The sequence below is a fragment of the Microtetraspora glauca genome (assembly GCF_040656155.1).
Lineage (GTDB): Bacteria > Actinomycetota > Actinomycetes > Streptosporangiales > Streptosporangiaceae > Microtetraspora > Microtetraspora glauca.
Genome location: NZ_JBFALK010000010.1, coordinates 224,970 through 280,398 on the forward strand (window position 1 = coordinate 224,970; position 55,429 = coordinate 280,398).

Here is a 55,429-nt window from a genome sequence, read left to right on the forward strand (position 1 = left end):
GATGTTTGCGGGGGTATGTCTCCTTCGTAGCAGGGAAGTCGGCGCGCCGCCTCCTCGTCATTCTCCCGAGCTGGTAAAGGCTCTGTCGGTCGTCCGCGCCGCCGCGACCCCTCAGACGAGCGTTCGGAAGAACTCCCGTACGTCGCCGACGAGCAGGTCGGGGGCCTCCAGAGCCGCGAAGTGGCCCCCGCGCCCGAACTCCGACCAGCGCACCACGTTGTGCACCTTGTCGGCGAACCGGCGGATGGAGAAGTCGGTGGTGAACACCGCGACGGCGGTCGGCGTGGTCGAGCGCTCCCTCGGCGCCCACATGCCCGGATCGGTGAACCGCTCGTAGTAGGTGTGTGCCGCCGAGCCCGCCGTACAGGTGAACCAGTAGACGCTCACGTCCGTCAGGATCCGGTCGCGGTCCACGGCGTCCTCGGGCAGCTCGGCCGCCGGATCTGTCCACTCCCGGAACTTCTCCACGATCCAGGCGAGCTGCCCGGCCGGCGAGTCGACGAGGGAGTGCGCGATCGTCTGCGGCCGGGTTCCCTGGAGTTGCATGTACGCGCCCGACCGCTCCTGCCACTCCTTCATGGCCGCCAGCCGCGCGCGCTCCTCCTCGGTCAGCGCGGCCATGTCGGCGGGGTCGCCGGTCGGGAAGGTCACCAGAGCGTTGACGTGGACCCCGATGACCCGATCGGGTGCCACGGTGCCCATCCGCGGGGCGACGAAGGCCCCCACATCGCCTCCTTGCACGCCGTACCGGTCGTATCCGAGCCGGGCCATCAGCTCGACGAGCGCCTCGGCGGTGCGCCCGTCGGTCCAGCCCGTGCCCGGCAGCGGCCCGGAGAACCCGTAGCCCGGCAGGGACGGGATCACCAGATGGAAGGCGTCGGCGCGGTCACCGCCGTGCGCCACGGGGTCGGTGAGCGGCCCGATGACGTCGAGGAACTCCACGACGGAACCGGGCCAGCCGTGAAGCAGCATCAGCGGGGTGGCGTCGGGCTCGGCGGAACGCACGTGCAGGAAGTGCACGTTCACCCCGTCGATCGTGGTGGTGAACTGCGGATAAGTGTTGAGCGCCTTCTCATGGGCCCGCCAGTCGTATTCGTCGGCCCAGTAGTCGGCGAGGCCGCGGAGATATGCGGTCGGGACGCCCCGCTCCCAGCCGGTCCCCGGCAGGTCGGAGGTCCACCGGGTGCGGGCCAGCCGTTCGCGCAGATCGTCGAGCTCGCCCTGCGGGATGTCGATGCGATAGGGCCGGATCTCGGCGCCGGCGGCGACCCGCTGGGGGGAGGTGTTGTCGCTGTTCGTCATGTCTCCGACCGTACGAGCCATTGGTGTCAGGTTCAGGCACCAATCGGCCTCATGGTGCGGCACGATGAGCACATGCTGGAGACATCGGCTCGACTGCTTCGCCTGCTCTCCCTCCTGCAGTCGCGCGGCGACTGGACCGGCGCCGAACTCGCCGAGCGGCTCGGGATCGGCCTGCGGACCGTTCGGCGGGACATCGACCGGCTACGCGACCTGGGCTATCCGGTGGACGCCACGCCGGGAGTCGCGGGCGGGTACCGGCTCGCCGTGGGCGCGTCCCTGCCGCCGCTGCTGCTCGACGACGAGGAGGCGGTGGCGGTGGCGATCGGGCTGCGCACGGCCGCGACCGGCGGGGTGGCCGGACTGGAGGAGAGCTCGGTTCGCGCCCTGGCCAAGCTGGAACACCTGCTGCCGTCGCGTCTCCGGCACCGGGTGACCGCCTTCCGGGCGACGACCGTGCCGCTGGTCGGGCCGGGACCGGCGGCCGAGGCGGTGGATCCCGACCTGCTGACCGCCGTCGCGGCGGCCTGCCGGGACCGGCGTCGGCTCCGCCTGCGGTACCCCGGACGTGACGGCGTCACCGTCCGGAACGTCGAGCCGCATCGCCTGGTCCATACGCCCCGCCGCTGGTACCTGCTGGCCTGGGATGTGGACCGCGCCGACTGGCGGACCTTCCGCCTCGACCGGATCGAGGGGCCGCCCGGCCCGCCGGGGTCCCGATTCACGCCGCGCACCCCTCCGCACGACGACGTGGCCGGGTACGTCTCACAGGCCATCTCGTCGGCGCCGTACCGCTACCGGGCCCGTATCCTCTTCCACGCGCCCATCGAAGCCGTGGCCCGGCGCTCCTCACCCGCGGCGGGACGGCTGGAGGCCGTGGACGCGGACACCTGCGTGCTGCACACCGGCTCCGACTCCCTCGACAATCTCGCCCTCTACGTCGCCGTCAAGGGCTTCGACTTCCAGGTCCTCGACCCGCCCGAACTCGTGCCGGTGCTCCGAGCCCTGTCCGACCGGCTCCGCGCCGCCGCCGAGGCCGGGAACCACGGCTGAACGGCAGCGGCGGAGGACGACGCGGCGCGGTACGGGTGCTCCGCTGTCCGTGCTGTCAGCAGCTGTCTGAGCCGCCTTCGCCTCCGCTCGGGCTCGCCGCTCCCTGCGGAAGGAGTTCGCCTCCGGGGCGGGTCAGCCCCTTGTGACGGTACCGGAGTGCGGCACAAGGCCCGGCCCCGGGAGACTCAGAGGTCGTCCTTCGCGGGAGGCGGCAACGGAGCCTCTGACGTGCGGTGATGTCGAACGGCATCGGCCCGGCGGGTTCGGCTGCCGCCCGGTGCCGTTCTATGTTCGGAGAGTGGATCAACGTAGACGGGTGCCCCGCACCGACACCGTACTCGCCGCACCGGAGCTGATCGCGGCGGAGGGAAGGCTCGGGCGGGCGGCCGTCAGGGAAGCCGTCGCCTCCGCCCAGCGGCGGGTACGGCAGGGCGAGCTGGGACCGGACGACGTCGTCGGCGCGGCGGTGGCCGCGCTGCCCCCGCGTGCCACCAGCCTCCGCCCGGTGATCAACGCGACCGGGGTGCTGCTGCACACCAATCTCGGCCGTGCGTCCCTGTCCGCCGCCGCGATCGACGCGGTGACGGCCGCGGCGGGCGCGGCCGACGTGGAGTTCGACCTGGACAGGGGGACGCGGGCCAGACGCGGGCGCGGCGCCATGGACGCGCTGGCGCGGGCCGTGCCCGCCGCCGAGGACGCGCACGTCGTCAACAACAACGCCGCCGCGCTCGTTCTCGTGGCCACCGTGCTGGCCGCGGGCCGCGAGATCGTGATCAGCCGCGGCGAGCTGGTCGAGATCGGGGACGGTTTCCGGATCCCCGAACTGCTGGTCTCCACCGGGGCGCGGCTGCGCGAGGTGGGCACCACCAACCGGACCTCACGCGCCGACTACCTCGCGGCGGTGGGACCGGAGACCGGGTTCGTGCTCAAGGTGCATCCGTCGAACTTCCGTGTCGAGGGCTTCACCGGCTCCGCTTCCGTCGCCGAGCTTGCCGGGCTCGGCGTGCCCGTCGTGGCCGACATCGGCTCCGGCCTCCTCGACCGCGAGCCGCTGCTGCCGGACGAGCCCGACGCCGCGGGCGTGCTGCGGGCCGGAGCCGATCTCGTCACGGCCAGCGGGGACAAGCTGCTCGGCGGCCCGCAGGCCGGGTTGCTGCTCGGCCGCCGCGACCTGGTCGAGCGGTGCAGGCGGCACCCGCTCGCCCGCGCGCTGCGCGTGGACAAGTTGACCCTGGCCGCACTGGAGGCCACCCTGCGGGGTCCGGCGACGCCGCTCGCCGAGGCGTTGCACGCCGATCCGGAGGCGCTGGAGGCCCGTGCCCGCGCCCTCGCGGGCACGCTCGCGGGGGCCGGGCTCGACGCGCGCGCCGTGTCCAGCGAGGCGACCGTGGGCGGAGGGGGAGCGCCCGGCGTCACGCTGCCGAGCGCCGCGGTGAGCCTTCCCGAGCGGTTCGCGGTCCCGCTGCGTACGGGCGAGCCACCCGTCGTCGGCCGGATCGAGGGCGGGCGGCTCCTCATCGACCTGCGCGCCGTCCCGGGGGCGCGGGACGGCGACGTGGCCGGGGCGGTCCTGGCGGTGAGGGACTGATGCACGTCGTCGCCACGGCGGGTCACGTCGATCACGGCAAGTCCACGCTGGTGCGCGCGCTCACCGGGATGGAGCCGGATCGGCTGGAGGAGGAGCGGCGACGCGGGTTGACGATCGAACTCGGCTACGCGTGGACGTCGCTGCCTTCGGGGGAGCGGCTGGCCTTCGTGGACGTCCCCGGGCACGAACGGTTCCTCGCCACGATGCTGGCCGGGGTGGGGCCCGCGCCCGCCGTGATGTTCGTGGTGGCCGCGGACGAGGGCTGGATGCCCCAGTCGGAGGAGCACCTGGTGGCCCTCGAAGCCCTCGGCGTACGGCACGGCCTGCTCGCCGTCACGCGCGCCGACCTGGCGGACCCCGCATCGGCGACGGAGCGGGCGGCGGCCCGGCTGGCCGAGAGCGGCCTCGACTCCGTGGAGCGGGTGGCGGTGAGCGGGCGCACCGGCCAGGGCCTGGCCGAGTTGCGGGCGGCGCTGGACCGGCTGGTGGCCGGGCTGCCGACGCCGGATCCCCGCGCGCCGGTTCGGATGTGGATCGACCGCGTGTTCACGGTGCGGGGGAGCGGCACCGTCGTGACGGGAACGCTGCCCGCCGGCACGGTCACGACTGGCGACGAGCTGGCGCTTCCCACGGGCACGGCGCGGATCCGCGCGGTCGAGAGCCTGAAGGAGACCGTGCGCTCGGTGTCCGGCGTCGCCCGGGTGGCGCTCAACCTGCGCGCCGCCGTGCCGCCGGAACGCGGCCAGGCCCTCGTCACGCCGGGCGCGTGGATCTGGACCGACGCCGCCGACGTACGGATCACCCCGGTCGGGGCCGCGGCCACCGTGCCTGACGTCGTGCCTGACGCCGTGCCTGATGTCATGCCTGGCGGGCGCGGTCTGCCGTCGCGGCTGACCGCGCACATCGGGTCCGCCGCCGTGGTCTGCGACGTCCGGCCGCTCGGCGGGCGGATCGTCCGGCTCCGCCTGGCCCGGCCGCTGCCGCTGCACGTGGGTGACGTGCTGCTCCTGCGCGATCCCGGCCACAGTGTGCGCATCGGTGCGGGGAACGGCGGGGTGCGGGTGCTGGCCGGCGCGACCGTGCTCGACGCCCGGCCTCCCGCGCTGCGCCGCCGGGGCGCGGCCGGGGAGCGCGCCGCCGCGCTCGCCGCCGCCGGGACCGACGCCGGATCGCTCCTGCGCACGCACCGGCTGCTGCGGGAGGGTGATCTGCGGGCCATGGGGTGCGCGCCCGACGGGAGCCCGGTATCCGGGGACTGGCACGCCGATCCCGCGTACTGGTCCCGGCTCCGGGAGCTGCTGCCCCGCGCGGCGCGGCGGTACGCGGCTGACCACCCGCTGGAGCCGGGGATGCCGGTCGAGGCGGCACGGCACGAGCTCGCCCTGCCCGACCGGCGGCTCGTCGCCGCCCTCGTCGAGCTGCCGCTCACCGTCGCCGACGGGCGGATCGTGAGCGGACCCTCCGGCCTGCCCGCGCCCGTCGCGGCTGCGGTGGAGCGGCTGCGCGCCGAACTGGCCGTCCGGCCCTTCCTCGCACCGGAGGCGGGACGGCTGGCCGAGCTGGGCCTCGGCCCCAGAGAGGTGGCGGCGGCCGTACGGACCGGAGTGCTGCTGCGGGTGGCCGACGGTGTCGTGCTCCCGGCGGGGGCGGACGTCCGCGCGGCGGAGCTGCTCGCCCGGCTGCCGCAGCCGTTCACCGTCAGTGAGGCGCGGCGGGCGCTGGACAGCAGCCGCCGGGTCATGGTGCCGCTGCTGGAGCACCTCGACCGGAGCGGGCTCACCGAACGCGTGGACGAGCTGCGTCGGCGCTGCCGTACGCCTTCCCGACCCCGGATCGAGTGACCGATTTCATCATTAATGGGCGTTTTACAATGAGAAGAAGGCCGTGATCTCCGGCCCAGCCCGGGGCTCCGCGGTTCACACGGGGAAGGCCCAGCCGTCCCGCGCCGTCTCGCCGCCGCCCGCGGCGGTCGTTGACGCGGGGACAAGGAGGGACACGCCATGCCTGGGAACAAGGGCGTCGTTTACGAAGGTCCGGGCAAGGTCGAGGTGCACGACACCGACTACCCGGAGTTCGAGCTCAAGGACGGTCCCGGCGTGAACCCCGCCAACGTCGGCCGCAAGGTCCGGCACGGCGCGATCATCAAGACCGTCGCCACCAACATCTGCGGCAGCGACCAGCACATGGTACGCGGCCGCACGACCGCCCCGCAGGGCCTGGTACTCGGTCACGAGATCACCGGCGAGGTCGCCGAGGTGGGGCCGGACGTCGAGTTCACCAAGGTGGGCGACCTGGTGTCGGTCCCCTTCAACATCTCCTGCGGCCGCTGCCGCAACTGCAAGGAGGGCAAGACCGGCATCTGCGAGAACGTCAACCCGGATCGGCCCGGATCGGCGTACGGGTACGTCGACATGGGCGGCTGGGTCGGCGGGCAGGCGGAATACGTGCTGGTGCCGTACGCGGACTGGAACCTGCTCACGTTCCCCGACAAGGACCGGGCGATGGAGAAGATCCTCGACCTGGCCATGCTCGCCGACATCTTCCCGACCGGCTTCCACGGCTGCGTCACCGCCGGGGTGGGGCCGGGCTCGACCGTCTACATCGCGGGCGCGGGCCCGGTCGGGCTGGCCGCCGCGGCCTCCGCGTTCCTGCTCGGCGCCGCGGTCGTCATCGTCGGCGACCTCAACAAGGAACGGCTGGCGCAGGCCCGCAGCTTCGGCTGCGAGACCGCCGACGTGTCCGAGGGGGAGCCGTGGGAGCACATCGAGCGCATACTCGGCGTGCCCGAGGTGGACTGCGCCGTGGACGCCGTGGGTTTCGAGGCGCGCGGACACGGGCGCGAGGCGGACACGGAGCACCCCGCCACCGTGCTCAACGCGCTCATGGAGGTCACCCGCGCCGGCGGCGCCCTCGGCATCCCCGGGCTCTATGTGACAGGCGACCCGGGGGCCAAGGAGGAAGCGGCCAGGCAGGGCTCGCTGTCGATCAGGATCGGCCTTGGCTGGGCCAAGTCACTGTCCTTCGCCACCGGCCAGTGCCCGGTCATGCGCTACAACCGGCAGCTCATGATGGCGATCCTGCACGACAGGGTGCAGATCGCCAAGGCGGTGAACGCCACGCCGATCCCGCTCGACCAGGCGCCCAGGGGATACCAGGACTTCGACAAGGGGGCGGCGCGCAAGTTCGTGCTCGACCCGCACGGAATGCTGGGCAAGGCCGGCTGACGGACAAGACGCCGGACAAGACCCAGACAAGGCCGGCTGACGGACAAGACGCCGGACAAGACCCAGACAAGGCCGGCTGACGGATGAAGAAGCCCTCGTCGGGGCGCCGGACGACCCGGCGCTCCGACGAGGCATTGGCACGCCGTTCAGGTGGATCGGTACGCCGCCTGGCGGACGGCGCCCGCCTCCTCCATGCGGGAGATGTCGGACGGGGCGAAGCCCAGCTCCGTCAGGACCTCCCGCGTGTGCTGCCCCAGCAGCGGCGGCGCCGCGATCTCCCTGTCGGCGGGAACGCTGTCCAGGGTGAAGCCGGTGCGGACCAGGTCGAGGGTCCCGGCCGTGGGGTGCTCGACCTGGAAGGTCGCCCCCTCGGTCGCCCGGAGCGCTTCGAGCACGCCGCGGATCCGGCCCACCGGGACACCCGCCCCGTCGAGCAGGGACGTCCACTCGGCCGCCGTACGGGTGGCGAACAGCGCGCTGAGCTCGGGGATCAGCACGTCGCGGTTACGCACCCGATCGCCGTTGGTGGCGAACCTGGCGTCGGTGCCCAGGTCCGCCCGCCCGATCGCCTCGCACAACGTACGGAACAGCCGGTCGTTGCCCGCGGCGATCACGAACCACCCGTCCGACGCCGCGAACGTCTGGTACGGCACCACCGTCGGGTGGGCGTTGCCGTACCTCGCGGCCTCGGTGCCGGAGACGAGCGCGCTCTGGGCCACGTTGACCAGCCCGGACAGGGCCGAGTTCATCAACGACACCTCGACGCGCTCGCCCTCACCGCCGGTCGCCCGCCGGTAGAGCGCGCCGAGGATCGCGACGGCCGCGTTCAGCCCGGACAGCACGTCGGTGATCGCGACGCCGGGCTTGATCGGCTTGTCCTCGCCGGTGATGTGCATGAGGCCGCTCTCGGCCTGGATCGTGGCGTCGAAACCCGGCCGGTCGTCGCCGGTGTAGCCCCTGATCGAGCAGTACACCACCGAGGGGTTGGCCCGCCGTACGGTCTCCTCGTCGAGGCCGAGCCGCGCGGCGACGCCGGGGCGGAAGTTCTCGATCACCACGTCCGCGCCCGCGCACAGCCGCCGGGCGACCTCGCGGCCCTCCGGATGCTTCACGTCGAGGGCGACGCCGCGCTTGCCCCGGTTCGCCGACAGGTAGTAGGCGGCCTCGCCGCCCGCGTGCGGCGGGCCCCAGGCGCGGCTGTCGTCGCCGTGCACCGGATGCTCCACCTTGATCACTTCCGCGCCGAGTTCGGCCAGCAGCATCGTGGCGTACGGCCCGGCGAGCACCCGGGAGAAGTCCGCGACCCGGACGCCCGCCAGCGGCCCCGTCGTGGTCCCGCTCGGCGATGCTCCGGTCGGCGACGTCCCGGCCGTCGGTGCCGTCATGAGCCGAACCTCCGCACCGCGTCCACCGCGTCGAGCCAGCGCCGGTAGCCGTCGTCCGGCAGCGGCCGGGGAGAGAAGACCCGGCGGCCGTCGCCCGTCTCGGCCACCTCGTCGAGGTTCTTCCAGACCCCGGCGCCGAGCCCGGCCAGGAAGGCCGCGCCCATCGCGGTGGTCTCGGTCGTCTCCGGCCGGACGACCGGCCTGCCGAGGAGGTCGGCCTGGATCTGGCAGAGCAGGTCGTTGGCCGCCGCCCCGCCGTCGACCGCGAGCCGGGCGATCGGGATGCCCGCCGTCCCGGTCACCGCCTCCACGACGTCGCGGATCTGGTACGCGATGCCGTCCAGGACCGCACGGGCGAGGTGGGCGTCGGTCGTGCCCCGGGTGATGCCGAGGATCGCGCCCCTGGCATGGGGGTCCCAGTGCGGCGTGCCGATGCCGGTCAGCGCGGGAACGAAGATCAGGCCGTCGCTGTCCGGCACCGACGCCGCCAGCCGCTCGCTGTCGGAGGACCGCTCGATCAGCTTCAGGCCGTCGCGCAGCCACTGCACCGCGGCTCCGGTGACGAACACCGACCCTTCCAGGGCGTACTGGACGGGCTGCTCCTCAAGCTGCCACGCGACGGTGGACAGCAGCCCGGCCCCGGCCGGAGCGATCCGGTCGCCGGTGTTGACCAGCAGGAAACTGCCGGTGCCGTAGGTGCACTTCATCGCGCCGGGCGCGAACCCGGCCTGCCCGAACAGCGCCGCCTGCTGGTCTCCGGCCACGCCGGAGACCGGCACGTCCAGGCCGAGGAAGTGCTCGGGGTCGGTACGGCCGATGTTCCCGCTGGACGGGACGATCTCCGGCAGCGCCTCCACGGGCACCCCGAACAGGTCGGCCAGCTCACCCGACCAGCGCGCCGAGGCGAGGTCGAGCAGCAGGGTGCGCGAGGCGTTGGACGAGTCGGTCGCGTGCAGCCGCCCGCCGGTCAGCCGGGCCAGCAGGTAGGAGTCGACCGTCCCGACCGCGACCCGGCCCGCGCGCACCCCGGCCCACACCTCGGGGAGGTTCGCGCTCAGCCAGGCCAGCTTCGTGGCGGAGAAATACGGGTCGAGGGGCAGCCCGGTGAGCTCGCGAACGCGTGGCTCGTGCTCCCGCAGCCGGTCGCACTCCCCGGCCGAGCGGCGATCCTGCCACACGATCGCCCGGGTGGCGGGCCGCAGCGTCTCTCGGTCCCACAGGACGACGGTCTCGCGCTGGTTGGTCAACCCCACGCAGGAGACGTTGACCCGGTCCCCCCGCGACGAGGCCGCGTCGATCGCGTCCGAGGACGCGGCGAGCACGGCGGCCCAGATCTCGTCCGGGTCGTGCTCGACCAGCCCCGGCGCGGGGAAGTGCTGCGGGAACTCGCGCTGGCCGCGCGCGAGCACCCGCCCGTCCTCCGAGACCAGCAGGCAGGTGACGCCGGTCGTCCCCGCGTCGATGGAGAGGACGGTCATGCCGCACCACTCCTGCGGCCGGCCAGGTCGTCGAGCAACGGGACCAGCTCGGCGTCCTCCGTGGCGGCCAGCGCCGACCGGCGCACCTCGGCCGCGTGCAGGTAGCCCGCCGTCTGCTCGCGCGCCCACGCGTCGGTACGGCCCAGCGCCCCGGCCAGCAGCGCGGCCACGTGGGGCGCCGCGGCGGTGCCGCCGTCGGCGGTCTCCAGTCCGGCCCTGCTGCGGCGCAGCAGCACGTCGTCCACCGTCATGGCGGCCTCGTGCCGCGCGGCGTAGAGGACCTCGGCGGCCAGCAGCGAGGGCGCCCCCGTCACCGGCTTGAGCAGCTCGGGATCCCGCCGCCCCATGGTGAGAAGCGCCGGGTAGTCGGAGCCGTACCGCCGGGCCAGCCGCTCCACGGCCGACACCGGCAGCCCGGCGGCGGCCGCCGCCGCGTCGCGTCGGGTCCAGGACTGGACGAAACCGCTCGACCCGACCAGGCCGAGGTGCTCGGTGGCCGAGGGACGCACGGCGCGCAGCCCGCCCGCGACGGCGTCGACCGCGTCACGCGCCATCACGCGGTACGTGGTGAGCTTCCCGCCCGCCACGACCACGCAGCCGGGCGCGACCTCGCGTACGACGTGCTCACGGCTGATCGCCTGGGTCTTCTGCCGGTCGGGCTGGTCCACGAGGGGCCGCAGGCCGGCGTACACGCCGAGCACGTCCGACTGCCGCAGCGGCTCGCGCAGCCACTGGTTGGCCTGGTCGAGCAGGTAGCGGACGTCCGCGCCGGTCGGCAGCACCGGCCCGGGGCCGATCTCCCACGGCGTGTCGGTGGTGCCGAGCAGCACGACGTCGCCCGTCGGGATGACGAAAAGCACCGACGTGGGCGTGCGCACGATGAGGGCGCTGTCCAGCTTCAGCCGCTCACGGGAGAACACCAGGTGCACGCCCTTGGACGCGCGCACCCGGACGTCTCCGGCGCCGAGCATCTTCTGGGTGAGCCCCGACCAGGGACCGGTCGCGAGGACCACGCGCCGGGCCCGGATCGTGAACTCCTCACCACTCAGCACGTCCACGCAGGTCGCCACGGTGTGGTCGGAGCGGCTGGACAGGCCGGTGACCTTCACCCGGCTGAGCACGGTGGCGCCCTCACGCGCCGCCGTACGGGCCAGGGTCAGGACGAGGCGGGCGTCGTCCACGTGCCCGTCCTCGTAGCGGAGCGCGCCGACCGCGGCGTCCGGCCGGAGCACGGGCGCCTGCCGGAGCAGGCCGCGGCGGCTCAGGTGCCGGTGCCTGCGGAAGCCGTGCCGGTCGCCCATGCCCGCCAGCGCGTCGTACAGCGTGAGCCCGGCCCCGATGTACCCGCGCTCCCACACCCGGTGGGTGAGCGGAAGGAGGAAGGACATCCGGCGCACGAGGTGCGGCGCCAGTTCCTGGAGCAGCCCGCGCTCGTGCAGCGCCTCGCGCACCAGGCCGAACTCCATCTGCTCCAGGTAGCGCACGCCGCCGTGCAGCAGCCGGCTGGAGTTGCTCGACGTGCCGGAGGCGAGGTCGCCCCCCTCGACGAGCGCCGTCGTCAGGCCCCGCGAGGCCGCGTCGAGCGCGGCCCCCGTGCCGGTCGCGCCGCCGCCGACGACCAGGACGTCGAGCAGGTCCCGGCCCAGCTCGGCCAGGTCGGCGTCCCTGCGCAGCGGGTCGAGCGCGGCGCCCGCGCCGAACGGCAGGCCCGGTGCGAACGGTTCCGGCCCCGCTCCGTTGTCTGTGTCCATCATCTGTCCCGTCATCTGCCTCGTCCCCCTACCAGCGTCGCTGGACTTCTTCGGCCCACCCGAACAGGTCGCTGACCTCGATCACCGTGCCGTCGTCGGCGACGACGGTTCCGCTGTAGTGCCCGAACGCCTGGTCCTCCCGGCTGCGCATCAGATAGAGCCGCCGCACGTCGGCCGAGCGGACGTACTCCGGGGTGAAGACCAGGTCCACCCGCTCGCCGGTGATCCGCCAGGGGGCCATCCAGTCCGAGGTGTCGTAGTGCCAGACCAGCTCCTCGCTGATCTTGTGCAACCGGCCGTCGACGATCAGTCCGTTCTCGACGCTGCCGGTGCCGTCGGTCCACTTGCCGCCGATCTGGACGGCGATCTCGTGGTCGCCCGCGCGGCCGTAACCCGCCCCCCAGTTCCACACGATGTCGCCCGGCCAGCGGCCCCGCCCGAGGTCCTGCGTGGCGCGCGCCTCGTCCGGCGAGAACCGGATCCGCCGCCCGTTGACCACGACGGTGCCCTCCGCGGGCCTGCCCACGTCCTTCACGGTGTACTGGAACCTGCGCGAGGACCAGGGCACCACCACGCTCAGGCTCTCGCGGCCCTCGATCCGGTGCACCAGCAGGTCGGCGTCGAACTCGGGGGAACGCACCCGCAGCCGGGTGCCCTCGGCGGTCTCGTCCACCGCGATCCGCACGTCGCCCCTGCCGATCCGTACGCTGCCCTCCCCGCCGCGCGGCGAGAACGCGACGCCGCGGCCCGGCACGAGCAGGCTGCGACTGACCACGTCCCGCTGGGTGGTCCGGTCCAGGTACCACGCGGACTCGCCGGCCAGGTAGTCCAGGCTGGAGGCGCTGAACGCGAAGATGTGCTCGGCCGTGGCGACGCACCAGTAGTCCCAGCGCATCGTGCGGCCCCAGCCGCGGATGTTGGCCCGGTGCAGCGGGGTACGGCTCCAGCCGACGGCCTCGGGGTTGAGCCGCCCGTCGGGGCGGCAGAGATCCACCCGGCGGGTGATCTCACGCTCGGCCACCCTGCGGGGGGAGCCGGTGTTCGCCGGCCTGGCGCTGGCCGTGTTCCCCGTCATCGGCCCAGCCCCACGCTGACGTACTTGTGCTCCACAAAGTCCTCCACTCCGTGATGGCCGCCCTCGCGGCCGTACCCGCTGCCCTTGACCCCGCCGAACGGCCCCTGCGGCGGCGCGAGCGGCGCCCCGTTGATCGAGAGGATCCCGAACCGCAGCGCCTCGCTGACCCGCACCACCCGGGCCAGGTCCCGCGTCCACACGTAGGCCGCCAGGCCGTACGGGGTGGTGTTGGCCCTGGCCACGACGTCATCCTCGGCGTCCCTGGTGTCCCCGCCGAAGGTGAGCACCGGCGCCAGGGGACCGAACGTCTCCTCCTGGCAGACGAGCATGTCGTCGGTGACTCCGGCCAGGACGGTGGGCGGGTGGAACCGTCCACCGGGCCCGCCACCCGCCTCACCGCCCGGCTCGCGTGCCGTCACCTGGCGGGCGCCGAGCGCCAGCGCGTCCTCGACGTGCCGCCGCACCTTCGCGACCGCCCGCTCGTTGATCAGCGGGCCCATCGTGACGTCGGCGGCACTTCCGTCGCCCACCACGATCGCGTCGGCCAGCCGGGCCAGCTCGGCGGTGAACTCCTCGGCGACCGACTCGTGCACGTAGATCCGGTTGGGCGAGGTACAGGCCTGGCCGGCGTTCATGAACTTGGCGCGGGCGACCCCCGCGGCCGCCGCCGCCACGTCCGCGTCCGGGAAGACCAGCACCGGGGCGTGGCCGCCGAGCTCGACGCTGAGCCGCTTCACGTCGTCCGCGCTCTGCCGGATCAGGTTCTTGCCGACCGCGGTCGAGCCGGTGAACGAGATCTTCCGTACTCGCGGGTCGGCCATGACGACCTCGGAGAACTCCTGCGGCCTGGTCGTGGTGACCAGGTTGAACACGCCCGGCGGGAACCCCGCGTCCGCCAGGCACGCGGCCACCGCGATCGCCGACATCGGCGTCAGCTCGGACGGCTTGAGCACGACCGTGCAGCCCGCGGCCAGCGCCGGGCCGAGCTTGCGGGTGACCATCGACACGGGGAAGTTCCACGGGGTGATGCCCGCGACGACGCCCACCGGCTCCGGCAGCACCATGATCCTGGTGTCCGCGCTGGTGGACGGGATCGTCTCGCCGTACACGCGGCGCGTCTCCTCGGCGGACCACAGGAGGTGGTCGGCTCCCGCGACCACCTCTCCGACGGCCTCGCCCAGCGGCTTGCCCTGCTCGGCCGTCAGCGTCGCGCCGATCTCGGGCGCGCGCTCGGCCAGCAGCGCGGCGGCCCGCCGCATGATCGCGGCGCGCTCGTGGGCGGGCATCGCCCGCCAACCCGGCAGCGCCGAGGCCGCCGCGTCCACCGCCTCGGCGGTGACGTCCGGACCGCAGTCGGCCACCTCGGCCACCGTCTCGCCGGTGGCCGGGTTGGTGACCGCGAAGGTCTCCGCGGCCGTGTGCCAGCGCCCTCCGACGAGGGCCTTTCCTGTCGTCGTTCCTGTCTTCATCGATTTCCGTCCATAGCGTGGATCAGGGCGTCCATGGCGGCCATCTCGTGGGCGTGCTGCAGCTCGCTCGCGCGGGCGATGTCCCCGGCGACGAGCGCGTCCCTTATGGCCATGTGCTCGGCGTGGGAGTGCGGCAGCCGCCAGGGGACCAGGCGGAAGCCGCGCTGCGCCGTCTCGGTCTTCGCCCACAGCCCCTGCAGCATCCGGTGCACGATCCGGGACTCCTCCGTGTCGCACAGGAGCGAGTGGTAGCGCCGGTTCAGCCGGGCGAACGCCGCGACGTCGCCGTCCGCGATCGCGCGCGCCGAGGCGGTGAGGACCTCGTCGACCGCGACCAGACGCGCTCCGTTGAGGGGGGCCGCGTGCAGTTCCAGCGCGAGCGAGGTGAGCGCGGCGCGGATGCTGTACAACTCCCGTACGTTGGCCACCGTGAACTCGGCGACAACGGCGCCGATGTGCGGGCGCTCCACCAGCCACTCTTCTGAGACGAGCTGCTTGATGGCCTCGCGTACGGGGGTGTCGCTGACCCCCACGGCCTCGGCCACCACCCTCGTGATGATCTTCGTCCCGGGAGGCGTCTGGCCCGACATGATCATCTGCTTGATGTGCTCGGCGGCGAGCTCCGCCTTGGTCCGGAACGGCCGGTCCGGCGCGAGGAACGTTTCCGTCATCGTTTGCGACACTCCTCAGACCCGTAGGACGGTCAGCGGTTCGACCACCGCGTGGTCCAGCTCTACACCCAGACCCGGACCCTCCGGAACGGTCACGAAGCCCGTGGAATCAGGCAGAAGCGGCTTGGTGAGCATCACGTGGAACACTTCCGGCACGATCACCGGCGGATCGTACGGATACTCCAGCCAGTCGCAGGTGGGCAGCGAGGCGGAAAGGTGCAGATTGCCCGCCACGCCGAGCCCGGTCGCCCACGCGTGCGGGACGACCCGGCGCTGCCGCGCCGCCGCCATCGCGCCGAAGTCGCGCAGCGCGGCGATGTCCTCGCTCTCGTTGGCGTCCGGCTGGTAGATGGTGAAGCAGTCGTCCTCCAGCAGGCGGACCAGCTGGCCGATGCCCCGGTTGTGCTCGCCTCCCGCGATCGGGAGAGGCGACCGCGCCGTCAGCTCGCGCAGCGCCCGGTAGTCGTGCCGGGGCAGCGGCTCCTCCAGCCAGGCGACGCCGAGATCGGCCAGTTCCCTGGCGGTGGTGAGCGCCCGGTCGAAGTCCCACATCAGGCGGCTGCCGTCCGGCCGGTAGCGCCAGCGCGCGGCGGCCTGGTTGGCGTCCACCATGATCGCGATGTCGGGGCCGACGGCCTCGCGGACCGCGGCGACCTGAGCGATGTCCTCGGCCACCGTGTCCGCGTGGACCCGCAGCTTGAGCCCGGTGAAGCCCTCGGACACCACGAGCAGCGCGTCCTCGACCCGCTGCTCCGGGTCGCGTACCTCGCCGAAGCTGGCGTAGGCGCGGATCTGGTCGGTGTGCCCGCCCCACAGCTTGTGGAGCGGACGCCCGCAGGCCTTGCCCACGGCGTCCCAGACGGCCACGCCGACCACCCACGGGCGGGGGAAGACGTACTCCGCGACGTAGCGGAGATGGTTGGCGATGTGCTGGGTGGCGAACAGGTCCATCCCGACCAGCCGGGGCCGGATCCAGCCCCTGATCGTCTCCAGGAGCAGCGGCCCGGTCGAGTGGCCCATGTCGCCGCCGGACACGCCGACGACCCCCTCGTCCGTCTCGACCTCGACGATCACCGCCGACATGCTGCGGTGCGCGCCTTCCGGTGCCCAGGAGGGGACGAAGGGACGTGGATAGGGCAGCTCGATGAGCCGTGCCCGAACGTCGCGGATCCTCATCCCTTCGTCGCTCCGTCCGCGAGACCCTTGACGAGGTACTTCTGCACCGCCAGCGCGAAGATCACCACAGGGAGCACGGTGAGCACGCCCACGGCCGCCAGCGGGCCCCACAGGCCGCCGTTCTCGGTGTCGGCCGCGATGCCGGCGATGGCCACGGGGATGGTGACCGCCCTGTCGTTGGTGAGGATCAGCGCGAAGAGCAGTTCCTCCCAGGCGAGGATGATGCAGTAGATCATCGTGGAGATGAGCCCGGGAAGGCTGCACGGCACGATGATGCGGAAGAAGGCGCCGAACCGGCTGCAGCCGTCCAGCATCGCGGCCTCCTCCAGCTCCTTCGGCAGGCCGCGGAAGAACGCCCGCATCAGCCAGACCACGTACGGCACCAGGAACGTCACGTAGGCGAGGATCACGGTGATGTACTGGTCGGTCAGGCCGAGCCGCCGCGCCACCAGGAACATCGGCACGACCAGCGCGATCGGCGGCACCGCGCGGGACGCGAGGATGAGCCCGGCCATGACGCCGGCGCCCCGCATGCGCAGCCGGGTCAGCGCGTACCCGGCCATCGCGCCGGCGACCATCGAGATGATCGCGGACCCGGCCGCCACGATGACGGTGTTCACCATGCGCGGCAGGATCCGGGCCTGGTGGAAGTAGCTGGTGTAGTTGTCGAAGGTCAGCTCGCTGAACCAGCGCGGCGGCACCGTGAAGATGTCGCGCGGCAGCTTGAACGAGATGCTGGCCATGTAGATCACGGGGAAGAGGAAGACGAGCGTGGCCAGGATCGCCCCGCCGATCGCCGCCGCCCGTCCCAGGCGGCTGCTGCTCACCATCGGTTCTCCAGATAACGGCTCAGGCGGAACAGGAAGAAGGTGATGATCATGGTGATGATCAGCACGATGGTCGCCATGGACGACGCCGACCCGAACTCCAGCCCCCGGAACCCCTTCTCATAGATGTAGAGGTTCACCACGTCGGTCGCCTGTCCGGGACCGCCCTTCGTGGCCGCGAGCGCGATGTCGAACATCTTGACCGCGCCCAGCCAGCGGACGACGAAGGCCGCCGCGATCACGGGGACCAGCAGCGGCAGCGTGACGTGCCGCAGCGTCTGCCAGCGCGACGCGCCGTCCGACCTGGCCGCCTCGTACACGTCGGACGGCAGGGCCATGATGCCCGCCGACGCGACCAGGACGATGAACGGCGTCCAGCGCCAGCTGTCGATCAGGATGAGGCTGACCATGGCGAGTGTGGGGTCGCTGATCCACTCGATCGGCCCGATCCCCACCAGTCCGAGGGCGTAGTTGACCACGCCCCACAGCGGGTCGAGCAGCATCCGCCAGACGCCGCCCGCGACGACGGGGGCGACCACCATCGGGATCAGGAACAGCGCGCGCAGCACGCCCCGTCCGCGCCACTCCACATTGAGGAGGAACGCGATGGCGAAACCGAGGATGAGCTGCACCGGCAGGGCGATCACCAGGTAGATCCCGGTGACCTTGAGCGACTGCAGGAATCCGGGGTCGTGGATCACCGCCTCGTAGTTCTTCAACCCGATCCAGTCACCCGGCTGGAAGGTCGAGAGGTCGAAGTCGGAGAAGCTCACCCAGACCGTGTAGATGATGGGATAAAGGAGCATGCCGGCGAGCAGGACGATCGCGGGCGTGAGGAACAGCCACGCCGTGCCCGGCTCACCGAGGCGCACCTTCCGCGCCCGTGGAGGACCCCCGGAGCCCCGGGTGGGGCCGGAGGCCCTCACCCGGGACGACGAGGTGCGGACAGCACTCACTGCTGGTAGCCCTTGGACTTCAGCAGCGCGGAGATGTCGGTGGCCGCCTGGTGGACCGCCTCCTGGGCCGTGGCCTGGCCGGAGATGGCCCGGCTGGTCTGCAGGGCGAGGATCTGCTGTACGGCGTCGGACTCGGGCAGACGCGGGCGCCACATCTCGCCCTTGGCGATCGCGTCGTAGCCCGCCGAGATCGCGGTGTAGACCGGCTTCAGCCACGGCGCCGGCGGCGTGCCGTTCAGGGTGGAGTTACGCGCGGGGAAGGTGCCCAGGTTCGCGCCGACCCACTGCTCTCCCTCCTTGGAGGTCGTCCACTGCAGGAACGTCCACGCGGCGGCCTGGTGCGTCGACTTCTTCGCCACGCCCGCCGTCCAGATGCCGCGGTGCGCACCGGGGCCGGTGCTGCCGGCCGGCAGCGTGGTGATCCCGACCTCGTCCTCCTTGAGGGTGGTGGTCGTGGTGTCGATGGCCGTGCCCTTGTAGACGCTGCCCCACATGAACATCGTGGCGACCTTGCCCTGGCGGAACGCCTCCAGCGGCTCGTTGAACTGGTACGTGGCCGCACCGGGCGGGGCGTACTTCAGCATGTCGACCTGCGTCTGCAGCGCCTTGACGCCGGTCTCGTTGTCGAACTGGACCTTCAGGTTCTCGTCCAGCAGCTTGCCGCCGTTCGAGTTCAGCGCGGTCTGCCAGATCGTGGGCGTCAGCGGGTCCTTGGTGAAGTAGGTGCCCACCGCCCAGGCGTCGGTCTTGCCGTCGCCGTCGGTGTCCTGGACGAGCTTGGCCGCGTCCTTGAAGTACTGGTCCCAGGTCGTCGCCGTCGTCGGCTCGTCGACCTTGGCCTTCTTGTACAGCGAGCGGTTGTAGAACATCAGCAGCAGGTTCGAGCGGACCGGCACGCCGTACTGGTGGCCGTCCCACTCGCCGGCGGCCAGTGCCGCGGAGTTGATGTCGTCCCAGTCGTAGTTCGCGTCGGCGAACTTCGTGAGGTCGGTCTTCAGGTCGACCAGGCCGCCGGTCTTGGCGAGCTGCGGCATCCAGGGGTCGTCACCGAGCACGATGTCGTACGTGGCGGTGGGGCTGGTCAGCTCCAGCATCGACTTGGCGAGCTGGTCGTTGTACGGCACGCCGTCCACGGTGACCTTGATGTTCGGGTACTTCTTGTTGAACTCGGGGACGAGCTGGTCCTGCCACTGCTTGGCGAAGGCGTCGTTGGCGAGGACCCGGATCGAGACCGGGTTCTGCGCTGTGCCCAGCCCGCCGCCATCGGCGGCGGGGGCGTCGTCGCCGCCGGACGAGCCGCAGGCGGTGACGGTGAGGCTGAAGACGGCGGCGGCCGCCGCCAGCCGGAGATAACGGCGCATGGCCGGTTCTCCTCTCAAGGGGGTTGTACGGAATTAAGGGGAGTTACATGGAGCAGGGGACGGGGGAGAGACTCAGGCCCAGGGATCGATCGCGAGCTTGACGATGTCCCGGCCGTCGAGGGAGAAGCCGCCGCCGAGCGCGGTGAGCGCTTCGCCCACCCGCTCCAGGGGCACGCGATGGCTGACCACACGGTCGTACGGCCAGCCGCCGCGCTCCAGGATGAGCAGCGCGTCGTGGTATCTGCGCTGCATGTCGGGGCCGGCGCCGTAGACGCCGGCGATGGTGATGTCACGCTTCAGGAGGTCGCTGAAGGGGTTGAACGGAACCGTTCCCCGGTCGGTGAAGTTGCCCAGCTCGGCCAGGACGCCGCCGTCGGCCACCAGCCCGATGGCCTCCATGAAGGCGTGCGGCGAACCGCTCGCGCCCACCACGCAGTCGGCGCCGGGCGCGTCCAGCGCGTCGAACACCGCGCGCCGCCGCTCGTCGACGTCGCCCACCTCGGCGATGTCCACCACGGCGTCGGCTCCCAGCGCCTTCGCCAGCTCCAGCCGGGCCCGGGGAGCGCCGACCGCGACGACCCGTGAGGCTCCGGCGGCGCGGGCGGCGACCACGGCCATCAGTCCGATCGCGCCCACGCCCTGCACGACGACGGTCGAGCCGAGGCGGACCCCGCCGCGCTCGATCCCGTGCAGCGCGACCGACATCGGTTCCTGGAGCACCGCGACCTCGGGCCGCAGGTCCGTACGGTAGAACACGGTGCCGGTGTTGGCGGCGTGCAGGTACTCGGCGAACCCGCCCGTCAGGTGGGGCGGGTTCGTCACCGGGGACTTGAAGCCGTAGGAGGGGCGGCGGTCCGGGCAGTTCGCGGGGCGGTGCCGCACCTGGCACTGGTAGCAGTGGCCGCAGCTGGCCGCGGGGAAGACGCCGACGCGGTCGCCGACGGTGACGGGACGGCCGCGGTGGTCGGTCGTCACTCCCTCGCCGAGCGCGGCGACGGTGCCGACGATCTCGTGTCCCAGCAGCGCCGGGAAGGCGATGCTGGGCAGGCGCCCCTGGTAGACGTGCGCGTCGGTGCCGCAGACGCCGCACAGCTCCAGCTTGAGCACGAACTCGCCGGGGCCGGGTTCGGGAACCTCGTAGGAGCGGATCTCCACCTCGCCAGCGGCGTCAAGGACGATCGCTGCGCGCGAAGTGGTGCTCATCCGGGTCCTCCATATTCTGGATTCTATAGAATATGGAGGAGACCATACGGGTCCCCCGCAATATCGGTCAACCAGGACGTTAGGTCTGTTACCGATATGTTTCGTCCATAGGTTGCCATGCGCTGACCTGGGGCTCGCACCCGGGAGCGGCCCCTCAGTCCTGTCGCAGACCCACCCTCAGGCCCGCTTCAGGCCGGTTCGCGCCGCCTGTCAGGCGGTGCGCGCGCCTGATCGGGACAGCCGATCGGCCTGGCGGATCGGCTCCGGCAGCCGGTAGGCCGGGGCGAGCCGCAACACGTGCCGGCAGGCGTTGTCCAGCCCGACACGATGCCCCTGGGAGACGAAGACCGGCTTCACCCCGTCACGGGTGCGCAGCGCACGCCCGACCACGTCGCCGCGATCCACGATCGGCGCCCAGGAGCCGCGCTCCGGAGGGGGATCGCCGTAGGCGCCGACGAACGCCGTCTTGGCCACACCGATCGCGGGCAGGCCGGTCAGCACGCCGACGTGGCAGGCGAGCCCGAACCGCCGGGGGTGGGCCAGGCCGTACCCGTCGCAGACCAGGAGCTCGGGCGTGATCCGGAGCCGTTCCAGCGCGATGAGCAGCGGCGGCAGCTCACGGAAGGCGAACAGTCCCGGCACGTACGGGAACCGCGCGCGCTCGTGGACGACCGCCTGGTCGACGACCTCGAGCGTGCCCGTGTCGAGGACCACCACGGCCGCCGTGAGCTCGTCGCCCTCGGTCGCGTACGCGACGTCGAGGCCGGCCACGTGCCGGACCGTCTCCGGGCCCGGGTCGTCGAGGTCCACCAGGGGGCGCAGCCGTTCCTGTACGGCCTCCGCCTCGGCGACGCTCCGCGGCCACTCCGCCATGCCCGGACCCTGCTCCATCGGCCGCCTCTCTCGTGCTCGTCCCGGTCCGTCTGGGGTGACGCGCCGTGACGTCGGGGTGGAAAGTGTCGGTGGTGCCTGCTATATCGCGATCATGACCACTTCCCCCGCGGTCGCGCCCGAGGGTCTGCCCCGGTTCACCTGGCGGCAGGCCAACGCCCGCGATCTCCACACCAAGGGGCAGCTCGCGAAGCGACGCCACCTGCCGGTCAAGCCGCCGGTCGCGGTCGTCGTCATGGACGGGCGCGAGTTCGAACTCTATCGCGAACGCGACACGATCGATCTCGAGGCCGAACGGTGGAGGTCGATCCGATGGGCCGACGAGATGCTCCGCTCCAACGCCGTCATCCTCGACACCGAGACCACCGGCACCGATCCGAACACCGACCGCGCGGTGCAGATCGGCGTGATCGACATGCGGGGGAACGTGCTGCTCGACACGCTCGTCGACCCGGGCGTCCCCATCCCGGCCGAGGCGTCCGCGATCCACGGATACCTCGACGCGGACGTCGCCGGGCAGCTCCCGTTCGCGCAGGTCCTGCCGCGGCTCAGCGCGGTGCTCACCGGACCGGACCGGCCGGTCGTGGTCTACAACAGCCGCTACGACGGACGGCTCCTGCGTGCCGAGGTGGCCAGGATCCGCAGCCTGGACTACGCCATGGCCTGGTCGAGTGGCTTCTCCTGGAAGTGCGCGATGACCGTGTACGGCTGGTTCAGAGGCGAGTGGGACGCCCGGCGGTCCGACTGGCGCAGGCACGCCCTGCCGGGCGGCGACCACAGCGCGGTCGGCGACTGCCGCGCCGTGCTGCGGCTCATCGAGTCCATGGCCGAGGCGGTGGACGATCCGCCCTTTGACCCTGATGCCCTCGACGACTGAGCGTGGCACCTCCGATTCCGGGCGGATGCGCACAATACACTCCTCCGTTCCTCCGCCATGCAGGATGATTTCGCAGGGGCACGGCGGGCCGACACGATCGGGGGAGACGCGTGCATTCGTACCGGGAGTCGCCGGTGATGCGGGAGCCGTACCGGATCGTGGGCCTGTGGGTGCGCGTGCTCCTGCTGGTCATCCTGCTCTGGGGCACCCTCGTGACCGTCCTGAGCGCCGCTCCCCGGACGCGTGATGTGGCGGACTTCCGGGCGGACCTCCGTGCCGGGCGGGTCACGTATGTGATCTACGAGAGCGGCCATGGGGACGTGCGGGCGATGCGCTGGTCGAACAGCCCGCTGTTCTGGTACTCGATGGAGGACCCATGGGGACAGGACGTCGACGGCACCTACACGGTGGCGCGCCTGACCGCCGATCTGGACGCCTCCGAGGCGCGTCCGGTGCTGCGGCAGGCCAGGCTTCGCGACAACGGCGTGCCCGCGTACCCCGACTGGCCGTTCGCGGTGCCGGTGCCGTACGTGAGCTGGACGGTCAAGGCCGCCTGGATCGCGGCGTTCGTCATCATGCTGGGCACGGCCCGGCCCCGGCTGGGTAACCGCTGGGCGTGGTTCTGGCTGTTCACCGTCGGCCAGATCGGCGCCGTCATGTACCTGTGCTCCGAACCCCGGTCGCTGTGGCGCGGGCTCGGACCGCAGGCGCCGCCGCCGTCCCCTCTGGGCGGCGGCCGGGGATGCGCCCTCGCCGTCTGCTTCCAGTTCCTCACCCCCGTTGCCATCATGGGGGTCGGGATCGTGCTCCCCGGCCTGCTCGACGTACTCGCCGGTCCCTGATCCGGGCCCGCCGACGGGTGGGGCGCCCCCGGCGCCGGCGGCCGGCATGGAGGGCGCCCCGGGCGGAGACCGGGCCTAGAAGATGATCACGGCGAGTAGTGTCGCGGCCACCAGGCCCGCGACCACCGGGAAGAACGCCTTGCGAGCCAGATCCAGCACGGGGACCCGGGCGAACCCCGCCACCGCGATGAGCGACGACCAGGCGATGAGCACGCCGCCGCCGGACCAGACGCACCCCATCTGGCCGACGGCCGCCAGCGTCGCCGGATCCATCCCCGTGGTCGGGCCGAGCGCGCCGGACAGCGAGCCGGTCAGCGGTAGCCCGGCGAAGCCGGACCCGTCCAGGCCGGTGATCATGCCGATCGCGAGGATCGCGAACGCGATGACGAAGGAGTTCTTCGGAATCCCGCCCTGCGCCGCGTTGACCAGGTCGAACAGTAGGTTCGGCGCCTTCGCGCCCTCCGCGAGTCCCATGATCCGGCCGGCGAAGTTCTCGCTGCCGATGAAGAAGAAGCCCGCGATGGGCAGCACCACACCCATCGCCTTGACCGCGAAGACCAGGCCGTCGACCACATGGTCCGCGCACGTCTCCAGGCTGCGCTTCCCGTCGGTGACGGCGGCCGCGAACAGGAGCAGCACGGCCGCGACCCCGCCGACCAGCGCGGCGGCCTGCCCTCCGATCGTCTCCGGGACCAGGTCGGTGAACTTGCCCAGCAGCATGTAGGCCACCAGTGCGGCGAAGGCGAGCGGCACGAGGATCGCGAAGGCCCTGGACCGTCCGGCGAGCGCCGCGTTCCCGGCGTTCCCCGCGACGCCACCCACGCCGCTTCCCACGCCGCTTCCTGTGCCGTTCCCGGCGCCGGAACCGGTCCCGCCGGAACCGGTCCCGCCCGAAGTGGACGCGACGGAGGCGGACGCGACGGAGGCGGCCGGGACCGGGGCGACGCCCGCCCCGACGGGTACGGCCGGGCCGCCCTCCCAGGCCAGGAGGCGCTCCAGGCTCGGCGCCGTGATGGTCTTGCGCGTCGTGACGTACGCGAGGACCAAGGCGATCACACCCACGACCAGGGACAGGACCATCGCGCGGTCGGCCACGACCCCGGCGGACACTCCGGCGGCCTTGGCGGACAGGCCCGGCGCGACCTGCATGACATAGTCACTGGACAGCGCCATGCCCTGGCCGGCGATCGCGATGGACAGCGCCGCCCCCAGCGGGGGCAACCCGGCTCGGATCGCCACGGGAAGCAGGATCGCCCCGATCAGCGGCACGGCCGGCGTGGGCCAGAAGAACAGGCTGATGACGTAGGTGACGCCCGCGATGACCCAGTACGAGGTGTGCCCGTCGCGCATCACCATCCGGAACGGCTCGATCATCCTCTGGTCGGCGCCGAGTGCCTTGAGCGCCCCGAGCAGCGCCGTGACCAGCGCGATGATCAGGAAGATGTTGAAGAGCTCCGCGGCGGCGGTGAGGCTGGCCCCGAAGATCGACTGAAGTCCGGTGACGATGTTCCCGGTGAAGGCCCAGGCGGTGAAGAACGTCGCCGCGACGGCGGGGACGACGATGTTCTTCCGCATGATCATGACGACGATGATCACGACTATCCCGGCCAGGTATATCCAGTGAGCGGCACCCAGTTCCATGGCACCTCCCTTTCGGTACGGCGTGCGTACCAGGCAGCGAGTAGATGCACAGAATCTGATTGCTCACCCCCGAACGGACAATGAGAAAACTGCACATTACGCATCGGGTCGTTTGTGCAGCGTGCCAGCGGCGTCCCGTCTCGTCCAGCGTTTCCCGGGGAACACCCTCGAGTGGATTCGCGGCCGATGTTTCGAGGCCGGAATCGGCGGCCGAAACTCGGGCCGATGCCGATGCCGATGCAGATACCGGTGGCCGCGCCCCATGGCCGCAACCCATGGTGAAATCGGCGAACCGACGGAGGAATCCACGCGCCGATGTGCATCCCGCCCAAGTCCTGGGCCGGATCTCCGGCACTCGTCCCATATCGCGGGGGAAGACGGCGCGCCGAGACTGGGAACCGTGAGCGCGATACGGAAGGAACGCGAAGATCCCGTCACCCGGCCCCCGATCACGCGGCGCGCGCCCAGCGGGGAGGTGCCACTCTGGGACGCGCCGCCGCGTGGGCCCGTGGTCGCGTCGGGCGGGATGGTCGCCGCCGCCCACCCCGCCGTGAGCCTCGCCGGGGCGCGCGTGCTGGCGGACGGAGGCAACGCGGTCGACGCGGCGCTGGCGATGGCCGCGATGTGCTGGATCACGCTCCCCGGACAGTGCGGCGTGGGCGGTGACGCCTTCGCGCTGGTCCGGCGGCCGGACGGCACGGTCGTCTCCTTCGGCGGCAGCGGTTTCGGACCGGACGGCGGCACCCCCGGCTTCTACCGGGACCGGGGCCTCACCGCGATCCCGCTCGGCGGGCCGCTCGCGGTCGCGGTGCCCGGCGCGGTCGCGGCCCTCGCCGCGCTGCACGCCGCCGGAGCCACCCGGGGCCTGGAGGAGCTGTGGCGCCCCGCCGTCGCCGCCGCCGAGCGCGGGACGCCCTGCACGGCCAGGACGCGGGACGACATCGCCGAACATCGGCACGCCCTCGCACGCGACCCCGGCGCTGCCGCGGTGTTCCTCCCCGGCGGGCGGCCGCCGCGCGTGGGCGCGCGGCTCGCCCAGCCGGAGCTGGCCGGGACGCTGCGCCGCCTCGCCGTCGACCCGGCCGACCTGTACGCGGGCGAGCTGGCGGAACGCGCCGTCGCCGCGCTCGCGGACGCCGGAGCGCCCTTCTCCGGGGGTGAGTGGACGTCGTGCGGACGTGCGCTGACCGGCCCGTCGATCACGGGGCGGTACGGAGGGCTCACGGTCCACCAGACCCCGATGCCCACCCCGGGATGGATGGTCCTCCAGCAGGCGGCGTTGTGCGACGGCGTGCTCGCCGGGCTGCCCTGGCTGTCCGCCGAGGCCGTGAGCCGGGCGGCGGGCGCCGCCGCGACGGCCTTCGCCGACCGGCTCGCGTACTGCGCCTCGGACGACGACCGCTGGCGCGTGTTGCTCACCCCCGAGTCGCTCGCCGTACGGCGGGCCGCCCTGGCCGGGCAGGGGCCGCCGGCCGTGAAGCGGTCCCCGGTGCCGGTGGAAGGCGACACCACCTCCGTGGTGGCGGTCGACGGGAGCGGCACCGCGGTCAGCCTGATCCACTCGCTCGCGTTCACCTTCGGCGCCCGGATCACCGTGCCCGGCACCGGCGTCGTGCTCAACAATCGGCTGGGCCGGGGCGCCTACCTCCTGGACGGGCACCCGAACGAGGTGGCGCCGCGCCGCCGGCCCCTGCACACGCTGAACGCCTGGCTGGTCACGGACGACGGAGGACGGCTGCGCCACATCGGGAACACGCCCGGCGGGGACGGCCAGGTGCAGTGGAACACCCAGCTGCTCTCCCATCTGATCGACCACGGCGCCGACCCGGCGCGGGCGGTGGCCGCGCCCCGCTTCACCGTTTTCCCCGGCAGCGACGCCGACGTGCTCGGCCGGGAGCTCGAGTTGCGCTGCGAGTCGCGGCTGGGCGCGGAGACGCTGGCCCGGCTGCGCGGCCTCGGCCACCAGGTACGGGTCCAGGGCCCGTGGGCGGCGGGAGGCAGCGCCCTCGTCGTCTCCATCGACCAGGAATCCGGCGCTCTGCTGGGCGCCGCCGACCCCCGGCAGGACGGAGTGGCCCTCGGTGTCTGAAGTGGTGTCCGGACGCAACCTGATCGAAGGACGGTGGACGCCCGCGCTGTCGGGAGCCGTCTTCGCCCGCCGCAACCCCGCGGACATGGACGACCTGGTCGGGGAGTTCCCCGACTCGTCGGCCGCCGACGTCGCCGAGGCGGTGTCCGCGGTGGCCGACGGGGCCGCCGAATGGGCCGAAGCCGGCGCCGACCGGCGGGCCGAGGTGCTGCGGAGAGCCGCCGACCTCCTGGAGGCACGCAGGGCCGAGCTGACCGCCGAGCTCGTACGCGAGGAGGGCAAGACGCTGGCCGAGGCGTCGGTCGAGACCACCAGGACCCCGCTCAACCTGCGCTTCCACGCGGGGGAGGCGCACCGGATCTCGGGCCGGTCCTATCCCTCAGACGACGGCGGGCTCGTCTACACCTGGCGCGAGCCGGTGGGCGTCGTCGGCGCGATCACCCCGTGGAACTTCCCGCTCAACATCCCGTCGCGCAAGATCGGCCCGGCGCTCGCGGCGGGCAACGGAGTGGTGTTCAAACCCTCGCCGGTCACCCCCCTCATGGCCCAGCGGCTGGTCGAGGCGCTCCTCGCGGCGGGCCTGCCGCCCTGCGCGATCGCCCTCGTGCACGGGGGAGCGGAGGCCGGGGCGGCGGTCGCGGCCGATCCGAGGGTGGCCGCGGTGACCTTCACCGGCTCCACCGCCACGGGCCGTGCCGTACACGCCGCGGTGGGACCGTCGCGACGAGCCCAGCTGGAGATGGGCGGCAAGAACCCGGTCGTGGTGCTGCCGGACGCCGACCTGGACCGCGCCGCGCGGATCATCGTGAAAGGGGCCTTCGGACTCAGCGGCCAGGCGTGCACCGGCACCAGCCGGGTGATCGCCGTGGATCCGGTGCACGATCCGCTGCTGGAACGCGTGGTCGCGCTCGTCGAGGGACTCGTCGTGGGCGACGGCGCGGATCCCGGCGTCGGCATGGGCCCGCTCGCCGCCGACTTCCAGCTCGGCAAGGTGCTCGGCTACGTGCGGATCGGCCAGGAGGAGGGGGCGGAGCTGGTCACCGGAGGGCGGCGCCTGAGCGGCGGCGGCAGGGAACGCGGCCTCTTCGTCAGCCCCGCCGTCTTCACCGGGCTGCGGCCGGAGATGCGGCTCGCCCGCGAGGAGATCTTCGGACCGGTGCTCGGGTTCCAGCGGGCCGCCGACTTCGACGAGGCCCTGTCACTCGCCGCCGACACCGAGTACGGCCTGGCGTCGGGGATCGTCACCCGCGACCTCGGCCGGGCGCTGGCGTTCGCCCGGCGCAGCCGCTCCGGCGTGGTGAAGGTCAACCAGCCGACGACGGGAATGGCGATGAACGTGCCCTTCGGGGGGCTCAAGGAATCCGGGACGCAGACCTACAAGGAACAGGCCGGGCCGGAGATGATGCTTTTTCACACGCAGGAGAAGAGCGTCTATCTCTCCCCGCCCGACTGATGGTGCAACCCGCACACGGAATACGGCCGGACGTGTGCTGTATGGCCGTACGAAAGGACCGCGGGAATTCATAGCGTGGAATACGTCGAAGGGAGAAGGGAAATGCCGGAACTGCTGTCGCGTGAGGATTTCCGCCAGGCGCTGAAAGACTCGATCAAGGGCCGCCAGGCGAAGGACGCGCCGTTCAGCCTGGCCTGGGCCGAGGGCCGGCTCACGCGCGAGCACTTCGCCCGCTGGGCGGAGAACCACTACCACTACGTCGGTCCGTTCGCCGACTACCTGGCCTGCGTCTACGCCAACACCCCGGACCGGTACACCGGGGCCAAGGACTTCCTCCTCCAGAACATGTACGAGGAGGAGTTGGCCGACATCCGCCACACCGACCTGCTGATCCGGTTCGCCGAGGCGTGCGGGACGACGAGGGAGCGGGTCGAGGACCCGGCCAACATGAACCCCGTCACGCGGGGACTCCAGTCGTGGTGCTACGCGGTCGCCATGCGGGAGGACTTCGTGGTCGCCACGGCGGCACTCGTCATCGGTCTGGAGTCCCAGGTCCCGAGCATCTACAAGAAGCAGATCGTCCCGCTGCGCGAGGTCTACGGCTTCACCGAGGACGAGATCGAGTTCTTCGACCTGCACATCACCTCGGACGAGGTCCACGGCGAGCGCGGCTTCCAGATCGTGCTCGACCACGCGGACACGCCCGAGCTGCAGCAGCGGTGCCTGCGGATCTGCCGGGTCGGCGCGGAGATGCGGTTCTCCTACACCGACGCCCTGTACAGCCACTACGTCAAGCCCGGTCTCGTCGCGGCGTGATGACCGCGCGCGAATGGGTCGAGGTGGCCGCGCTGCGGGACCTCGCGCGGCGCGGGCGCACGCTCGTGACCGTCGGCGACGAGCAGATCGGGCTCTTCATGATCGACGGAACGGTCTACGCGCTCCGTGACGTGTGCGTGCACAAGCAGCGGTCGCTCACGAAGGGCACGATCCTGCGGGGCCGGGTGATCTGCCCGGGCCACCAGTGGGCCTTCGACCCCGCGACCGGCCGGGCCGACGGGCAGGACAGATGCCAGCCCACCTACGAGGTACGGGTCGAGGACGGCGCGGTCTTCGTGGACCCCCGTCCCCGGACGCTCGCGGCGGAGGAGAACCGGTGATCCGATCCGTCATCGTGGCCGGCGCCGGCCAGACCGCCGCGGTCGCCGCGCGGACGCTGCGCCGCAGGGGCTTCGAGGGTGACGTGCTCCTCATCGGCGAGGAGCACGTCGCGCCCTACCAGCGCCCGCCCCTGTCGAAGGAATACCTCGCGGGCGAGGAGAGCGGCGGGGACCTGTGCCTCCTGTCCGAGGAGTGGTGCGGCGACAACGATGTCGAGCTCCGCCTCGGGACGCGGGTCGCGGCCGTGCGTGGCGCGGAACGCGCGGTGGAGCTGGCCGACGGCGCCGTTCTGGGCGCCGACGCGCTGCTGGTCGCCACCGGAGGACGGCCCCGCCGCCTGCCCGGAGTCGAGGGCGAGCGGGTCAGGTACCTGCGGACCGTGGCCGACGCGGACCGCCTGCGCGCAGACATCCGGCCCGGCGCCCACGTGATCGTCGTCGGCGCCGGGTTCATCGGCTCGGAGGTGGCCTCGACCGCGCTGGCGGGCGGTGCGAGGGTGACCGTGGTCGAGCGGGCCGATCACCCGCTCGCCCACGTCCTCGGCGCGCGGATGGGCGCGGCGTGCGCGGCGTTGCAGCGGGCGTCCGGCGTCGACCTGCGCACCGGCGAGACCGTCCGCGAGTACGCCGAGTCCGGCGGCCACGCCGCCGTGCTGACCGGCTCCGGGCGGGTGATCGAGGGCGACGTCGTCGTGGTGGGGGTCGGCATGGTTCCCAACGTCGAGCCGCTGGCCGGGTCGGGGATCGAACTCGACGACGGCGTCGTGGTCGACGAGTACTGCCGCACCAGCGCCCCGGGCGTGTACGCCGCCGGGGACGTGGCCCGCCACTATCACCCGCTGTTCGACCAGCGGATCAGGGTGGAGCACTTCGACCACGCCAGCGGCCACGGCATGGCGGCGGCGAAGAACATCCTCGGACAGCGCGTGCCGTACACGTCGCCGCACTGGTTCTGGTCCGATCAGTTCGGCCGCAACCTGCAGTACGCGGGCCACGCGCGGGAGTGGGACGAGATCGTCGTACGCGGCCGGGTGGAGGAGTTCGACTTCGTCGCCTTCTACCTCGACAAGGGCGTGCTGCGCGCCGCGTTCGGCATGGACAGGGGCGGCGAGGTGGCGGTGGCGAGGAGCCTCGTCGCGGCCCGTGCCGTACCCGATCCGGCGGTGCTCCGCGACGAGGACACCGACCTGACCGAACTGCTGTGAGGAGAGAGAGCCGATGGACTACCAGCGTGTGGCCAGGTCGGGCCAGGTCCCCGACGGCGTCGTGCGGCGGTTCTTCGTGGGCGAGGCCGAGATCGCGGTGGCCCGCTGGGAGGGCCGGGTCTACGCGATGTCGAACTACTGCACCCACCTGGACTGCCTGCTGTCGTCCGGCCACGCCACCGAGGACGGCCTGCTGTGCTCGTGCCACGGCAGCGTCTTCGCGTACGAGTCGGGCGAGCCGGTCACGCCGCCCGCGACCCGGCCGATTCGCGTGTATCCCGTGAAGGAGGAGGACGGCGAGATCCTGGTACGGCTCCCGCCGGACGCCGCCGCCGCGGACGGCCCCCGAAGGAGGCGCCTGGGCGCGCCGGGCTGACGGTCGCCGGCCTGACGGACGCGGGGCTCGGCGGTGCGGGGCTCGGCGGTGCGGGGCTCGGCGGTGCGGGGCTCGGCGGGCGGCGAGGAGGCCGCCCGTCGAACCCGATCGTCCTACCAATCAGACCGCGAGCACGTCCTCGGCGGGGGGTGACAGCTCGTCCGACAGCGCCCCGGTCACCGACGCGAGGGTGTCGATGTGGTGGGCGAGCCACACCATGAACTGGGTGTCCGCCGACCGGATGTCCATGCGCAGCGCCCGCGAGGCCCGGTCGAGCTTGTACAGCATCGTGTTCCGGTGCAGCTTGAGCATCCGGGCCGCGGCGTTCAGGTTGCCCGCCGACTTGATGTAGGCGATGACCACCTGTTCCAGGTCCCCGGTCTGGCTGTGCACCCGGCGTAGCGCCTGCAGGATCTCGCGGGCGAACGTCCGGCCCTCCTGGCTGCCGGCGACCTCCCTCAGCGCGGCGTAGACGCGCAGGTCGTCGTAGCCGCACACGGGCGAGGCGCCGGTGTGCCTGGCCAGCCCCATCGCGACCCGCGCCTCGTAGTAGCTGGCCGCCACCCCGGCCGCGCCGTGCCCGGAACGCCCCGAGGTGACCCGGACGTCGTCCCCCAGGTGTGGGCGCAGCGCGCGGTGCAGTTGCTGGGCGAAGTGCGCGACCGCGTCCTGCTCGGCGAGCGGATCGGCGTGCCCGGCGCCGTCCGAGATCTGCCGGATGACCACGACGAAGGTGCCGACGGCCGCGGCCATCGTCCAGCGGCCCGCCACGGGCTCGACGGCCTGGGCGATCCGCGTCACCGCCGCGGCCCTGCGCTCGTCGCGCCTCCCGGTGGGCAGCAGCGCCGCCGCGGTCACCGCGAGCACGGCGAACCGGCCCGCGACGTCGAAACCGTGATGGCGGGCCCGCGCCTCCAGCTCGTGCGGGTCGGCGAACCTGCCGTGGACGAGTGACTCGACGAAGTCGCCCTTCGCCCGCTCCTCCGCCGCACGGATCGAGCGCTGGCGCAGCATCTCCGACCCCGTCAGGGTCGCACCGTGCTCGGCGATCACCCGGTGCTGGGCCAGATCGTGCTCGTCGGGCGGGCAGGACGCCTCGATCAGGACCAGCCGGCCGTACAGGTCGCCGCCGACCACGATCGGCGCGATCATGACGTGCGTCGCCTCGGAGGAGCTCTCCCGCCGCAGGTCGAGCTCGATCAGGCCGACGGCCGTCTCGAAGCCGTCGCGTGGCACCCGCAGCTCGGGCAGCCGCTCGGCCAGCAGGCCGCCGATCTCGCCGGGGTCCGGACCCGGCGAGCCGAACCGGGCGCAGGCGAGCGTCTCCCCGTCGGCGTCCATCACCATCACCGGGCAGCGCGCGAGACCCGCGACGGCCCGCACCATGGCGGGGATGCCCGAACCGCGGGCGAGCACCTCCGCCAGCGCGCGGTGCACCCGCGCGCTGTACTCCAGGACGTGGGACGTCTGGGCGAGCGCCTTCTGCCCCACGAGCCTGCTCACCACGCGGTAGTCGGCCTCTCCGCACAGGAGGAGCAGCGGGAGCCGCGCCTCGTCCGCCGCCTTCGCCGCCCCGGCCAGCTCGGGGAGCGGACCTGGACCCTCCGGCGGCGGCCAGGCCAGCAGCGCCGCCGCGCCGCGCAGGTCCAGCTCGGCCACCAGCCGGCCCGGTTCCTCCGCCCCGGCCAGCGCCGTGGTCGGCAGGTGGACGGCGACGCCGGAGAGGTCGCGGGGCAGCGTGGCACCGTCCGCGACGGTGGGGAGACGCACCTCCGACAGGGGCAGGCACCAGGAGACGGTACGGCCCAGCCCCGCCTCACCGCCGAGCAGGCGCCCGCGCAGCGGCGGTTCGGCCAGGAGCGCCCGGATCGGGACGCGTCCGTCGCCGTCGCCGTCGATGCAGTGGTAGCGGTCAGTGTCGTCAGTGTCGCCGGTGTCGCCGGTGCCGTCGATGCGCTGCTGCGGATGTGCCATGTGCTCAATTCCCGTCCCGCTGGTTCGGCAGTTTGTACGTTGCCCGGGGTCAGGCTCTCTCCGAGACTGACGGGTGGGACCGATGCCGTCCACGGCGGGAGGAGCTCTTCTCAGTCTGGGTTTTCGCCGTCTTTTCAGCAATAGCCGGGGACAGTGGGCGACAGCCGATTCCGGGGGCGCGGGATGCCGCGTTCGGCGTGCGTTCACGGGATCCGGTCGTGCCACCACCGGAGGAAATGTGCACCTTGTCTATCGGTTGACTCTTGAGGACGCCCTGGTCATGCTGACGGCCGCCGAGGAGGAGGCCCGGCGGATCGGCGTCAGGGAGACCATCTGCGTCGCCGACGACGGCGCTCATCCGATCGCCCTGCACCGGATGACCGGGGCGAGGCTCACCGGCGTCGAGATCGCCATCGCGAAGGCGTTCACCGCCGCGGGACACCAGCGGGACACCCACAGGTTCAACGAGCCGCCGGACGGCCCCGCTCTGCCCGGCAATGAGGCGTTCGGCATCGCCCACATGCACCCGGGGAGGTTCGCCGTCTTCGTGGGCGGGTTCCCGATCGTCCACGAGGGCCAGGTGGTCGGCGCGGTCGGCGTCAGCGGCGGGAACGGCGCGCAGGACAAGGCGGTGGGCGCCGCCGCCCTGCGCGCGTTCAGGGAGAAGGTCGCCGGCACCGCCCCGTGACCGCCGGGCACGGCGGTCACGGGACTGCGCCGACGTGAACCGGCTAGTTAGACGCCGAACGGCGCCGCGTACACGATGGTGCCGCTCGGCACCGGCAGCGTGCCGTCGAACACCAGCGCCATCATCGCCTCGTCGGGCACGTCGAAGGACGGGTGGATCCCGTACGTCGAGGCCGGGGTGAACCCGAAGCGCGGATAGTACTCGGGGTGGCCGAGCACCAGGACGAGGTTCTCGCCCATGGCGCGGGCCGACGCCAGACCGGCGCGGATCGCGGCCGAGCCCGCGCCCCGTCTCTGGTACGCGGGCAGCACGGCGCACGGACCCAGCGCGAGGGCCGGGGCGTCGTGGACCTGGGAGCCGGAACCGGAGCGGACGTGGCAGCGGGTGAGCAGCGAGTATCCCGCGACGGTGCCGTCGGTGTCCTCGGCCACGATGGAGAGGCCGGGCAACCACGCGGCGTCGGCGCGCAGCGCCTCGACCAGGTCGGCCTCCAACGGGGTGGGGAAGGCGCCGAGGGTGACCGCGCGGATCGCCGCGGCGTCCCGCTCGGTCTCGGGGCGGGTGGTCCAGATGCCGGAAGAAGAATCGGTGAACACCAGTGTGAAACCCTTTGTCATGAGGGCCCCGGCGATGTGGAAGAGATCAGCCGAAGGCCGGGAACGTGAGGAAGGACCGGAAGCCGCGCGTGGCAGCCGTCATCACGGTCATCAACCTCACCTCCCTCAAGGGGTCAGAAACCGGCGGATCCGCCGGGCAGAACGCGCTTCTCGTGCCGATGAACGTAGCACAGCTGTTCGGCCCCGACTCATGGAACGCGGTGCTATGCCGCTCCATGGCCGTTGGCGGAGTTGGCGGCGGCGATCACCCGCATCAGCGACTCGTGCAGGTGCTGGAGCTCGTCCAGCCCCATGCCGAGCCGTGCCACGATGGCCGGGGGAATCTTCTCCGCCTCGGCCCGCAGGTCCTTGCCGGCCGCGGTGAGGACGACGGCGAGGGCCCGCTCGTCGTTCGTGTCCCGCTCGCGGCGGACGAGCCCGCCCGCCTCCAGGCGCTTGAGCAAGGGGGAGAGGGTGCCGGGATCGAGCTGGAGCATCCGGCTGAGGTCCTTCACCGCCAGGGGCGCGTGCTCCCAGAGGGCCAGCATGACGAGGTACTGCGGGTGGGTCAGGCCCATGGGCTCCAGGAGCGGCCGGTAGACCGCGATGACGTTCCGGGAGGCGACGGACAGGGCGAAGCACACCTGCCGCTCCAGGGACAGGGGGTCCGGAATGTCGGCGAAGTCACTCACATGCACCTCCATGTAGGCGTGCTATAAAAGTTAGTATACAAATGGTTTGTACACCAATTAATCATGACGTCGTGAGCCCTCCTCCCGCACGCGGGATGAGTCACCTGACCGGAGGTAAGGTCGTGGCCTTGAGACGGAAGAGCCTCGAAGAGCGGATCGCCGAGCGCCAGGCGCAGCGACCGACTCTGGTCGGCACGGGCAAGCATTTCGAGCATGGCCCGGCCAAGTTCATCTTCATCTTCCTGATCGTGTTCATCGTCCTGGGCCACCTGCTCGGGCTCGTCCTGCTGATGTGGATGGACATCACCTGAGCCGCTCCGTCGACGACCTCACCCGGACAGCCGGGCCAGTAGGCCGGGGACGGCCTGGCCGATCGGGTCGCGTACGACCTCGGCGGCCAGTTCGTCGTACGGCGTGGGCTCGCCGTTGACGATGACCAGACGGGCGCCCGACTCGACCGCGATGCGGGCGAGCGAGGCGGCGGGCTGGCCCTGCAGCGAGGTGCCGATCGTGACGAACACCGCACTGCGCTCGGCCGCGTCGACCGCCTCGCGGAGTCGGCCAGGTAGCGGGCGGCCCGGCGCGGCTCAGTTGTGCAGGGACATGCCCTTGAGAACCTTGTCGACGTCGTTCCTGCGGCCGTGGACGGCCAGCCCCACGAGCCGCAGCTCGGCGGCCTCCCGGACCGCCGCGCGGTTGTCGTCGTCGTTGCCGGTCTTGAACATCTCCTCGGTGTAGAGGGCCGTACGGATGTCCCGGGTGAGCGCCCGCGCGTGCGCCTGGGCGAGTTGCTCCTGGGTCGCCGCGAAGACCAGCACCGGCTGGCGGAACAGCGGCAGGTAACGGTTCCCCTCCCCGCGGGCGGGGTCACCTGGTCGCCGCCCCGGCTCACGGGCTCGCGCGACGTCGCGGAACGCGCCCGCCGGTTTCTGGCCGAGTCCTACCGTACGGACATCGGCGCGGCCGAGCTCGCCGCGGCGGCAGGGGGCAGCAGGTTCGCCGTCTACCGCGCGTTCCTGTCGGCGTACGGCATGGCGCCCAGCGACTACCAGCGTCAGCTGCGGATGCGGGAGGCCAAGCGGCTGCTCGCCGGGGGACGGACGGTCGCCGAGACGGCCGCCGGGGTCGGGTTCGCCGACCAGAGCCACCTCACCCGCTGGTTCGTGCGCTGCTTCGGGATCACGCCGGGGCGCTACCGGGCGGCGGTGATCCCGGCCAAGGCGAAGTCTCCTACTTTCTCGTGACATCTCAGGTAGATCGTCACGCGTCATCTCTGTAGGGGGCGCAGAGAGCGGAGGTCGTTGATGAACGTCACGGGGGATCGGGTGGCCCGGCTCGCCGGGGGACGGGAGCAGGTGGTGCGGGCACGCAGGCTCGTGTCCGCCGCCCTGGGGAAGGACCACCCGCTGCACGACGACTGCGTCCTGCTGACCAGCGAGATCGCCACCAACGCGGTGGTCCACTCGCGGTCGGGTGAGGGCGGGTCGTTCACGCTGACGGTGTCCCGCACGGACGCGGGGGTACGCGTCTGCGTGCAGGACGAGGGCTCGGCCGATCCGCCGTGCGCGGGCCACGCCGTACCGAACGGCACCGGCGGGCGGGGCCTGCCGCTGCTCGACGCGCTGGCGGCGCGATGGGGGATGATCCGGGAGGCGGGCCGCAACCAGGTCTGGTTCGAGATGGCCTGACCGAGGCGCCGATCCCAGGGGGGTCGGGGGACGGGCGTGGTCGCCTTCTATCCTCGGAATCGCCGCGCTTTCCCCCCACCATGACCGATCCCTAAGGAAGACCCGTGACCTCATCGAACCTCGGCGACCGCGACCGGCTCGTCGCCGAGCACGACCGCGCCCTCCACGACCACGCCGCCCTCGTGGCGCGTGGCCTGTCCCTCGACCTCACCAGGGGCAAGCCCTCCGCCCGGCAGCTCGACCTGTCCGAGGCCCTCCTCGCGCTGCCCGGCGAGGGCGACCACACGGCCGCGGACGGCACCGACTGCCGCAACTACGGTGGCCTTCAGGGCCTGCCGGAGCTCAGGGAGATCTTCAGCGGACCCCTGCAGGTGCCCGCCGCCCAGCTCGTGGTGGGCGGCAACTCCAGCCTCGCGATGATGCACGACACCGTCGTCCAGGCGTTGCTCAGCCGGCTCCCCGGCGCGGAGCGCCGCTGGGTGGACGAGCCGCGCGTCGCCTTCCTGTGCCCGGTTCCCGGGTACGACCGGCACTTCGCCCTGTGCGAGCGCTTCGGCATCGAGCTGATCCCCGTGCCGATGACGCCAGAAGGCCCCGACATGGACGTCGTCGAGCGCCTGGTGCGCGAGGACGCGCAGGTCAAGGGCATCTGGTGCGTGCCGAAGTACAGCAACCCCGACGGCGTCTGCTACAGCGACGAGACCGTGCGTCGCCTGGCGGCCATGCCGACCGCGGCCCCCGACTTCCGCGTCTTCTGGGACAACGCGTACGCCGTTCACCACCTCGCGGACAGCCCGGTGGAGATCGCCGACATCCTGGAGCTGTGCGCGGAGAACGGCAACCCGGACCGCGTCTTCGTCTTCGGCTCCACCTCGAAGATCACCCTGGCCGGTGCCGGCGTGGCCTTCTTCGGCTCCTCGCCCGCGAACGTCGCCTGGCTGATCGGCAACGCGGCCAAGCAGACCATCGGCCCCGACAAGATCAACCAGCTCCGCCACGTCCGGTTCCTCAAGGACGCCGAGGGCCTCGCCGCGCACATGCGCCGCCACCGCGACCTGATCCGGCCGAAGTTCGACGCGGTGATCCGCATCCTGGACAAGGAGCTGGGCGGCACCGGCCTCGCCTCCTGGTCCGACCCGGCCGGCGGCTACTTCATCAGCCTCGACGTACCCGAGGGCTGCGCCCGCGAGGTGGTGCGCAAGGCGGCCGAGGCCGGCATCGCGCTGACCCCCGCCGGCGCCACGCACCCGTACGGAGACGACCCGCTGGACCGGACCATCCGTGTCGCGCCCACGTATCCGGACCTGGAGGAGCTCGAACTCGCCATCGAGGGCCTGGCCGTCTGCGTGCGCCTTGTCGCCACCGCCAGGCTCATGGAGCGCGCCTCGGGGAGCTGATCGGTTACAACCGCGCCGCACCGGGCAGTCGAAGGTCCTCCCAAAAAGGGGCGGAATGTCCCTGACGGGATGTGCCCTTCGGGCGGATGGTGGACATATGAAGCAGAGTCTGCGCCTCGGGCGGGTCGCCGGCATCCCGGTGGGCGCCCACTGGTCAGTGCTGGTGATCGCCGCACTCATCGCGGCCAGTCTCGGTGGTGCCGTACTGCCCGGCGCGGCCCCGGGACAGGCGCCCGGGCTCTACTGGACGCTCGCGGTGGTGACCTCGGTCCTGTTCCTCGCGTCGCTGCTGGCCCACGAGCTGGCGCACGCGCTGGTCGCCCGGTGGCGCGGCGTCCCGGTCAAGTCGATCACGCTGTGGCTCTTCGGCGGCATCACCCAGATGGAAGGCGAGGCACGGACACCGCGGGGCGAGCTGGAGATCTCGGTGGTCGGCCCACTGACCAGCCTGGCCGTCGCGGGCCTCGCCTTCCTCATGGCCGCGTTCATGCCCGGACCCCGCCTGGTCCTGTCCGCCCTCATGTGGCTGTCCCTGATGAACCTCCTGCTCGGCGTCTTCAACATGCTCCCCGGCGCGCCGCTCGACGGCGGCCGGGTCCTGCACGCCGTGCTGTGGTGGCGCAGGGGCGACCGCGTGAGCGCCGACCGGGCCGCCGCGCGCGCCGGGCAGGGACTCGGGCTGCTGCTGATCGCCCTGGGCGTCGCCGAGGTCCTCTTCACGTCATGGGCGGGCGGCCTCTGGCTCATGATCATCGGATGGTTCCTCGCCGGGGCCGCGGGCACCGAGATGGCCGCGCGGTCCGCCCGCGAGGGGCTCGGGGGAGTGCGGATCAGGGACGTGATGACCCCGTTGCCCGACGCCGCCCCCGCCTGGCTGGAGGTGGAGGAGTTCGTCTCCGGCGTGGCCTCCCGCTCGCACCAGTCCGTGTTCCCCGTGGTCGCCTTCGACGGTGCCCCCGTCGGATACGTGACCCTGGAGACCCTGGCCGCCGTTCCGCCCGCGCAGCGCGCCACCACCCGCCTGGACCGCCTCGCCAGACCGGTGCCGCCGGAGCGGATCCTCGGCCCCGACGAGGAGGCGGCCAAACTGCTCGAACGTCCGGCCATCGGCCCGATGGCCGCCCTCGTCACCGAGGGAGGACGCGTCGTGGGCATGGTCACCGCCCAGGATCTGTCCAGGATGGTCCGGCTGGCGCTCCTGCGCCGTACCGGATGAGCCGGCGGGTCGGGCCGGCGGGATGAGCGCTCTCGACGCGTGACCGGCCCGTCCGGGGGCAGAGGACCGCCCAGGACGCGACCTGACGCCCGGATCTGAGGGAACCGACGGCGAGGAGGCGGCGATGCGAGCCGGTTACTCCCAGCGGCCCGTGGTGGCCGGATACGACGGATCGGCCTGCAGCGAGTCGGCCCTGCGCCTGGCGGTGCGGGAGGCGCAGCTGAGGTACGCGCCTCTGGTGGTGACCCACGCCTGGCAGTGGCCGTTCGCGGTCAAGCCCAGTGACCCCTCTGTCGTCGAGACCGTGCGGCACACGGCCGAGTTCGTCATCGGCAAGGGCGTCACCCTGGCGACCACGCTGGCTCCCCATCTGGAGGTCCGGGCTCGGCTGGAACGGGGCTCCGCGGCGTCGGTCCTGCTCACCGAGGCGGCGGCGGAGGAGCTGATCGTTCTGGGCACACGCGGGGTGGGCGGCTTCGAGCGGCTCAAGGTCGGAGCGACCGCGGTCCAGGTCGCCGGGCACGCGCCCTGCCCGGTGATCCTGGTCAGCGGGCCCAGTCCCGACACCGGCCGCGTCGTCGTCGGAGTGGACGACTCCCCGAAGAGCGGGAGGGCGCTCGGCTTCGCCCTGGAGGAGGCGACCCTGCGCCACAGCGACCTGCTGGCCGTGCACGCGCTGGCGGAGGGGGACACGCCGTCCCGCGAGGCCGGCGCCCGCTTCCAGCGGATCGTGGCGCCGTGGTGCGAGAAGTATCCGCAGGTGGAGGTCTTCACCTCCTTCGCGGAACGGCCGGCGAACGAGGCCCTGCTCGACGCGAGCGAAGACGCCGCGCTCCTCGTCATCGGCAACCGCGGGCATCGCGAACCGGCCCGGGTCACGCTCGGCCTGGTCACCCAGGCCGTGCTGCACGACGCGCTCTGCCCCGTCGCCATCGTCCCGCAGAGCTGACCGATCCACCATATGAATCTACGTTGTAAAGGCGCTCGGCTTGCACCGCGGCCTCGAGTTGGGCCACCCACAACGCCCGATGGGTGGTGAAGCTGTCGATCAGCGTCTGCCAGCGCTGTTCCGGCTTGTCGGACGGGGCGCGACGGGCGAGTTCGGCGGCGAGTTCGTCGACTGCTTCCACCAGGGCTTGGGTGAGCAGGGCGTCTTCGGAGCCGAAGCGGTAGCCGATGGCGGCGCGCCCCGCGCCTACGCGACAGCGGCTACGCGGTGGACTTCCGCGACCGCCAGGAGCAGGAACAGGCCGTGCGGGCCGCCTTCGCCGGGCACGGCTGGGAAGCGCCCCGGCTGCTGGAGGCGATGAGCGAAGCCGACGACTTCTACTTCGGCTCCTCCTGCCAGGTCCACCTGGACCGCTGGTCCGCTGCGGGGGCAGCTCGGCCTGACCCCCTGACCTACCCGCCTGGCCGGCGGTAGGTGGCCGGGGAAATCTTGCTCGCCTTCTCCGACGTCTGCTGCCACGGCAACGCACGGCCTGGTCATCGCTGGATGCCGCCGCGATGAAGTCCGTTCAGGAGGAGGGTGAGTAGGCGGTCGGCTTGAGCTGAGCTGTCGGGAGTGCCCTGGGCGGCCCAGGCGATAGCGCCGATCATCTTCATTACATCCGCGTCGTTCGCGTCGGAGACGATCACTCCTGTTTGCCGCGCCCTCGCCAGCAACGCGGCTCCCGCCTCGAACATCTGAGCATGCCAGGCCGATACCGGGCCATTCTCGTGATCGAGTGCCGAGTCCATCACGGCGGCCGACAGACCTCGATAGGTCAGGCCATGCCTGAGCGCGGCACGCAACCAGGTGGACAGCGCGTCGAATTCGTCCTCGGCCGTCAGCAGCCGGCGGCCAAGGTCGACCAGCTGGGCTATCTGCTCGGAGAGTACCGCCTCGATGAGATCCAGCCGGGTGGGGAAATGCCGATACAGCGTCCCGCTGGCCACCCCTGCCCGCCGCGCGATCTCGTCCAGTGAGGCGTCCACGCCGAACTCGGCGAACGCGATTTTCGCCTGCTCGACCAACTGCTCGTAGTTACGTCGGGCGTCTGCACGCATCGGACGCCCGGCACGCAACCGTGGATCGTGGCCCGCCGACACCATTCGCACGCCTCCCTTGCTAAACGGGGACACAGTCCGTTACCGTGTCCGCCTAACCGGACTATGCCTCACCTTACTGGTATGGCTCACCCAGAGCATGGAGGGCCGCCCCCAATGGCGCTGACGGAACAAGACCGAATCGACATCACCGACCTGATCAATCTCCACGGCCACCTCACAGACGCCGGCAAGCTGGACCAAGCGGGTGAGCTCTCCACCCCAGATGTCACCTACGACCTGGACGACTTCGGCCTCGGCTCGTTGCACGGGACTGCGGCCATCCGTGAGGCCGCGCTCGCATTGGGCAACGCCAACCCGGTCGGCCATCACGTCACCAACATCGTGATCACTCAGATCGACGATCGCTCGGCGCGGGTCCAATCCAAAGGAATCGGCATCAAAGCCGACGGAACAGCCGGCAGTGTCGTCTACGACGACATCGTCGCGCGCCAACCCGACGGCTGGAAGATCAGCTACCGCAAGGTGACTGCCAGGCGAGCGCCACTCGGCGAGCAGGAGGCTGATCCACGTGAGGTTCTGGAGCGTTACCGCCAAGCCGCCATCAGCCAGTCCACCGACGAAATGAGGTGCGTCTACGCCCTCGACGCGGTCCATGAGTTCCCGTTCACACTCCCAGGCCTGCCGTCCCGGCTTGCGGGCCGGGACGAAATCGTGAACTGGATAGCCGCAGGGTGGCAGGACTACCCGCTGAAGTACGAGCGCTACCGCACCCTTGCCATCCACGACACCGGCGATCCGGAAACGATCATCGTTGAGCAGGAAGCCCTCGGGGCCAGCGTGACCACCGGCGAGTTCGCACTTCTCAACCTCGTTGTGCTCACCGTGCACAACGGGCAGATCACCCATCTGCGCGACTACGTCAACATCCCGGCAGCCGCAGCCGCCATGGGAGGGGATATATAAACGCGCCACCGCGCCACCGAACCGTTCGGCATCCGGGCCTGGAACCGATGGTGCTGGAGCTCGACCCGGCCGAGGTCGCCGACGCGCTGCGGGCGGGGGAGTTGGACGTCGCGCTGATCCATGAGTACGACTTCGCGGCGGACCCCGCCCACCGTGGCCTGGCCACCACGGCGCTGCGCACCGAGGCGATGTCGACGACTTCCCCACGATGCTCGCCCTCGTCGCGGCCGGTCAGGGCGTGGCCCTCGTACCTGAGCTGGGCCTGACCGACCCGCCACCCTCAGTCGTACTCACCCGGACACCGCTGCACCGGCGAACCAAGATCGCCTTTCGCGGCGGCGCCGCCGAACACCCGGCGGTGGCCGCGATCACCGTCGCCCTCCGCTCCGCCGAACCTGCCGCCCTGACCCTCCCCATCCGCCAGCCCACCTGAAGCCCGGCGAGAACGACCGGCGATCAAGCACGCGGCCCGTTTCTGCCGTCGGCTGAGGAAGTCACGACGCGCCTGTCTCATCCGGGGGCTGCTCGGGCACGAAACCGCAAGAGCGGGGGTCGCAGTCGGCCTTGTGGTCGTGCCGCCATAGACCGATGCCGCGTTCGGTCGCTCGGGCGAGGTGGACCAGTCGGCGTTGTCGGCTTCTGGAGAGGGTGGACGGTAGCGCGGCGAAGGTCTCCGGGAGTACGGCGATCCTGCTGGTCACCTGCTCGCCATCCGTCATGCGCAGCAGGGTGGTGCATTGCCACCAGTCGATCTTGCCGCCGCGACCATTCGAGTTGCCGGGCCAGTAGTAGCCGGGTGGGTCCGGTACCAGATAGTGGGTGCCGTGCTGATCCAGGTGGGCGCGCAGCCACGGTCCGCCCGTGCCGAGACCAAGTCGAAGCCGTCCGGCTTCTGCATACAGGGCGAAGAGGGTTTGAGCATCCACGGCTTTCAAGACGCGGGCTTCGGCCGGCAGTGGCTGGTGCCCGGCAGGGGCCCGGATGGGCCAGCGCAGGGGAAGGCCGAGCCGTTGCCGCAACGACAATTCGGGCGGTTCCTTGGCTGCGTCCGGGAGCGGAGGTGGTGGGGTCCACGGGCAGTGGGCGCGGTCGAGTTGTGCGGTGATCCAGGCTCGTCCCTCCGGACCGGCGGTGTTCCAGGTCCAGCTCATCGGCCGTTCCATCATCGCCTGTTCTCGTCTGCTTCGCGGGGCGTTCGTGCGGGAGGGCGGCCAGGCTCGTGGCCGGGCGACTCCCGGCAGGTTGTGGCAGAGGTCGGCCAGGAACCAGATGTGCTGCAGATCGTCGGCCGGTGAGGCTTCTTCGCTCTCGCGCCGGACGGGCCGGGAGAGGTAGCGGATCTCCAGCAGTGCCGCAGACAACAGAACCGTGGCCGCTTCACGGTCGTCGACCTCGGTGGCAGTGCCCCGATGAGCTCGCCGGCTCATGCAGACCCTGCAAGGGCGGCGCCGATGTACCGGATAACGTGCCTGAATCGCGCACCGTTGCCGAGGACGGTTCGCCTGGTCAGCATCGGGCCGCTATCGCGCATGTGCGGGATAATAGGCTGCCGGAAACCGCCACTGACCAGACCGAAGCAGCGATTCTAACGACCGTTGATCAACAGCGCGGCCTGATCTCACCTCCGTACAGGCCCTAGATCCAGCCCTCGAGGCCGGCCATGAAGTCGTCGAACAGGTGGCGATGGATCGTGTGCTCGGCGCCCTTCACCACGCGCACCTCGAAGCCCTTGGAGGCGAGGGCGTCGGCGGATTCCTGGGAGACCAGATCGCTCGGATCGGCCAACTGGACCAGTGACGGCACCACCGGCTCCGGCGTGAAGTCCGAGCCGGCGAACGAGTCCAGCGCCAGCGCGGTCGCCGGGTCCCACGTGGCCAGCATCTCGACCTCGAGCGCGCATTCCTCGGCGGACCAGCCGGGATGGACCTGCCGCACCATCTCCACGGTCTGGTTCTTGGCCGCGGCCATCATCGCGCCGAGATCCACGCCGTCGACCTTGGGGAGGCGGAACGCCGGGTCGGAGTAGATCGCCTTTTCCGGCATGAGCCGCTCGACCGCGACCGACAGGGTGAGGCCGCCGAGTGAGTGGCCGATGGCCAGGTCGGGGGCGGCCGGGACCGACTCCAGCACGCTCGACGCGTACAGCTCGGGGGTGTAGTCACCGGCGCGGGGGCTGTCACCGTGGCCGGGCAGGTCCACCGCGATGACCCGGTAACCGTGCTCGGCCAGCGCCGGGCCGACCCGCCACCAGCAGCGGGAGTCGGCCATGATGCCGTGGATCAGCACGGCGACCCGGTCACCGGAGCCCCATTCGCGGGTGTGCAGCATCGGACTACCTCACAGATGTGATCGACATTACGGAGCGCGTGCCGGCAAGGGGGACGCCCCTGCAGGTCACCCCGGCGGCGACGCACCGTTTATACGTATAAGCAGTTGATAGCATCGCCCCCAGAAGGTGACAAGAGCGAGGTTCTGGTCTTTATCAACTCGCGATGATCCAGAATGGACGTGATGTCCGCTAAGCCGCCCACCAGTCTCGATGTCGCCCGCGAGGCAGGGGTCTCTCAGGCGACCGTGTCGTACGTCCTCAACGACCGCCAGGGCGTGCGGATCAGCGACGAGACGCGGGCGCGGGTCCTTGAGGCCGTCGACAGGCTCGGGTACGTGCCGCACGCCGGGGCGCGGACGCTGCGGACCGGGCACAGCGGGCTGGTGCTGGTGCCGCTGGTCGACGTCCCGTACGGCCCACTCGCCGTCGGCCTGATGGAGGAGCTGGACCGCGAGCTCAGCCGGCTCGGATACACCATGATCCAGTACGGCGCGCGCCGCCTGAAAGGCATGGCCGCCGCCCGCGCCTGGGCCGAACTTCGCCCGGTCGCGGTACTCGCCCCGGCCGGGCGGCTGACCCGGCAGTCCGTGGACGTACTGCGCTCGGCGGGGATCAAGGCGGTGATCGGCATCGGCGTCGTGGGCTGGTCCTCCGAGATCGTCTCCACCATGACCCTGGACCACGAGGGGATCGGGGCGACGGCCGCCGAACACCTCCTCGCGCGTGGCAGCCGCACCCTGACCGCGATCGTCCCGGCCGAGGACGGCCTGCGCGACATGGGCCTGCTCCGGGCGGCGGGCGTGCGGCGGGTGGCCGCCGCACGCGGCGTGCCGTACACCCGAGTGGACCTGGCCTTCTCCGAGGCCGCGACCGCCGCACGGCTGGACATGTGGCGGGCCGTGGACACCACCGGACACGCGCGGACCAAGCACGGCGTGTTCGCCTACAACGACGAATACGCCATGTTGCTGATGGCCGTGCTCGCCGACAACGGGTTCTCCGTGCCCGGCGACGTGGCGGTCGTGGGGTGCGACGACCTGCCGTTGGCGAACCTGCTGCGGCCCCGGCTCACCACCGTCCGCCTCGATGTCACGACCGGTCCGGCCATGCTCGCCCAGACCCTGGACGAGATCGTCAGGGGCGGCGCGGCCGGGCAGCGCCGCCTCGCCCTGTGGAGCCATGCCCTGGTCGAGCGCGACTCCACCTGACAGCCGACGATCGCGGTCGAAACGCGATCTTCAACTAGAGGCGCAGCAGCGGCATCAGCCGCTCTTTGCGCGCGGAGTCCTCCAGCAGCAACTCGCCGGCCGGGCGGCGCGGAGCGCGCGGCACGACCGGGCCGTATCCCATCCTGATGATCATCTGGGCGTGGCCCCTGGCGTGCCTCGGGTCCGTACGGCGGCGCATGTCGCGCAAATCGAGCGGCTGGTTGAGGAACGAGGCGGAGATGCCGTGGCAGGTCGCCATGAGCAGCACCCGCTGGAGCGCCTGGCCGGCGTGCAGCCAGTCCACCGGCCGGTCTCCCCGGGTGGTGAGCACGGCGAGCTGGGGGCGTGACTCGAAGCGGACGACCCGCCGGTTCGGGTTCCGATGGCCCAGCCCGAAGTCACGGACGGGTGCGGGATCGCGGTCCGCCCGCGGTCCGTGGACGTGCCGCGGGACGCCGTCGAACAGCGCACGGCCCGCCGTCCACGCCGCGAGCTCGGCGAGGTATCCGCGGTCGCCGGACATCTCGTCGCTCGCCATGGCGACCTGTTCGAGGAGCTCGCCCGCCGCCTCGTCGTCGAGGGGGACCAGATTGGCGCCCTCGCGGCTGGCGGCGATGCGCAGGCCCGCCAGGACCGACGGCGGGATCAGGCGGTCGTCGAACGGCTCGCGGTTGGTCCGCCGCACCCTGATCGCCGAGTAGAGGGACCGCTCGGTCGCGTTGGCCGGCGTCGACTCGGTCATCCTGATCGAGGCGAGCAGCTCCGGGGCGTCCGGGTCGGGTAGCAGGGACACGGCGGGGCGGTATCCGCCGATCCTGACCGCCAGCCTGAGGTTGAACAGGGCCGCGCCGCAGCTGACGTGCATCGACCGGCCCCGGGGGTCGCTGACGCGCAACCGGCGGCTCGGATCGCACAGCAGCTCGGCCACGTCGTCGCCGACGGTTCGGAGGCGCCACGGCTGGGTGTTGAGCACGGAGGGAGCCTGCTCGGCCGCCACCAGCAGGTACTGAACGCCGAGATCGGACGCCAGGGGCGAGAGCATCGGGGGCCTCCTTGGGATAGACGGATCTCGCACAGGGCCAGACTTCGCCGCATCCGCGCCGGAGAACAGTGCCGACGGCCCCCGCGCCGCCGGGACTTTGGTCATCAGGCACCGCCTGACCGGGGAAACCGGTCAGGCGGGCTCGTGCAGCCAGCAGGCGACCGGCCCGAACTCGGGCTCGCGCTCCCTGCACACGTCCATCACCTTCGGGCAGCGAGGGTGGAACCGGCAGCCCGGGGGCGGCGCCGCGGGGTCGGGAACGTCCCCTGGCAGCTCGGCAGGGAGCACGCCCGCCCCGTCCGGCGCCGGGATCGCGCCGAGCAGCGCCCGCGTGTACGGGTGCCGGGGATCGGCCCAGACCTCGGCGGTTCGGCCCACCTCCACGATCTTCCCCAGGTACATCACCGCGATCCGGTCGGCGATCAGCCGCACCACGGACAGGTCGTGGCTGATGAAGAGCAGGCCCGCGCCCGACTCGACGGCGAGGTCCCGCATCAGACGGGCCACCTGCGCCTGCGCCGAGGCGTCGAGCGCCGAGATCGGCTCGTCGCCGATCAGCAGGGACGGCCGGGCGGCCAGGGCCCTGGCGATCGCGATGCGCTGGCGCTGTCCGCCGGAGAACTCGTGCGGGTATCTGGTCGCGAACTCGCGCGGCAGCCCGACACGGTCGAGCAGGTCGGCGGGCGTGGTCGCGGTGTCGGCGGCGGCGCGCAGCCCGTCGGCGATCTGGTCGCCCACCCGCCGGCGCGGGTTCAGCGACGCGTACGGGTCCTGGAAGACCATCTGGACGCCGGTCAGGGCGCGGTCCCTGCGGCGCAGCCCCAGCGGCTTCACCGGGCGCCCCTCGAACGCGATGGTCCCCGAGGCCGGGCGGCCGATCCCGCACACCGCGCGGGCCAGCGTCGACTTGCCGCACCCCGACTCGCCGACGAGGCCGACGACCTCTCCGGCGGCGACGCTCAGGCTGGCCCCGGCCACGGCGCGTACCACGGGGCGGCCGGGCGTCCGGTGCTCGACGACGAGGTCGTCCACGGTCAGCAGTGTCATGCCGGCTCCACTTCGGAGGACTCGGTACCAGCGTCCTCGGCGGCCCGCGCGTTCTCCGGCAGGGCGTCGAGCAGCGCGCGGGTGTAGGCGTGGCGCGGCTCGCGCAGCACCTCGCCGCGCGGTCCCGTCTCCACGACCAGGCCGTCCTTCATCACGCTCACCTCGTCGGCCACCGCCGACATCACGCCGAGGTCGTGGGTGACGAGCAGCACGGCCAGGCCGAGGTCGTCGCAGAGGCCGCGCAGCAGCCGCAGGATGCCCGCCTGGACGGTCACGTCGAGCGCCGTCGTCGGCTCGTCCGCGATGAGGACCTTCGGCGAGCAGGCCAGCGCGACCGCGATCGCGATGCGCTGGCGCATGCCGCCGGAGAACTGGTGCGGGTAGCGGTCGATCGCCTCCTCGGGCCCGGGGATCCGCACCTTGCGCATGAGGTCGATCGCCCGGTCGCGCGCCTCGGCTCGGCCGAGGCGCAGATGGTGGCGCATGTGCTCGGTGAGCTGCCGTCCCACCGGAAGCATGGGGTGCAGGCTGGTCGCCGGGTCCTGGAAGACCATGGCGACCTCGGCCCCGCGTACGGCGTTGAGCCGCTTGGGGGCGAGGGACAGCAGGTCACGGCCGGCCAGCTCGATCCGGCCCCGTGTACGGGCTCCGTGGGGCAGCAGGCCGAGTACGGCGAGGCCGGTCATGGTCTTGCCGGAGCCGCTCTCCCCGGCCAGGCCGTGCACCCGCCCCTGCTGCAGGGTGAGGTCCACCCCGCGCAGGATCTCCTTGCCGTGGATCGCCACGGTGAGGTCGGAGATGGTGAGGATGCCGTTCCCGGCGGTCTCCTCGCTTCGCGCAGTCTGTCGCTCCGTCAAATTGCACGCTCCTTGATGGCGCGGGCGGTCCGGGGGTCGAGCGCGTCGCGCAGCGTGTCGCCGAGGAAGTTGAACGCGAGCACCACCGTCAGGATGGCGAGACCGGGGAAGGTCGCGACCCACCAGCTGTCGAAGACGTCCACGCCGGAGGCGACCATCGCGCCCCACTCGGGGGACGGCGGCTTGGCGCCGAGGCCGAGGAAGGACAGGCCGGACAGCAGCAGCAGCGCGGTGCCGATGTCGAGCGTCGCCAGCACCAGGACGGGGCCGGTGACGTTGGGCAGCACGTCCACGCGGAGCGAGCGCCAGGCCGAGAAGCCGAGCAGCCGCCCGCTCATCACGAACTCGCGCTCGCGGATGCCGAGCACCAGGCCGCGCGTCACGCGGGCGTAGGCCGGCCAGGCGACGACGAGTACGGCGAGCACCGCGTTGCCGAGGCTCGCGCCGAGGGCGGCGGCCACCACCATGGCGAGGATGATCGTGGGGAAGGCGAACACGAGATCCGCCAGCCGCATGATCGTCTCGTCCACCCATCTGCCGAAATATCCGGCGCAGGCGCCGAGCAGGCCCCCGATCAGCACCGAGAGCGCCACCAGCAGCAGTGTCAGCGGGATCGACACGCGGGCGCCGTACAGCACGCGGCTCAGGATGTCGCGGCCGAGCTGGTCGGTGCCGAACCAGTGGCCGGGCCCGGGAGGCGCGAGCCGGGGGAGCTCCTGGGCGAGCGGGTCGTGCGGCGCCACCAGCGGCGCGGCCAGCGCGATCACGATCCAGGCGAACGCGACCACGCCGCCGACGATCGCCAGCGGCTGCCGCCACGCCTCGGGGAGCCGCCGCGTCAGCCCCCCTCGCCCGCCCTCTGTCAGCCGTCGGATCACGAGATTCTCACTCTGGGGTCGATGACGCCGTACAGAACGTCCACGATCAGGTTGATGACGAGGTAGACCACGCCCACGACCAGGCCGACGCCCATCACGGCGGGCAGGTCGAGGGAGGTCGCGCTCTTGTAGGCGTACTGGCCGATCCCCGGCCAGGCGAAGATCGCCTCGACCAGCACGGTGCCGGACAGCAGGCTGCCGAAGGCGAGACCGGCGACCGTGATCACGGGGACCAGCGCCGACCGCAGGACGTACCGGAACAGGATGACCCGGGCGGGCAGGCCCTTCGCGCGGGCCGCGCGCACGTAGTCCTGGCCGAGCACCTCCAGCACCGCCGACCGGGTGAACCGGGTGAGCAGGCCGATCGTGTAGAGCGCGAGGACCAGCGCCGGGGTGATCAGGTGGGCGACCGCCGAGGCGAACACGTCCCACTGCCCGGACAGCGCCGCGTCGATCGTGTAGAGGCCGGTGACGTGCGGCGGAGCCGTCATGCCGGGGTCGATCCTGCCGCTGCCCGGGGTGATCTGCAGCCGGTAGAAGAAGACGTAGAACGCCACGAGCGCCAGCCAGAACGTCGGCACCGAGATGCCGAACAGGCTGGTCACACGCAGGATGTGGTCCGACAGCCGGTCACGGCGCAGCGCGGCGACGACGCCGAACGCGACCCCCAGGACCAGCGAGATCAGGATGGCCGCGCCCGCCAGCTCCAGCGTCGCGGGTACGAACTCGGCGAGGTCGTCGGCCACGGGGCGGTGGCTCTGCTGGCTCTGGCCGAAGTCCCCGTGAAGCACCCCGGAGAGGTGGATCAGGTACTGCTGGGGGAGCGGCTTGTCCAGTCCGTGGTCCGCGCGCCACTGCGCCACGATCGCCGGGTCGCCGATGGCGCGCTGGCCCAGGTTGGCGGCGGCGGGGTCGCCGGGGACCAGGTTCGTCAGGATGAACGTGACGAGCGTGATGCCCAGGGCGAGCAGCAGCGCCGTGACGATCCTGCGGACCAGGAACCGGACGAACGGACGCCGACCGGCGGCGCGGCCCCGCCTGTTCTGGCTGGGAAGGGCCGCGCCGCCGTCCTGGTCCTTACTTGGCGCCGAGGTCGGCGACATTGATCGTCCACACCGGGTGGTACTCCAGGCCCGTGACCGATCCGGCCGTCACGATGTTCTGGCCCGGCTGGATCAGCGGGATGAACGGCCCGGAGGCGTTCAGCTTCGTCTGCACGTCGGTGTACGCCTGCTTCCGGGCGTCGTCGGTCACCGCGGCGGCCGCCTTGTCGCCCGCGGACTCCAGCTCCTTGTCGGATCCCGCCTTCCAGCCGGCGCGCAGGCCGACCAGCTTGCCGGGCAGGAACGACAGGTAGTTGCTGGGGTCGGGGAAGTCCGGGCCCCAGTACCAGAGGCCGAGCTCCTCCTTGCCGTTGCGGTAGTTGTCCAGGGCCGTGGTGACCGGCGCGGGCGTGATCTCCACGGTGATGCCGACCTCCTTGAGGTTGGCCTGGATCCGCTCGGCCAGCGGCTGGAAGGACAGGCCGTTCACGGTCAGCTCGCTGGGGTACTCCAGCTTGACCGTGGGGTCGGTCACGCCGCTCTCCGCCAGGGCCGCCTTCGCGCCCTCGACGTCGCGCGTGGTCGCCTGGTCCGCGGGGAGCGCGCCGAGGAACATCGACGGGATGATGCCCGCCGCCTGCGTCGAGCCCTCACCGGCCAGCTCCAGCAGGCCCGCGTAGTCGATGCCCTTGCGCAGCGCCTCGACGAACTTGGGGTTGGAGGTGACCTTGCTGACGCCGGTGTCCTGGTTGGCGAGCAGGAAGAACACGTACGCCGAGGTGGTCCGCTTGACCTGCAGGCCGCCCGTCATGCCGGTCACCTGGTCGCCCGAGAGGTTCAGCGCGACCTGGCTGTCGCCGCGCTGCACGTTGAGCTTCTGCGTGGCGGACTCGACGTTGCGGATGACGACCTTGTCGTAGGTCGGCTTCTTGGCGCCCCAGTACTTGGCGTTCGCCTTGAGCACGACCTGGCTGCTCACGTTGAACGACTCGATCGTGTACGGCCCGGAGCCGGCGGAGGCGGAGTTGAGGTACTGCTCGGCCTTGTCGTTCGGGTCCGCGGTCGCGCCGTGCTCCTTGGCCACCTTCGAGTTGAGGATGCCCAGGGCCGGGTTCGGCAGGATGTACGGCAGCGCCGGGTTGGGGGTCTTCGACGTCAGCGTGATCGTCGAGTCGTCCGTCTTGGCCACGTCGACGCCGTCGAGCAGGAAGGACGGGGTGCCCTTCATGTCGCGCACGCGGGTCAGCGAGAAGAGCACGTCGTCCGCGGTGACAGGGGAGCCGTCGGCGAACGTCGCGCCCTGCCGCAGCTTGAGCGTGAGCGTCGTGCCGTCGGACGAGAGCTCGTACGACTCGGCGAGAGCCGGGACCGGCTTGGTGACGTCGGCGCCCTCGAAGGTGAGGAGCGTGTCGTAGGTCGCCTTGCCCACGATCAGACCGGTCGGCTCGTAGGTCCGGCCCGGGTCGGCGGTCTTGAGATCGAAGGATGTGTCGATCACGAGCGTCTTGCTCGCGCCGCTCTGCGCCGTCGTGCCGGACGAGCCGCCGCTGGAGCACGCGGCGAGGGCGAGAGCACCGGTGAGCAGGACCGGCAGCAGTGCGGTCGTCGCCTGCCGGCGCCGCGAACGGAGCGCCATATCTGTATCCTCCGAAAATGTGCCATGTGAGACGTTTAGTCGCTGATGGTCCAGGAGTGTCAGGCAGAAAGTCCAGCGCGTGCCGCGAAGCTGAGACGAATCTGATGAGGGGGGAACTGCAGTGACCGAAACGTCAAGCTACCCGACGCGTGGGGGTACTCCTCCTGGACGGATCGGCATCGGTCTGGAGCTGGACGCGATACATTTCAAGATCCTTGAGGTGCTCAGGGAGAACGGCCGGATCTCCGTGGCCGCGCTCGCCGAGCGCGTCGGCATCTCCCGCGCGAACGCCTACACCCGGTTCGAGGCCCTGCGCGCCGACGGCGCGATCAAGGGGTTCACCGCCGAGATCGACCACGTCCGCGCGGGCCTGGGCATCACCGCGCTGATCTTCGTCACCGTGCGGCAGCAGATGTGGCGCCAGTTCCGCGCCCAGCTCGCCCAGATGCCCGAGGTGGAGTACTGCGCGATCACCACCGGCCAGCACGACGCCATGATCCAGGTACGGATGACCGACGTGGCCGCCGTGCACTCCCTGGTCACCGAGCGGCTCGCGAACATCCCGGCGGTGAAGGCCACCGAGACCGTCTTCATCCTCGACGAGGTGATCAGGCGGCCGTACATCCTGCCGACCGACAGGAGGCCCGCCACGCGGCGGCCCGCCCCCGAGGCGTCCGGTGACGGGGTGCCGCTGGGCAAGATGCGGTTCGAAGGGGTCTCCGAGGGGCGGGCGGGCCTCCAGAGGGACAGCAAGGGCTGAGGGCCGCCCGGCCTCAGGACACCTCGGCGCAGACGCTGACGTGCTTGGTGTCGTCGCCCTCGAACTGGAACTCCTCGATCAGGTGCAGCCGCCCGTCGGGCAGCGTCTCGATCCGGCTGGCGCTCCGTCCACCGGCGCGCCCGCCGCTCTTGAGCTGGTGGATGTAGGTCAGCTCGATGCGGTCGGCCTCCCTGGTGCCGACGAAGTGCCCGTGCACCACCGTGTCACCGACGTAGTCGCCCCAGATGATGCCGTCCTCCTCCTTGTAGACGAACTCGGTCGGCCCGTCCGGATCGACCGCGCTCGCGGTGGAGCTGACCATGACGAACTTGCGGTCGTTGAGATTTCTGTCGTCCATGACTCCGCATGGTGCCGATCCGTCCGGAGTTCGCAATCGACGCTGGACGTTTCGCCGCGCGGGCGGGCAGGGGAGACGTCTTCCGTCCAGCCGGTCCCGGCCGTCCCCGGGGGCGCCGCGCACGGTTGGTCGCGATCGACGGCGAGGACGCCGCCCGCGCTCCTGGCCGGGTCGCTCGCCACGCTCGACCGGCTGGGCGGTGGCCGGGTGATCGCGGGCTACCCGGCCGCCGGAGACCACGATCACCCGCTCGATCTCGCCGGGGCGTTCCGTTCGGCACTCGCCTGACCATGGCCTCAGGGCCCTGACGATCAGTTTCGCGTGTGACTCGATGAAGGAAAGTTACAGAAGCTTCACGTCTTGTGGAGATAATTGACGTCATCGCATCTTCACCATAAAGTCCGGAAAAAGTTCCGCCTGTCCAGCCCAGATATAAAGACCCCCACGGAGCGGTCCATGAAGCGTGTAGCAGCGGTAGTGTCGTTGCTCAGCCTTGCCGCCGTCACCGCGACGGCGTGCAGCAGCACCAGCACGGGTGGCAAGTCGGCGTCCGGTGGTGGCGTCTACACCACGATCGACGGTCTGAAGCCCGGCCTTGACGTCAACGGGCCGATCAACCCCTGGAACCCCAAGGGCAACATGTTCCAGGGGTACAACGCGATGAAGCTCGGGTGGAAGAAGAACCACCTGACCGATCCGAACCAGTTCTATCCCGGCATCGCCGCGAGCTGGGACATCGCGCCCGACAACTCCTCGATCACGCTGCACCTGCAGCCGAACAACAAGTGGTCCGACGGCAAGCCCGTCACCGCCGAGGACGTCAAGCTCTCCATCGCCCTCGCTTACACGCAGGGCAGCACCGCCTTCGCGATCACGCCGGGCGCCGCGGGAGCGGCCTCCGAAGTCGAGATCGTCGACGACCACACGGTCAAGATCTCGCAGGACATGAGCAACCCCAGCGTCACGTTCGTCCGTGGCGTAATGGACAGCTTCGTCGTCCCGGCGCACATCTGGAAGGACGCGGTCCCCGCCGACTTCTGGGACAAGCTCAAGGCCTCCCGCGGTGAGGGTGCCGAGGCCGAGAAGGCCCGCGCCGAAATCACCGCCCTGTCGGAGAAGGTGCTCGCCTTCGCCCCGGCCAAGGACGTCTCCGCCGGGCCGTACACGCTCGAGCGGATGAACCCGGGCGAGGCGCTCCTCGTCAAGAACAAGAACTTCTACAACGCGGCCAACGTCGGCCCCGACCAGGTCAAGCTGCTCAACTACACCGGTAACGAGCAGATCTGGAACTACCTGATTTCGGGTAAGCTCGATAACGCGCCGTTCACCGCTGTTCCCGCCGACGTGATGAAGCGGATCGGACAGACGCCTGGCAACGCGGTCGTCAAGGGCTTCTCGCCCGTCTCGGTCGCGATGGCCTTCAACCAGTCGAAGAAGCCCTACGACAACGTCCACGTGCGCAGGGGTCTCGCCTACCTGGTCAACAGGGACGAGGTCACGAAGATCGCCTCTCCCGAGGGCGGAACTCCGGCGCTGACCACCACGGGCATCCACCAGAAGCCCGCGGAGGCGTGGCTGGGCGGCGAACTCAGCCAGCTCGAGCCGTACAAGCTCGACGTCGCCAAGGCGGAGAAGGAGTTCAAGGAAGCCGGTCTGAAGAAGACCGGCGGAAAGTGGACGCTCCCCGACGGGAAGCCGTGGAAGTTCACGATCAACGTGCCCGCGCCGTTCTCCGACTGGGTGTCCGCGGCCAAGGCCGTGACCAGCCAGCTCAACGAGGCCGGCGTGAGCGCCGAGGTGCTCACCACCGCCGACTACCCGCTCTACCTTGAGGAGCTGTCGGCGGGCAAGTACGACGTCGGCTTCTGGCTCGTGGCCCTCGGCCCCGCGCCGTACAACATCTACCAGCGCCTCTACGGCGCCTCGAACGGTTGGACCAACCTCGGCGGCAAGATCAA

General features: G+C 71.6%; 55 protein-coding genes (1 of these 55 running past the window's edge). 26 read left to right on the forward strand and 29 right to left on the reverse strand.

The annotated features are described in order from the left end of the window. Positions 1 to 111: 111 nt before the first annotated feature. Entirely contained in the window at positions 112 to 1,302 is a 1,191-nt protein-coding gene (locus AB0I59_RS20005) for an epoxide hydrolase family protein (RefSeq protein WP_061261157.1), read from the reverse strand. A gap of 72 nt (positions 1,303 to 1,374) precedes the next feature. Between AB0I59_RS20005 and AB0I59_RS20010 the strand changes: the two genes are divergently transcribed. The 4 genes from AB0I59_RS20010 (at position 1,375) to fdhA (ending at position 7,164) form a co-directional block, all read left to right on the forward strand. After that, positions 1,375 to 2,352, forward strand: coding sequence for a helix-turn-helix transcriptional regulator (locus tag AB0I59_RS20010; RefSeq protein WP_061261213.1), 978 nt, complete (start codon positions 1,375 to 1,377; stop codon positions 2,350 to 2,352). Positions 2,353 to 2,650: 298 nt separating this feature from the next. After that, positions 2,651 to 3,940 (forward strand): L-seryl-tRNA(Sec) selenium transferase, encoded by a 1,290-nt coding sequence (gene selA / locus AB0I59_RS20015; RefSeq protein ID WP_358134681.1) that lies wholly within the window; start codon positions 2,651 to 2,653, stop codon positions 3,938 to 3,940. Further along, positions 3,940 to 5,781 carry a SelB domain-containing protein gene (locus AB0I59_RS20020; RefSeq protein WP_358134684.1) on the forward strand — a complete coding sequence of 614 codons (1,842 nt, stop codon included), beginning with the start codon at positions 3,940 to 3,942 and terminating at the stop codon, positions 5,779 to 5,781. Before selA ends, AB0I59_RS20020 begins: the two co-directional genes overlap by 1 nt. Before the next feature lie 159 nt (positions 5,782 to 5,940). Then, positions 5,941 to 7,164, forward strand: a complete 1,224-nt coding sequence (fdhA, locus tag AB0I59_RS20025; RefSeq protein WP_358134686.1) for a formaldehyde dehydrogenase, glutathione-independent — start codon at positions 5,941 to 5,943, stop codon at positions 7,162 to 7,164. Between the two features lie 146 nt (positions 7,165 to 7,310). On the opposite strand, the gene AB0I59_RS20030 is transcribed toward fdhA, so the two are convergent. From AB0I59_RS20030 to nfi, 12 genes are all read right to left on the reverse strand, one after another. Then, the gene (locus tag AB0I59_RS20030) at positions 7,311 to 8,549 is read right to left on the reverse strand and encodes a CaiB/BaiF CoA transferase family protein (RefSeq protein ID WP_358134689.1); all 1,239 of its coding nucleotides are present in this window, start codon (positions 8,547 to 8,549) and stop codon (positions 7,311 to 7,313) included. Next, positions 8,546 to 10,027, reverse strand: a complete 1,482-nt coding sequence (glpK, locus tag AB0I59_RS20035; protein WP_358134692.1) for a glycerol kinase GlpK — start codon at positions 10,025 to 10,027, stop codon at positions 8,546 to 8,548. Before glpK ends, AB0I59_RS20030 begins: the two co-directional genes overlap by 4 nt. Next, complete coding sequence (locus AB0I59_RS20040) at positions 10,024 to 11,781, reverse strand: glycerol-3-phosphate dehydrogenase/oxidase (RefSeq protein WP_358134695.1); 1,758 nt, start codon at positions 11,779 to 11,781, stop codon at positions 10,024 to 10,026. Before AB0I59_RS20040 ends, glpK begins: the two co-directional genes overlap by 4 nt. Positions 11,782 to 11,806: 25 nt before the next feature. After that, entirely contained in the window at positions 11,807 to 12,853 is a 1,047-nt protein-coding gene (locus AB0I59_RS20045) for a DUF2804 domain-containing protein (protein WP_358134698.1), read from the reverse strand. Beyond that, positions 12,850 to 14,322, reverse strand: a complete 1,473-nt coding sequence (locus AB0I59_RS20050; protein WP_061261164.1) for an NAD-dependent succinate-semialdehyde dehydrogenase — start codon at positions 14,320 to 14,322, stop codon at positions 12,850 to 12,852. Before AB0I59_RS20050 ends, AB0I59_RS20045 begins: the two co-directional genes overlap by 4 nt. After that, positions 14,319 to 14,993 (reverse strand): GntR family transcriptional regulator, encoded by a 675-nt coding sequence (locus AB0I59_RS20055; protein ID WP_061261165.1) that lies wholly within the window; start codon positions 14,991 to 14,993, stop codon positions 14,319 to 14,321. Before AB0I59_RS20055 ends, AB0I59_RS20050 begins: the two co-directional genes overlap by 4 nt. Positions 14,994 to 15,008: 15 nt before the next feature. Then, on the reverse strand, positions 15,009 to 16,169 hold the full coding sequence (locus AB0I59_RS20060; protein ID WP_358134702.1) for a mandelate racemase/muconate lactonizing enzyme family protein: 1,161 nt from the start codon (positions 16,167 to 16,169) through the stop codon (positions 15,009 to 15,011). Then, positions 16,166 to 16,999 carry a carbohydrate ABC transporter permease gene (locus tag AB0I59_RS20065; protein ID WP_061261167.1) on the reverse strand — a complete coding sequence of 278 codons (834 nt, stop codon included), beginning with the start codon at positions 16,997 to 16,999 and terminating at the stop codon, positions 16,166 to 16,168. The genes AB0I59_RS20060 and AB0I59_RS20065 overlap by 4 nt, the downstream gene beginning before the upstream one ends. Next, the gene (locus tag AB0I59_RS20070) at positions 16,993 to 17,868 is read right to left on the reverse strand and encodes a carbohydrate ABC transporter permease (protein ID WP_358134705.1); all 876 of its coding nucleotides are present in this window, start codon (positions 17,866 to 17,868) and stop codon (positions 16,993 to 16,995) included. The genes AB0I59_RS20065 and AB0I59_RS20070 overlap by 7 nt, the downstream gene beginning before the upstream one ends. 80 nt (positions 17,869 to 17,948) lie before the next feature. Beyond that, positions 17,949 to 19,313: an ABC transporter substrate-binding protein gene (locus tag AB0I59_RS20075; protein ID WP_061261169.1), complete on the reverse strand. Its 1,365-nt coding sequence runs from the start codon at positions 19,311 to 19,313 to the stop codon at positions 17,949 to 17,951. A gap of 72 nt (positions 19,314 to 19,385) precedes the next feature. Further along, on the reverse strand, positions 19,386 to 20,516 hold the full coding sequence (locus AB0I59_RS20080) for a zinc-dependent alcohol dehydrogenase (protein WP_358134709.1): 1,131 nt from the start codon (positions 20,514 to 20,516) through the stop codon (positions 19,386 to 19,388). A 210-nt stretch (positions 20,517 to 20,726) separates the two neighbouring features. Then, entirely contained in the window at positions 20,727 to 21,389 is a 663-nt protein-coding gene (gene nfi, locus AB0I59_RS20085) for a deoxyribonuclease V (protein ID WP_358134712.1), read from the reverse strand. Positions 21,390 to 21,501: 112 nt separating this feature from the next. On the opposite strand from nfi, the gene AB0I59_RS20090 reads away from it, so the two are divergent. Both AB0I59_RS20090 and AB0I59_RS20095 read left to right on the forward strand, forming a co-directional pair. After that, positions 21,502 to 22,284, forward strand: coding sequence for a 3'-5' exonuclease (locus AB0I59_RS20090; RefSeq protein ID WP_061261172.1), 783 nt, complete (start codon positions 21,502 to 21,504; stop codon positions 22,282 to 22,284). Positions 22,285 to 22,394: 110 nt separating this feature from the next. After that, a complete protein-coding gene (locus AB0I59_RS20095; RefSeq protein ID WP_358134716.1) occupies positions 22,395 to 23,126 on the forward strand; it encodes a hypothetical protein in 732 nt (243 codons plus the stop codon). Positions 23,127 to 23,201: 75 nt separating this feature from the next. Here the strand turns inward: AB0I59_RS20095 and AB0I59_RS20100 are convergent, their stop codons facing one another. After that, on the reverse strand, positions 23,202 to 24,767 hold the full coding sequence (locus AB0I59_RS20100; RefSeq protein WP_358134719.1) for a hypothetical protein: 1,566 nt from the start codon (positions 24,765 to 24,767) through the stop codon (positions 23,202 to 23,204). Between the two features lie 400 nt (positions 24,768 to 25,167). On the opposite strand from AB0I59_RS20100, the gene AB0I59_RS20105 reads away from it, so the two are divergent. The 6 genes from AB0I59_RS20105 to AB0I59_RS20130 all read left to right on the forward strand — a co-directional run bounded on the left by AB0I59_RS20105 (position 25,168) and on the right by AB0I59_RS20130 (position 31,047). After that, a complete protein-coding gene (locus AB0I59_RS20105; protein WP_358134722.1) occupies positions 25,168 to 26,856 on the forward strand; it encodes a gamma-glutamyltransferase in 1,689 nt (562 codons plus the stop codon). Further along, positions 26,849 to 28,309, forward strand: a complete 1,461-nt coding sequence (locus AB0I59_RS20110) for an aldehyde dehydrogenase family protein (protein WP_358134725.1) — start codon at positions 26,849 to 26,851, stop codon at positions 28,307 to 28,309. The genes AB0I59_RS20105 and AB0I59_RS20110 overlap by 8 nt, the downstream gene beginning before the upstream one ends. A gap of 102 nt (positions 28,310 to 28,411) precedes the next feature. Further along, positions 28,412 to 29,125 carry an iron-containing redox enzyme family protein gene (locus AB0I59_RS20115; RefSeq protein ID WP_061261176.1) on the forward strand — a complete coding sequence of 238 codons (714 nt, stop codon included), beginning with the start codon at positions 28,412 to 28,414 and terminating at the stop codon, positions 29,123 to 29,125. After that, positions 29,125 to 29,466, forward strand: coding sequence for a Rieske (2Fe-2S) protein (locus AB0I59_RS20120; RefSeq protein ID WP_358134837.1), 342 nt, complete (start codon positions 29,125 to 29,127; stop codon positions 29,464 to 29,466). Before AB0I59_RS20115 ends, AB0I59_RS20120 begins: the two co-directional genes overlap by 1 nt. Further along, positions 29,463 to 30,671 (forward strand): NAD(P)/FAD-dependent oxidoreductase, encoded by a 1,209-nt coding sequence (locus AB0I59_RS20125; protein ID WP_358134728.1) that lies wholly within the window; start codon positions 29,463 to 29,465, stop codon positions 30,669 to 30,671. The genes AB0I59_RS20120 and AB0I59_RS20125 overlap by 4 nt, the downstream gene beginning before the upstream one ends. Before the next feature lie 13 nt (positions 30,672 to 30,684). Further along, positions 30,685 to 31,047 carry a Rieske (2Fe-2S) protein gene (locus tag AB0I59_RS20130; RefSeq protein ID WP_061261179.1) on the forward strand — a complete coding sequence of 121 codons (363 nt, stop codon included), beginning with the start codon at positions 30,685 to 30,687 and terminating at the stop codon, positions 31,045 to 31,047. A 120-nt stretch (positions 31,048 to 31,167) separates the two neighbouring features. On the opposite strand, the gene AB0I59_RS20135 is transcribed toward AB0I59_RS20130, so the two are convergent. Further along, positions 31,168 to 33,021, reverse strand: a complete 1,854-nt coding sequence (locus tag AB0I59_RS20135; RefSeq protein ID WP_358134731.1) for a PucR family transcriptional regulator — start codon at positions 33,019 to 33,021, stop codon at positions 31,168 to 31,170. A 238-nt stretch (positions 33,022 to 33,259) separates the two neighbouring features. Here AB0I59_RS20135 and AB0I59_RS20140 point away from each other — a divergent pair, with 238 nt between their 5' ends. Further along, on the forward strand, positions 33,260 to 33,709 hold the full coding sequence (locus AB0I59_RS20140; RefSeq protein WP_061261181.1) for a GlcG/HbpS family heme-binding protein: 450 nt from the start codon (positions 33,260 to 33,262) through the stop codon (positions 33,707 to 33,709). 47 nt (positions 33,710 to 33,756) lie between these two features. Here AB0I59_RS20140 and AB0I59_RS20145 read toward each other — a convergent pair whose 3' ends face one another. Then, the gene (locus AB0I59_RS20145) at positions 33,757 to 34,326 is read right to left on the reverse strand and encodes a GNAT family N-acetyltransferase (protein WP_358134735.1); all 570 of its coding nucleotides are present in this window, start codon (positions 34,324 to 34,326) and stop codon (positions 33,757 to 33,759) included. Positions 34,327 to 34,529: 203 nt separating this feature from the next. Continuing rightward, the gene (locus tag AB0I59_RS20150; protein WP_358134738.1) at positions 34,530 to 35,009 is read right to left on the reverse strand and encodes a MarR family winged helix-turn-helix transcriptional regulator; all 480 of its coding nucleotides are present in this window, start codon (positions 35,007 to 35,009) and stop codon (positions 34,530 to 34,532) included. Positions 35,010 to 35,125: 116 nt separating this feature from the next. Between AB0I59_RS20150 and AB0I59_RS20155 the strand changes: the two genes are divergently transcribed. Continuing rightward, the gene (locus AB0I59_RS20155) at positions 35,126 to 35,308 is read left to right on the forward strand and encodes a hypothetical protein (RefSeq protein ID WP_358134741.1); all 183 of its coding nucleotides are present in this window, start codon (positions 35,126 to 35,128) and stop codon (positions 35,306 to 35,308) included. 18 nt (positions 35,309 to 35,326) lie between these two features. Here the strand turns inward: AB0I59_RS20155 and AB0I59_RS20160 are convergent, their stop codons facing one another. Next, positions 35,327 to 35,518, reverse strand: coding sequence for an SIR2 family protein (locus tag AB0I59_RS20160; protein WP_358134744.1), 192 nt, complete (start codon positions 35,516 to 35,518; stop codon positions 35,327 to 35,329). A gap of 66 nt (positions 35,519 to 35,584) precedes the next feature. Next, positions 35,585 to 35,815, reverse strand: a complete 231-nt coding sequence (locus tag AB0I59_RS20165; protein WP_358134747.1) for a DUF2000 family protein — start codon at positions 35,813 to 35,815, stop codon at positions 35,585 to 35,587. Here AB0I59_RS20165 and AB0I59_RS20170 point away from each other — a divergent pair. The 6 genes from AB0I59_RS20170 (at position 35,786) to AB0I59_RS20195 (ending at position 40,721) form a co-directional block, all read left to right on the forward strand. Further along, complete coding sequence (locus AB0I59_RS20170; RefSeq protein WP_358134750.1) at positions 35,786 to 36,241, forward strand: helix-turn-helix transcriptional regulator; 456 nt, start codon at positions 35,786 to 35,788, stop codon at positions 36,239 to 36,241. The two genes, AB0I59_RS20165 and AB0I59_RS20170, sit on opposite strands and share 30 nt — an antisense overlap. 60 nt (positions 36,242 to 36,301) lie before the next feature. Continuing rightward, positions 36,302 to 36,685 carry an ATP-binding protein gene (locus AB0I59_RS20175; RefSeq protein WP_061261188.1) on the forward strand — a complete coding sequence of 128 codons (384 nt, stop codon included), beginning with the start codon at positions 36,302 to 36,304 and terminating at the stop codon, positions 36,683 to 36,685. 104 nt (positions 36,686 to 36,789) lie between these two features. Beyond that, positions 36,790 to 38,082 (forward strand): aspartate aminotransferase type Ic, encoded by a 1,293-nt coding sequence (locus AB0I59_RS20180; RefSeq protein ID WP_358134753.1) that lies wholly within the window; start codon positions 36,790 to 36,792, stop codon positions 38,080 to 38,082. A 97-nt stretch (positions 38,083 to 38,179) separates the two neighbouring features. Beyond that, entirely contained in the window at positions 38,180 to 39,298 is a 1,119-nt protein-coding gene (locus AB0I59_RS20185) for a site-2 protease family protein (protein ID WP_358134756.1), read from the forward strand. A 124-nt stretch (positions 39,299 to 39,422) separates the two neighbouring features. After that, on the forward strand, positions 39,423 to 40,247 hold the full coding sequence (locus AB0I59_RS20190) for a universal stress protein (RefSeq protein WP_358134759.1): 825 nt from the start codon (positions 39,423 to 39,425) through the stop codon (positions 40,245 to 40,247). Between the two features lie 267 nt (positions 40,248 to 40,514). Then, entirely contained in the window at positions 40,515 to 40,721 is a 207-nt protein-coding gene (locus AB0I59_RS20195; protein WP_358134762.1) for a hypothetical protein, read from the forward strand. Positions 40,722 to 40,783: 62 nt separating this feature from the next. On the opposite strand, the gene AB0I59_RS20200 is transcribed toward AB0I59_RS20195, so the two are convergent. Next, positions 40,784 to 41,392, reverse strand: coding sequence for a TetR/AcrR family transcriptional regulator (locus tag AB0I59_RS20200; protein WP_358134765.1), 609 nt, complete (start codon positions 41,390 to 41,392; stop codon positions 40,784 to 40,786). A 111-nt stretch (positions 41,393 to 41,503) separates the two neighbouring features. Between AB0I59_RS20200 and AB0I59_RS20205 the strand changes: the two genes are divergently transcribed. From AB0I59_RS20205 to AB0I59_RS20215, 3 genes are read left to right on the forward strand one after another with little or no spacing between them, the layout of a single operon-like run. Beyond that, on the forward strand, positions 41,504 to 42,313 hold the full coding sequence (locus tag AB0I59_RS20205) for a nuclear transport factor 2 family protein (RefSeq protein WP_358134768.1): 810 nt from the start codon (positions 41,504 to 41,506) through the stop codon (positions 42,311 to 42,313). Between the two features lie 47 nt (positions 42,314 to 42,360). Further along, a complete protein-coding gene (locus AB0I59_RS20210) occupies positions 42,361 to 42,579 on the forward strand; it encodes a type 2 periplasmic-binding domain-containing protein (protein ID WP_358134771.1) in 219 nt (72 codons plus the stop codon). Further along, complete coding sequence (locus AB0I59_RS20215) at positions 42,522 to 42,746, forward strand: type 2 periplasmic-binding domain-containing protein (RefSeq protein WP_358134774.1); 225 nt, start codon at positions 42,522 to 42,524, stop codon at positions 42,744 to 42,746. The genes AB0I59_RS20210 and AB0I59_RS20215 overlap by 58 nt, the downstream gene beginning before the upstream one ends. Before the next feature lie 61 nt (positions 42,747 to 42,807). On the opposite strand, the gene AB0I59_RS20220 is transcribed toward AB0I59_RS20215, so the two are convergent. Both AB0I59_RS20220 and AB0I59_RS20225 read right to left on the reverse strand, forming a co-directional pair. After that, complete coding sequence (locus tag AB0I59_RS20220) at positions 42,808 to 43,740, reverse strand: hypothetical protein (RefSeq protein ID WP_358134777.1); 933 nt, start codon at positions 43,738 to 43,740, stop codon at positions 42,808 to 42,810. A gap of 208 nt (positions 43,741 to 43,948) precedes the next feature. Further along, entirely contained in the window at positions 43,949 to 44,641 is a 693-nt protein-coding gene (locus AB0I59_RS20225; protein WP_358134780.1) for an alpha/beta fold hydrolase, read from the reverse strand. Positions 44,642 to 44,824: 183 nt separating this feature from the next. Here AB0I59_RS20225 and AB0I59_RS20230 point away from each other — a divergent pair, with 183 nt between their 5' ends. Beyond that, positions 44,825 to 45,850, forward strand: a complete 1,026-nt coding sequence (locus AB0I59_RS20230) for a LacI family DNA-binding transcriptional regulator (RefSeq protein ID WP_358134783.1) — start codon at positions 44,825 to 44,827, stop codon at positions 45,848 to 45,850. 34 nt (positions 45,851 to 45,884) lie between these two features. Here the strand turns inward: AB0I59_RS20230 and AB0I59_RS20235 are convergent, their stop codons facing one another. The 6 genes from AB0I59_RS20235 to AB0I59_RS20260 all read right to left on the reverse strand — a co-directional run bounded on the left by AB0I59_RS20235 (position 45,885) and on the right by AB0I59_RS20260 (position 52,353). Beyond that, a complete protein-coding gene (locus tag AB0I59_RS20235; RefSeq protein ID WP_061261197.1) occupies positions 45,885 to 46,892 on the reverse strand; it encodes an Acg family FMN-binding oxidoreductase in 1,008 nt (335 codons plus the stop codon). Between the two features lie 132 nt (positions 46,893 to 47,024). After that, positions 47,025 to 47,939, reverse strand: a complete 915-nt coding sequence (locus AB0I59_RS20240) for an ABC transporter ATP-binding protein (protein WP_061261198.1) — start codon at positions 47,937 to 47,939, stop codon at positions 47,025 to 47,027. Beyond that, positions 47,936 to 48,796, reverse strand: a complete 861-nt coding sequence (locus tag AB0I59_RS20245; protein ID WP_358134787.1) for an ABC transporter ATP-binding protein — start codon at positions 48,794 to 48,796, stop codon at positions 47,936 to 47,938. Before AB0I59_RS20245 ends, AB0I59_RS20240 begins: the two co-directional genes overlap by 4 nt. Further along, entirely contained in the window at positions 48,793 to 49,674 is an 882-nt protein-coding gene (locus tag AB0I59_RS20250) for an ABC transporter permease (protein ID WP_358134790.1), read from the reverse strand. Before AB0I59_RS20250 ends, AB0I59_RS20245 begins: the two co-directional genes overlap by 4 nt. Then, entirely contained in the window at positions 49,671 to 50,777 is a 1,107-nt protein-coding gene (locus AB0I59_RS20255) for an ABC transporter permease (RefSeq protein ID WP_358134793.1), read from the reverse strand. The genes AB0I59_RS20250 and AB0I59_RS20255 overlap by 4 nt, the downstream gene beginning before the upstream one ends. After that, positions 50,752 to 52,353, reverse strand: coding sequence for an ABC transporter substrate-binding protein (locus tag AB0I59_RS20260; protein ID WP_061261200.1), 1,602 nt, complete (start codon positions 52,351 to 52,353; stop codon positions 50,752 to 50,754). The genes AB0I59_RS20255 and AB0I59_RS20260 overlap by 26 nt, the downstream gene beginning before the upstream one ends. 121 nt (positions 52,354 to 52,474) lie before the next feature. Between AB0I59_RS20260 and AB0I59_RS20265 the strand changes: the two genes are divergently transcribed. Then, positions 52,475 to 53,113 (forward strand): Lrp/AsnC family transcriptional regulator, encoded by a 639-nt coding sequence (locus tag AB0I59_RS20265; RefSeq protein ID WP_061261201.1) that lies wholly within the window; start codon positions 52,475 to 52,477, stop codon positions 53,111 to 53,113. A gap of 13 nt (positions 53,114 to 53,126) precedes the next feature. On the opposite strand, the gene AB0I59_RS20270 is transcribed toward AB0I59_RS20265, so the two are convergent. After that, on the reverse strand, positions 53,127 to 53,471 hold the full coding sequence (locus AB0I59_RS20270) for an avidin-fold protein (RefSeq protein WP_228644276.1): 345 nt from the start codon (positions 53,469 to 53,471) through the stop codon (positions 53,127 to 53,129). A 456-nt stretch (positions 53,472 to 53,927) separates the two neighbouring features. Between AB0I59_RS20270 and AB0I59_RS20275 the strand changes: the two genes are divergently transcribed. Then, positions 53,928 to 55,429, forward strand: the 5' portion of a protein-coding gene (locus AB0I59_RS20275) for an ABC transporter substrate-binding protein (RefSeq protein WP_061261203.1). The gene runs 313 nt beyond the window's last position; only the first 1,502 of its 1,815 coding nucleotides appear in the window; it begins with the start codon at positions 53,928 to 53,930; its stop codon lies beyond the right edge, outside the window.

Bases quoted from the DNA above. Each gene is read 5' to 3' on its own strand.
- AB0I59_RS20255 (WP_358134793.1), bottom strand. From the start codon at position 50,777: ATGTCGCCGACCTCGGCGCCAAGTAAGGACCAGGACGGCGGCGCGGCC.
- AB0I59_RS20145 (WP_358134735.1), bottom strand. From the start codon at position 34,326: ATGACAAAGGGTTTCACACTGGTGTTCACCGATTCTTCTTCCGGCATC.
- AB0I59_RS20060 (WP_358134702.1), bottom strand. From the start codon at position 16,169: ATGAGGATCCGCGACGTTCGGGCACGGCTCATCGAGCTGCCCTATCCA.
- AB0I59_RS20040 (WP_358134695.1), bottom strand. From the start codon at position 11,781: ATGATGGACACAGACAACGGAGCGGGGCCGGAACCGTTCGCACCGGGC.
- AB0I59_RS20225 (WP_358134780.1), bottom strand. From the start codon at position 44,641: ATGCTGCACACCCGCGAATGGGGCTCCGGTGACCGGGTCGCCGTGCTG.
- AB0I59_RS20120 (WP_358134837.1), top strand. From the start codon at position 29,125: ATGACCGCGCGCGAATGGGTCGAGGTGGCCGCGCTGCGGGACCTCGCG.
- AB0I59_RS20260 (WP_061261200.1), bottom strand. From the start codon at position 52,353: ATGGCGCTCCGTTCGCGGCGCCGGCAGGCGACGACCGCACTGCTGCCG.
- AB0I59_RS20130 (WP_061261179.1), top strand. From the start codon at position 30,685: ATGGACTACCAGCGTGTGGCCAGGTCGGGCCAGGTCCCCGACGGCGTC.
- AB0I59_RS20135 (WP_358134731.1), bottom strand. From the start codon at position 33,021: ATGGCACATCCGCAGCAGCGCATCGACGGCACCGGCGACACCGGCGAC.
- AB0I59_RS20150 (WP_358134738.1), bottom strand. From the start codon at position 35,009: ATGGAGGTGCATGTGAGTGACTTCGCCGACATTCCGGACCCCCTGTCC.
- AB0I59_RS20005 (WP_061261157.1), bottom strand. From the start codon at position 1,302: ATGACGAACAGCGACAACACCTCCCCCCAGCGGGTCGCCGCCGGCGCC.
- AB0I59_RS20240 (WP_061261198.1), bottom strand. From the start codon at position 47,939: ATGACACTGCTGACCGTGGACGACCTCGTCGTCGAGCACCGGACGCCC.
- AB0I59_RS20100 (WP_358134719.1), bottom strand. From the start codon at position 24,767: ATGGAACTGGGTGCCGCTCACTGGATATACCTGGCCGGGATAGTCGTG.
- AB0I59_RS20190 (WP_358134759.1), top strand. From the start codon at position 39,423: ATGCGAGCCGGTTACTCCCAGCGGCCCGTGGTGGCCGGATACGACGGA.
- AB0I59_RS20030 (WP_358134689.1), bottom strand. From the start codon at position 8,549: ATGACGGCACCGACGGCCGGGACGTCGCCGACCGGAGCATCGCCGAGC.
- AB0I59_RS20220 (WP_358134777.1), bottom strand. From the start codon at position 43,740: ATGAGCCGGCGAGCTCATCGGGGCACTGCCACCGAGGTCGACGACCGT.
- AB0I59_RS20055 (WP_061261165.1), bottom strand. From the start codon at position 14,993: ATGACGGAAACGTTCCTCGCGCCGGACCGGCCGTTCCGGACCAAGGCG.
- AB0I59_RS20115 (WP_061261176.1), top strand. From the start codon at position 28,412: ATGCCGGAACTGCTGTCGCGTGAGGATTTCCGCCAGGCGCTGAAAGAC.
- fdhA (WP_358134686.1), top strand. From the start codon at position 5,941: ATGCCTGGGAACAAGGGCGTCGTTTACGAAGGTCCGGGCAAGGTCGAG.
- AB0I59_RS20205 (WP_358134768.1), top strand. From the start codon at position 41,504: ATGGCGCTGACGGAACAAGACCGAATCGACATCACCGACCTGATCAAT.
- AB0I59_RS20050 (WP_061261164.1), bottom strand. From the start codon at position 14,322: ATGAAGACAGGAACGACGACAGGAAAGGCCCTCGTCGGAGGGCGCTGG.
- AB0I59_RS20230 (WP_358134783.1), top strand. From the start codon at position 44,825: ATGTCCGCTAAGCCGCCCACCAGTCTCGATGTCGCCCGCGAGGCAGGG.
- AB0I59_RS20090 (WP_061261172.1), top strand. From the start codon at position 21,502: ATGACCACTTCCCCCGCGGTCGCGCCCGAGGGTCTGCCCCGGTTCACC.
- AB0I59_RS20175 (WP_061261188.1), top strand. From the start codon at position 36,302: ATGAACGTCACGGGGGATCGGGTGGCCCGGCTCGCCGGGGGACGGGAG.
- AB0I59_RS20215 (WP_358134774.1), top strand. From the start codon at position 42,522: ATGCTCGCCCTCGTCGCGGCCGGTCAGGGCGTGGCCCTCGTACCTGAG.
- nfi (WP_358134712.1), bottom strand. From the start codon at position 21,389: ATGGCGGAGTGGCCGCGGAGCGTCGCCGAGGCGGAGGCCGTACAGGAA.
- AB0I59_RS20065 (WP_061261167.1), bottom strand. From the start codon at position 16,999: ATGGTGAGCAGCAGCCGCCTGGGACGGGCGGCGGCGATCGGCGGGGCG.
- AB0I59_RS20200 (WP_358134765.1), bottom strand. From the start codon at position 41,392: ATGGTGTCGGCGGGCCACGATCCACGGTTGCGTGCCGGGCGTCCGATG.
- AB0I59_RS20080 (WP_358134709.1), bottom strand. From the start codon at position 20,516: ATGAGCACCACTTCGCGCGCAGCGATCGTCCTTGACGCCGCTGGCGAG.
- AB0I59_RS20270 (WP_228644276.1), bottom strand. From the start codon at position 53,471: ATGGACGACAGAAATCTCAACGACCGCAAGTTCGTCATGGTCAGCTCC.
- AB0I59_RS20075 (WP_061261169.1), bottom strand. From the start codon at position 19,313: ATGCGCCGTTATCTCCGGCTGGCGGCGGCCGCCGCCGTCTTCAGCCTC.
- AB0I59_RS20210 (WP_358134771.1), top strand. From the start codon at position 42,361: ATGGTGCTGGAGCTCGACCCGGCCGAGGTCGCCGACGCGCTGCGGGCG.
- AB0I59_RS20185 (WP_358134756.1), top strand. From the start codon at position 38,180: ATGAAGCAGAGTCTGCGCCTCGGGCGGGTCGCCGGCATCCCGGTGGGC.
- AB0I59_RS20045 (WP_358134698.1), bottom strand. From the start codon at position 12,853: ATGACGGGGAACACGGCCAGCGCCAGGCCGGCGAACACCGGCTCCCCC.
- AB0I59_RS20235 (WP_061261197.1), bottom strand. From the start codon at position 46,892: ATGCTCTCGCCCCTGGCGTCCGATCTCGGCGTTCAGTACCTGCTGGTG.
- glpK (WP_358134692.1), bottom strand. From the start codon at position 10,027: ATGACCGTCCTCTCCATCGACGCGGGGACGACCGGCGTCACCTGCCTG.
- AB0I59_RS20020 (WP_358134684.1), top strand. From the start codon at position 3,940: ATGCACGTCGTCGCCACGGCGGGTCACGTCGATCACGGCAAGTCCACG.
- AB0I59_RS20010 (WP_061261213.1), top strand. From the start codon at position 1,375: ATGCTGGAGACATCGGCTCGACTGCTTCGCCTGCTCTCCCTCCTGCAG.